This is a genomic window from Alkalibaculum sporogenes (assembly GCF_009362815.1).
GTDB classification, from domain to species: Bacteria; Bacillota; Clostridia; order Eubacteriales; family Alkalibacteraceae; genus Alkalibaculum_A; species Alkalibaculum_A sporogenes.
Genome location: NZ_WHNX01000003.1, coordinates 115,343 through 173,013, shown reverse-complemented (window position 1 = coordinate 173,013; position 57,671 = coordinate 115,343). Strand labels below are relative to the sequence as shown.

Genomic DNA, 57,671 nt, shown 5'->3' with positions numbered 1-57,671 from the left:
ACGACCATTCCTTCTAATTCTTCTGGTTTGATATTTGCACGCTTGCAAGCATCTTCAAGATGTTCTGGTAATATTAATCCCCATTTTTCCACTTCGATTTCAAGGCATACTGCATCACCTGTGTAAGCATCAACAGGCATTTCATGAGTGTACCGAGCACGTCTTCCATCAAATTCAGTTTCCATAACGTGACGTGGTGCATCTGCATGTGTACCAGTGTGTTGAACACAATCTATTCTCTGAGTAAGAACACCGCCTTTTGATAAACTGTGCATAGAATCTACTACTGGCTTTGCAAAATAAGGCCAACGTGGTATCTCTGCACTAAAAGGATGTGTTAAATCTACAAATACTTTTTTTCCCATTTTTTATATTCCTCCATTTAAATTAATTTATATTTATCACATAGTACGTGATATTACCTTATTACTTCATATGTCCTTTTACATTCCAATTTTGTAGTCCAAGAATTTCTCGAGTTTCTTGTGGAGTAGCAACTTCCTTACCCATCTCTACTACAATTCTTTTTGTTCTTTCGACAAACTGTCTATTGGATGTTGCTAATACTTTATTTGCATAGAATATATTGTCTTCCATTCCCACTCTTACATGACCACCTAAAGCTAGTGCAGCATACATAATTGGCAGATGCATCTTTCCTATTCCTAGAGCTCCCCAAGTACAATCAGTTGGTAATAGGCTCTTAAGGAATACTAGATTCTCTACCGTTGCAGTCATTCCACCAGGTACTCCAAGTACAAACTGAAAGTGAAGAGGTGCTTTAATAAATCCCTTTTTAAGGTAATAAAGAGCATTGTATACCATACCTGCATCAAATATCTCAATTTCTGGTTTTACATTTGCTTCTTGCATAGCCGTGCCAAGTTTCTCTAGGAATCTAGGGCTATTTTCAAAGACAGTAGTATGTTGCCAGTTCATCGTTCCACAGTCATAAGACGCGATTTCAGGTTTTAACTCTGAAAAAGGTTTAATTCTCACTTCATCTGATAGTCCTATTCCACCAGATGTTGTAAGATTAACTACAATGTCACACTTTTCTCTTACTAATTTTACTGTTTCTTCAAATTTTTCATAATTCATAGATGCTTTGTTCTCATCGTCCCTAACATGAATATGTGCAATACTTGCACCTGCATTATAACAATCTAAAATGTCATTTGCTATTTCCTCAGGTTGAAGTGGTATATTAGGTGTATCTTTTTTTGTTGGCCAAGCACCAGTTGTTGCTACTGTTAATATAACTTTATTATCTAGATTACTCATTGTATTCTCCTTTCAACCTACTATCTTTCTACTATCAGTGTTGTTCCCATTCCGCCGCCTATGCAGAGGGTTGCAAGACCCGTCTTGCAATTTCTTGCCTTCATTTCGTAAAGTAATGTTACTAGTATCCTCGCACCTGACGCCCCTATTGGATGCCCTAACGCAATTGCTCCACCGTTTACATTTACTATTTCTGGATTAATTTCTAAATCTCTAATAACAGCTATTGCTTGTGCTGCAAACGCTTCATTTGCCTCCACAAGGTCTAAATCTTTTACAGTAATACCTGCCTTTACTAATGCCTTTTGTGTTGCAGGAATTGGTCCACACCCCATAACTTCTGGTGCTACTCCACCTGATGCGTATCCTTTTATTGTAGCCATAATTTCAACGCCTAGTTCCAAGGCTTTGTCTTTTGACATGACAATAAACATAGCAGCGCCATCGTTAATTCCTGAAGCATTTCCTGGTGTCACTGTTCCATCTTTTTTAAATGCAGGTTTTAATTTTGATAAAGACTCTGGAGTCGTCCCAAACCTTGGGAATTCATCTGTATCAATATTTGTAATCTGTCCTTTTTTCTGTGATATAGACACTGTAACAATTTGCTCAGTAAATCTACCTTCTTTTATCGCTTTCTCAGCTTTATTTTGACTGGCTGCAGAAAATTCATCTTGTTCTTGTCTAGAAATTCCATATTGTTCTGCAATATTTTCAGCAGTAATTCCCATGTGTATGTCAGTAAACGCATCAGTTAAACCATCTTTAATCATAGTGTCTACTATCATTGTATTACCCATTTTTGCTCCCCATCGTTCCTTAGGTAGCACATAAGGAGAGTTACTCATGCTTTCTGTACCTCCAGCTAATACAATGTCTGCATCTCCTGATTTTATCATTTGAGCTGCAAGACTTACTGATCTGAGTCCAGAACCACATACCTTGTTTAAACTCATAGCAGATACGGTTTCAGGAATACCAGCTTTAATGGCAACCTGTCTTGCCACATTTTGACCCAATCCAGCAGAAAGAACATTACCTAATACAACTTCATCAATATCTTCACTTTTTATACCTGCTCTTTTAATTGCTTCTTTTGCAGTGATTGCTCCTAAATCAACAGCTGATAGGGATTTAAATACCCCACCAAAGCTGCCAATAGGAGTTCTAACCGCAGATACTATAACTACATCTCTCATGTTGTCCTCCCGGTCATTTCGTAACTTTAATTAAATATTTAAGTAAATTATCTCTAGATTCTTGCATCTCTTCAGGTGTCCATTCTTGGAATCCTTTACCTGTCTTAAATCCTAAATCACCTTTTTCAACCTTTTCTTTTAGTAAGGGAGACGGTTCTGTAGAATTTTCCAAGTGTTTCAATAAGTAAGTATGAATTGAAAGTGCTAAATCAGTACCTACCATATCTGCATTTTCCATTGGTGACAATTGTGGTAATCTTAAACCAAAACCATATTTAATAGATTCATCTACAGTTTTCGCATCTGCTATTCCATTTTCAACTATAGAAATAGCTTCTCTCCAAAGTGCATGCTGTAACCTATTAGCTAAAAATCCTGGAACATCTTTATTCACTCTAACTGGTTTCTTTCCAGCAAATTTCAATACATCATATACAGATTCAACAACTTCATCAGATGTGAATTCCGTCCTTACGATTTCAACTAATGGTATTAAGAAAGGAGGATTCCAGAAGTGAGTTCCAACAATTCTTCCTCTATTTTTACATAAACTTCCTATTTCTGTAATGCTCATAACGGAAGTATTACTAGCTAAAATCGTCTTTGGATCACATATTTCATCCAATTGTTTAAATAAATTTTGTTTCAATTCCATGTTTTCCGGAATATTTTCAATAATTAAATCTGCATCCTTTACTACATACTCCATATCCTGTGATATTTCAATATTATCTAGGACAGCTTGAATATTAGCTTTGTCAAAAGCGCCATTGTCAGCCATAACAGTAAGATTATGCTCTATATTTTGTAATGCAGTAGAAGTTTCTGGATTCCTAGACGAAATCTTAACTTTCTTTCCTGCAACTGCAAATATTTGAGCAATACCACTGCCCATTAGACCTGAGCCAAAGATAGCTATGTTGTCGATTTTATGTGTCATATGTATCGCTCCCTTCATATTAACCAGCTACAGTTCCACCATCTACTGGAAGTACATGACCGTTGATATAATCAGATGCAGACGATCCTAAGAATACTGTTGCTCCAACCATATCTTGCACTAAAGCTGCTCTTCCCATTGGTATTCTATCTAAGAATATCTTTTTAAGTTTTTCATCTTCTAATACTTCTTGTGTTAAAGGTGTCCAGAAAATTGCTGGTGCAACTGAGTTTACATTGATGCCAAACTTTGCCCATTCCGTTGCTAATTGTTTTGTAAGTATTGAAACAGCACCTTTGCTTGTAGCATAAGCTGCATATCCTCCTGGATGACCATTAAAAGCTCTAACTGAAGATACTGTGATTATTTTTCCATAGCCTTGTTCCTTCATTACTTTACCAACAGCTTTACATGTAATAAATGTTCCCGTAACATTTATATCTAGAACTTGTTGAAATTCATCAAGTGGGAACTCTTCTGCTGGATGTCTTTTAGCTATTCCTGCAACTGTTACTAAAATATCTATTTTCCCAAATTTTTCTAAAACCTTTTTTGTCATTTCTTCAACTTGATCTTCATTTGTAGCATCACATACTACTGCTAATGCACGTTTTCCAACTGCTTCAACTTTTTTAACTGTTTCTTCTAAAGTTTTAAGAGTTCTTCCTGTTACGACAATATCTGCTCCATGGAGTGCTAACCCTTCCGCTACACCCTCTCCTAGAGAACCTGCTCCACCAGTTATTACAGCAACTTTTCCTTCTAAAGAAAACATATTTTTCATTTCTGTGTTAGACATTTTTTCCATCTTAGAATCTCCTTTATACGTTATTTACTACAACAAGCATCGTTGCAGGCATATTCGTTTCATTAACTATTTCTCTACCTTCAAAAGGCGCTATGAAAACAGAATCCCATTTCTTTAGGATAATTGTTTCTGTCTTAGATTTGACTGTTACTTCTCCTTCTAACACAACATAAACTTTCTCTGTTGGCGAATCTTCATATGCATATTCTGCCCCACCTGCAGGTAAAAAATGAGATAAACCCATCCAAAAATTTTCAATTCCTGTTTCTTGTAAACCGTGCATTTTCAATGTGGAACAATCAAAATGCAAAGGTGCTTTATAAGGTTTGATTTCACTAAAAGTTACTTTTTTCATGTTCTTTCACCTCCTTTCATAAAATATCCATAGTCTTTAAGTTGTCATCTATTGTCAAATGGGCATCTGTTTCTCTAAGTATGTCATTAATATTGATACCTGGTGCTAACTCTTTTAATACCAACCCATTTTCAGTAACTTCTATCACTGCCATTTCTGTTACAATGAGATCTACTCCACATACAGCTGTAAGAGGCAATGTACACTCCTTTAATATTTTCGGATTGCCTTTTGCAGAGTGTATCATACCAATAATTACTTTTTTTGCACCACTTACTAAATCCATAGCTCCACCCATACCTGGAATCATCTTGCCTGGAATCATATAATTTGCTAGACTACCATTTTCATCTACTTCTAAGGCGCCTAGAACTGTAACATCTACATGTCCACCTCTAATAATTCCAAATGACATAGCACTGTCAAAGTAAGCAGCTCCATCATTTATAGTTACAAATTGAGCACCAGCATTTACAACATCTACATCCTCTAACCCTTTATCTGGTGTGTTTCCTAGGCCTACAAATCCATTTTCAGATTGTAGCACTACCTGAACACCCTTTGGTAAAAAATTCGCAACCATAGTAGGTAAACCTATACCTAAATTGACTACATCTCCATCTTTTAATTCTTTTGCAATTCTCCTGGCAATAATTTCCTTTGCGTTAATACTCAAGGCTTTTCACCTCCTACGATGTAATCGACCAAGATTCCTGGTGTCATTACGTTGTTTGGATCAATTTCTTTTACCTCAACTATCCTTTGTGCACCAACGATTACTTTATCTGCAGCCATTGCCATTAATGGATTAAAGTTCCTTGTAGAAGCATTGTAAAAAACATTTCCAACTTTATCAACTATACTTCCTCTAATTAACGCAAGCTCTGCCCGAAGCGGTAATTCTAATAGATATGCAATTCCATTCACCACAATCTTTTCCTTGTTCTCCTCTACTAATGTTCCGATACCTGTTGGTGTAAGTACCCCGCCAAGTCCATGACCACCACATCTGATTCTCTCAGCTAAAGTTCCTTGTGGAACTAATTCTACTTCAAGTACTTTATCATTCATTTGTTTGCCCGTTTCAGGGTTTAGTCCAATATGCGATGCAATAACTTTTTTAAGTCTTTTTTCTACTACTAGTCTTCCAATACCTCGATCTGGTAAGCCTGTATCGTTTGCAATTATTGTCAAGTCCTTGATACCTTTATCTAAAATTGCATTAATAAATATTTCTGGAGTACCAACACCCATAAAACCGCCAACCATAATTGTCATACCATCATGGATATGTTCCATAACATCATCAATTGAGATTATCTTATTCATATGAGACCACCTTTTAATTTACTCACTATATTACTAGCAAATTTCATGCCAACAATACCATATCGCAATATTAAATAGCTAACCTATGGTATGACTACCTTTGCATATCCACTCTATTTATTTAATCCAATCCTATAATTCCTTATTGATACAAATGTGTATCGATATACATAACAAAACCACAAGAAACACGCTTTGCGAGTTTCTCGCGGTTACATGGTAGTCGCCTAATGTCTGCAAGCAGCCACTTGGCTCATTACTTCGCGATAATAAAAAAAGCACATCATCGAGTGCTTTTTGGTGTAATTCATTATTGAATTACATATGATTCATCTTTGTATCGTTTGATTTCATATTTTCGTTCTAAATATCTGGCTTTAGTTGCTTATATTAGATATTAAAATTTTATAAATTAAAATCTCTCTAATATCTTTTAAAAACTAAGTATCAACTATTCTTACCAGTTGCTAATTCCTAAAGATTTTGCTTTCCTCACTACAGTTGGTTGAGATATTCCAAGAATTTTAGCTGCTTTATAGGTACTCCCTTGTTCTTTTAAAACTTTTTCGATTATTCTTTTTTCAAAGTAATATAGTTGTTTTTTTAGTTCTAAATTCTTTGAGTCTACATTCCCGTGAATTTGGTCCAATCCAAGTAACTCTACTATATCGTTTTGTGTGATTGTGTTACTAGTATTAACAATCAATAGTCTCTCTACAATATTCATTAATTCCCGTACATTTCCAAGCCAATCATAATTTTGCAATGTGTGAATTGCACTTTCATCAAAATTAATTTCTTTATTATATTTTTTGTTAAACTTCTTAATCATCATGTGAGTTAATAATGGAATGTCACCTTTTCTCTCGCGTAGAGGCGGAATATAAATTGGTATTACATTAAGTCTATAATACAAATCCTCTCTAAAATGTCCTTGTTCAATTTTTTCTAGTAAATTTCTATTTGTTGCCGCAATTACTCTAACATCAAGACTAATTGGTTGAGTACCTCCAACCCGCGTGATTTCCTTTTCTTGTAGCACACGAAGTAACTTCGATTGTAATAATATTGGCATTTCACCTATTTCGTCTAGTAAAATCGTTCCTTTATCTGCTATCTCAAACAAACCAATTTTTTGTTTTTTGTCAGCTCCTGTAAAGGCACCTTTCTCATATCCGAACAATTCTGATTCTAATAGATTTTCAGGAATTGCAGCACAATTCACTTTTATATATGGCTTTTTATTTCTTAAACTTCTTTGATAAATTTCTCCAGCTACAACTTCTTTTCCCACTCCAGTTTCACCTGTGATTAAAACCGTTGCATCTGTAACTGCAACACTTTCAATTAATATTTTAATATCTTGAATACTTTGACTATTTCCAAGCAAATTACTCTCTTTCTTTCGAATAATTTCTAACTCACTTAGATACTTAATGCTCTCTTTTTCAGTTTTCTCAAGTTTTTGTTGTAATTCAAGTAATTCCGTTAAATCCCGCATAACTGTTAATACTTGAGTAACATTTCCCTTTTCATCAAAATAAGGATTACCTGTAATAAGAACTTTTTTGTTATTATTCGTTATAGTTGACATAGCTGAGATTTTTTTCTTTTGTTCTAACACCATTAGAGAAACAGCTTTGCTAAAATACCCCTTATCCAGCAGTACCTGCATATGGTTTCCTATTATCTCACTCTCTTCTAGTCCAGTAATTTTTGTATAACCGGTATTTATTTGTATAATGATTCCATGCTTGTCAACGACACAAATCCCATCTGATATAACATTTCCTATTTCAAAAGCATCTATTTCCCTACTTCTGTATTGATTGTATTTATGAGTTATTTCTTCTAATTCATTTTTATATTTATTATTTATTTCCAATATTTTAACGATAACATCTTCTATATTTCCATCCTTTTGAATTTTCATTTCTTCCAACTTAGTCAATATTTCAGGATTAATCTCTAAGCTATTTATTTTTTCACTCATATTTACACTCCCTATTCAATCATAAATTTATTATAACACTGATCTTGCCGTATAATTAACATTTCAATGCAAACTATTAAAAACATACCTATACATAATTTTATAGCTTTTATATTTTACAAACCACAAGAAACACGCTTTGCGAGTTTGTCGCGGTTACGCGGGAGTAGCCAAATGCCTGCAAAGAGCTACTTGGCTCATTACTTCGCGATAAAAAAAAATAAGTACCATACCCTTTCGGATATGATACTTACCTGAGCTATTACTCAGCCATTTTTTTATATTTTGCATATCTTTCTTTTGCTTCTTTCTCTGTCTTTTCAAACAGTTTATCAGCAAGATCTGGGAAAGTTCTTTTAAGTGATGTATATCTTACTTCACTACTAATGAAATCTTGGAAATCTTTTGTCGGTTCTTTAGAGTCAAGGATGAATGGGTTTTTTCCTTCATTAGCTAATAGTGGATTATATCTGTATAAGTGCCAGTATCCAGTATCAACTGCAAACTTAGTTTGTGCTTGCGTTCTACCCATGCCTTCTTTTAAACCGTGATTAATACATGGTGAATACGCAATGATCAGTGAAGGTCCATCGTAGCTTTCAGCTTCTTGTATCGCCTTCATAAATTGATTTTTATCTGCTCCCATTGCTACTTGCGCTACATAAATGTAACCATAAGTCATTGTGATTGCACCAAGATCCTTTTTCTTAATCTTCATACCAGATGTGGCAAATTTAGCTACTGCTGCTGTAGGTGTAGCTTTAGACGCCTGACCCCCAGTATTTGAATAAACTTCAGTATCAAAAACTAGTACATTCACGTTTTCACCAGTGGCAAGCACATGGTCTAAACCGCCATAACCAATATCGTATGACCATCCATCACCACCAAATATCCAGACAGATTTTTTTATTAATTGGTCTTTATTATTTAGTATAAAACTAATATTTTTATAATCCCCTTGGTATCCTTCTAGGGCTTTTACTAACTGAGCTGATGTTTGTTTGGACGCTTCTCCGTCGTTCATAGTTTCTATCCATGCTAGAGACGCATCTTTAACTTCATCTGTCACATCCGTTTGTAACAATTCTTCTAAATAGTTTTTAATAGTATTTCTAGTCTTTTTAACTCCTATGGCCATACCATATCCAAACTCAGCATTATCTTCAAATAAAGAGTTAGCCCATGCAGGTCCTTTGCCCTCTGAATTCGTAGTATAAGGAGTTGAAGGTGCAGATCCACCCCAGATAGATGAGCATCCAGTTGCATTAGCTATCATCATCCTATCTCCATATAATTGAGTAACTACCTTAGCATAAGAAGTTTCTACACAACCAGCACAAGCTCCACTGAACTCAAGTAAAGGTTGTATAAATTGACTACCTTTCACTGTGTTCTTAGGCACTAAGTTATCTCTATAAGGAATTGTTGTTGCATATTCCCAGTTTTCTATTTCTTTTTCTTGTGTACCTATTGGTTCCATAATTAGTGCTTTTTCTTTTGACGGACAAATATCAGCACAGTTACCACATCCAGTACAATCTAGTGGAGAGACTTGGATTTTATAATTATATCCTTCTAATCCTTTGCCGATGGCTTTCTTAGTTTCAAAAGAGTCCGGTGCGTTTTTAACTTCCTCATCTGTTAATAAGAAAGGTCTAATAACTGCGTGTGGACATATGAAAGAACATTGGTTACATTGAATACATTTATCAATTTGCCATTCTGGCACATGTAATGCGATACCTCTTTTTTCATATGCTGATGTACCATTTGGAAAAGATCCATCTGCTGAGTCTTTAAAAGTAGATACAGGTAAAATATCTCCTTCTTGTCTATTCATTGGAATCAATACCTTTTCAATGAATTCTGGATTCTTTTTCTTATCAGTGAATTGATCCTTAGCATCTGCCCAATCTTTAGGAACTTTTACTTCTACTATAGCCTCTATTCCTAAATCAACTGCATCGTTGTTCATTTTTACAATTGTTTCGCCTTTAGTACCGTAAGATTTCTTAATAGCATTTTTCAAGTATCCGATAGCTTCATCAAGCTCTATTACATTAGATAATTTAAAGAATGCTGCTTGCATAATCATATTAGTTCTTCTACCTAACCCAATTTTTTCTGCAATTGCAGATGCATTAATAGTATAGAATTTAATATCATTTTCAGCAATATATTTTTTCATTTCAGCTGGTAAATGTGTATTTAACTCTTCCTCAGACCAGATAGAGTTAAGTAAGAAAGTACCACCCTTCTTTAAACCTTTTATTAAATCATATTGATAAATATAAGCCTGTGTCGAACAACAAATAAAGTCTGCTTCATCTATTAGATACGTAGATTTAATAGGTTTCTTTCCAAATCTCAAATGGGATATTGTAACACCGCCAGATTTTTTACTATCATAAGAGAAGTAACCTTGAGCGTACAAATCTGTATTGTCTCCAATAATCTTTATTGCACTTTTGTTAGCTCCAACTGTACCATCAGAACCTAATCCCCAGAATTTGCAACGAATAGTCCCTTTTGGAGCTGTATTAATTGTCTCTTTTACTTCTAATGATTTAAAAGTTACATCATCTTCTATACTGATAGTAAACCCATTTTTAGGTTCCACTTCTTTTAAATTATCAAAAACAGAAAGAATGTGAGAAGGTGTAGTATCTTTTGATCCTAATCCATATCTACCACCTACAACTACTGGTGCATTTTCTTTATTATAGAAAAGTGTTCTTATATCTTCGTATAACGGCTCTCCTAACGAACCTGGTTCTTTAGTTCTATCTAAAACAGCGATCTTTTTAACAGTACTTGGGAAAATATCGAAAAAATATTTTTCAGAGAAAGGTCTATATAATCTTACCTTTATAACGCCAATTTTTTCTCCTCTTTCAAGCAAATAGTCTATTGTTTCTTCTATAGTCTCTACTACTGAACCCATAGCAATTATAATGTGCTCTGCATCAGGCGCACCATAGTAATCAAATGGCTTATATTCCCTACCAGTAATATCAGTGATCTCTTTCATGTAATTTGCTACTGCATCTGGAACCCATTGATAAAACACATTAGAAGCTTCACGTGCTTGGAAATATATATCTGGATTTTGAGCAGTACCTCTTGTTACTGGATGTTCTGGATTGAGTGCTTTATTTCTAAATACTTGCAATGCATCATAGTCCACTAACTTAGCTAAATCTTCATATTCAATTTGTTCAATTTTTTGTACTTCATGAGATGTTCTAAAACCATCAAAAAAATGAAGGAAAGGAACCTTAGTTTTAATAGCTGTCAAGTGTGCTACACCTGCTAAATCCATAGCCTCTTGTACACTATTAGAAGCTAAAAATGCAAAACCAGTTTGTCTTGCTGCCATAACATCTTGATGATCTCCAAATATAGAAAGGGCATGGCTAGCTAATGCTCTCGCACTTACATGAAATACTGCAGGTAATTGTTCCCCAGCAATTTTATACATGTTTGGAATCATAAGAAGTAAACCTTGTGATGCAGTATACGTAGTTGTCAATGCACCTGCTTGAAGAGAACCATGTACTGTACCAGCTGCACCTGCTTCTGATTGCATCTCTACAACTTCAACTGTTTGACCAAAAATATTTTTTTGACCATGTGCAGACCAATCATCTACCGACTCAGCCATGTTTGATGAAGGCGTAATAGGGTATATAGCAGCTACATCAGTAAAAGCGTAAGATATATACGCAGCAGCTGTATTCCCGTCCATTGTTTTCATTGTTTTTGCCATTATGGACCTCCTAAATATGTTGTTTTTTTTAATTTATAGTAATCCTACTCTTGAAAAAAGAAACTTCAACAATAGAAACACTTGTTAACATTTTAACTATACCTGTTATTATTTAATGCAAACCAGGCTAACCTAAAAACAATACCTATTTAAGGCAATATTTTTTTAAATTATACCATAATCATAATTGCTTGTATATAGTATTGCGCAAGTAATTATGATATACTTTTATATCATATATGCTATATTAATCACTGGTAATTGTTAAATAGTACGCATTATAAAGTTTTTTTGTTTTAACAATGAATATATCTAATGTAAAAATAGACTTGCTTTTATTAAATTACCTTCAAAAAATATAATAGTGTTATCATAGAAGTATTATGTTAATTTTTTGTACACTGTATACAATATTGTTTATTAGGTATTTATATTAGAAGGATTAAGTTTAAAAATACTTTGCAATGCGTTTGCAACACCTTCTTTATCATGATGACTTGTTATCATATTAGAAAGTTCTTTTATTTCAGCACATGCATTTTCCATAGCTACAGCTAAACCAGCATATTTAAACATTGATATATCGTTATTTCCATCACCAAATGCTATAATTTTCTCACTAGGAACGTTAAGTGAGTTAGCCAATGTTTTAAGCCCATTTCCTTTAGTAGCGCAAATATTGTTAATATCTGTACACTCATTCTTAAAGTCAACAATATTTATGTTTTGGAAAGTTTTAAGTTCTTGAAGAACATCAAAATACTCTTCTCTACTTCTACTCGTAGGATGGAAAAAAATTTGATAAATTTCTTCATTAAACCCTTTGTGATTCTTGTTATATTTATTAATAATTCTATGATTGAATATTTCATCTGGAAAATCTCTCTTATAATTTTCAATATAATTACTTTCAAATGGAGTAATATTATTAGAATAATATGTAGATATGCTATCCCATTGTATTTTTAGTTTATCTTTCCCTTTAAACAACATTTCTAGTACACTTTGGGAAAGTTTTTTATCTAAAGGTATTTTATTATATATAGTATTTTTTTTATTATCATATGTAAATGCACCATTACAAGCTATTGTATAATCTGCATCTATTAATTTAGAATAATAAGTACAAGCATTATAACTTCTTCCTGTTGTAATTACAATGCACATCCCTAAAGATCTTAGCGTTTTTATGACTTGTAGTGTATTGCACGTTATTTCATGTGTTGAATTTAGCAGTGTACCATCTAAATCCAAAGCTAATATTTTGTAGTCCATAATGAACCTCCTGCAAAATTTTATGAATACATCTATTATATCCCCTCACATAGGAAATCTCAAATTTATTGTAATATTACTAATAATATATCCATTTAATTGTACTGTTATTTAACTTTACAGTCTGTATGAATTTGTAAATAGTTTACAGGCATTCAATCTCTCACTTATCGTTTTTTTATCTCAAAATCGCGAATGGGGGGGGTCTTAGTGCCTGTTAATACGAGATTAATTCTAAGTAATAATTTAAAAATTTCCTACATCATACATGATTCTCTATAAAAGCCTTCACGAGTTTCTCTACAGCCCCTTGACTCGTTACCTTAGCGATAATTAAAAAAATCCTGGTTGGATAATCTATCCACCAGGATTTTTAAATTGAAAGTACTATATTAAAATTCTATTGGCCTTCTGATATATCAAGTTGCACTTTGTCATCAGCTTGTTCAGGGATAACAAGATTTGCAACTATGGCGGCTATACAACCGATAGCAATAGCTGCTTGGAATAAGTAACTTATTATACCAGGCATTACACCAACGATAGTCATTGGCAATAGTCCTGTTCCAATCGTTGCTAAAATGGCAATACCCACAACTAAATTGTTACGTTCTGTAGTCGGATATCTTTTAATACTATTTATACCACTCATAAGAACGGCGATGCATACTATACCATACACTCCCCATATAACAGGTGCAGGGACAATTGCAATCAAAAACATAAGCTTAGGGCTAAATGCCATGGCAACTGCTATTACTCCAGCTCCTATGGCTGCATATCGGCTAAACACTTTTGTTACAACGAGAACGCCTGTGTTTGAGGCGTAGCTGCTAATCGGCAAACCTCCGACTAATGAACCTATAAAGACACCCAAACCTTCTCCCATAACTCCTCTGTCTAAACGAGCGTCGTCTACTTCATCTCCACTCATTTCTGTGATAGTAAACCATGTTCCAATTGACTCGATCATACTAATTGTCATAATTACCAAAAATACTAGAATTGTATTAATTTCAAACTTTGGTGGTCCAAATGGAAATAATTTGGGTATAGAAAACCATGAAGCAGATCCTATCGGTGATAAGTCTACTTGACCGAAGAATGACGCTACAATTGTTCCAATTACAATTGCATAAATCACACCGCCGATACTAAGTATTTTTCCAAACCTATTATTTTTTCTACCCAGTCTCATAAATATCAATAGCAAACCGAACGTAACTCCTGCAATTAAAAAGTTTTCTCCAGGATTACCTGGAAGATCTACGATAGACGTAATAGTGATTGGCATCAAAGCTATACCAACGACAATGATAACTGTTCCAGCAACTAATCCAGGAATAAACTTTTTAACTAGTTTACTGAATAGTTTAAAATAACCCAAGATAACAATAAATAATGATGATACAAGCAATGCTCCAACAAGTGTGGCAAAGTCTGCACCCATAACTACTGCTATTATTGCTCCAAAAGTAGCAAATGATACACCTTGTATTACCTGCATCTTAAGAAAAAAGCCAGCTTGAATAATTGTTGCAATACCACAAGCTAAAAATGTCATCCCTATGAAAGATGCTGCCAAAGTTACATCCATTTGAAAAACGCCTATTAGAACAAATGGACCTAAAAATAAATTGCACGCTAACAGCGACTGAAAGCCGTAAAATAATGACTGTTTAATACTTAATTTTTCATCTGATTTAACCCTTACTTGAGTAGGATCCATGGGCCACTCATCTCCTTTTTTCGTAAATAATTTTAAATCGTATTCTTAAAATAATGTCAAACTTTAAATTAAATAAACACGTGTTTCTTCTGACTCTTACCTCCCTTTTCACTTCACTATCATTGCTTGTCCCTAATGTGAATTTGGTATACCAATAGTATATAATTGTAATACAGGTTTGTCAATACAATATTTTAAATAATCTTCGAAATACAAATTGACCTGGTTAAATTTTAATAATACTTGAATCTATATCAACTGATGCTTGTTAATCAGCGACTAAAACTCAAGAAGAGGATTTGCAAGCCCTAATAGTTTTGTATCGTAATACATACATCTACAAGAAGTCGTTTATCACTGTCTTAGCGATAACAAAAATAGCTTAGGAACATATCGCAATTGTTCCTAAGCTACATAAATAATCATTTTTTTGGTTTTTTCTTCACCAACACCATTTGACAAATATCCGATCAATCAAGCTTTGTACGAAAAAAAAACCAAAGTTTTTTCAACTTTAGTCTATAATTAATGTTGGTGCCGAAGATCGGAATCGAACCGATACGGTCTATTAGGACCGCAGGATTTTAAGTCCTGTGCGTCTGCCAGTTCCGCCACTCCGGCATTGTTATGGAGGCGGCACCCAGATTTGAACTGGGGATGAAGGTGTTGCAGACCTGTGCCTTACCACTTGGCTATGCCGCCATTAAAATGGAGCGAAAGACGAGATTTGAACTCGCGACCCTCGCCTTGGCAAGGCGATGCTCTACCACTGAGCCACTTTCGCATAAATATATTAAGTTATAATGTGTTCGACAAGTATTGTGTAATACTTTAGTTTGCCGTACTAAGTGATTCACACAAAATCGAAGATTTTGGTTCTCTACTTATACCACTGGCATTGAGATGCTAGATGCAAGAGGTTAGAAGTCGAATTGCTACATGGTAGCAAAGTAGTTCTCAATTAATAACTGGTGCCTTGAGGCGGAATCGAACCACCGACACGAGGATTTTCAGTCCTCTGCTCTACCGACTGAGCTATCAAGGCGTATTTGTTTATATTATATGTATTCTAATTTTTTGAAGTGAAAAAAGTAGTTGTAATTTGTTGCTCAGAGATTTTTCGTTATTTAAATGCTCTTGCATTTAAATTGCTTCGCACCGTTTCGAAACCGCCTCGCGGTTCGACCCCTACGTGCCTTTACTTTGTACTTTTAATTATTCATTGTTAATTCTTAATTATTAATTAATTAAATGGCGACCTGGAACGGGCGTATATGCTTCGCATCTACCCTCTTCGCTAGGCGCTCAGAGATTTTTCGTTATTCAAATGCATTTAGCATTTGAATTGCTTCGCACCACTCAAAACCGCCTCGCGGTTCGAGCCCTTTGTGCTTGCTCATGTTTTAATCTAAATCCTAAATTTTCAATTCTAAATTGTTTTTTAATGGCGACCTGGAACGGGCTCGAACCGTCGACCTCCAGCGTGACAGGCTGGCATTCTAACCAACTGAACTACCAGGCCGCATTTTTTTGTTTCTACTAAATAAATGGTGGTCGCAATAGGGCTCGAACCTATGACCCCCTGCTTGTAAGGCAGGTGCTCTCCCAGCTGAGCTATGCGACCATTTTGTTCTCATTTTTGAGGACATTTACTAGTATACAGTAGGGCTATAATAAAGTCAATACCTATTTCATACTTTTTTTCTAGCCTATAAAAACATGTTCTACAACCTCTCTGGAATTGCTTAAACGTTAGTTGATCCAAACTATCATTGATATTTGTTCAGTAGGGAATGAAGAAACCCCTACTGAATAAAGTTTCACTTTATTTTAATAATTCTTCTAAATCTTCTTTGTAAAACATGTACTCTTTTCCGCAGAAATGACATTTGATTTCTGCTTTTTCCTGTTCTTCTATTATCATTTTAATTTCTTCAGATCCTAAAGAAATAAGACCTCTTTCAAATCTATCTTTATTACAATCACAATAGTATTTAACTAATTTCTCTTCAGCAAATGAAACATTGTAGCCATCAAACAGTAACAGTAAAATTTCTTCTAGTGATTTACCCTCTTCTAGTAATATAGTAATACTTGATACTTCTGTTATCCTTTTTTCTATATGTTCTATTAGATTTTCGCTATAGCCTGGTAATAATTGAATAATAAATCCTCCAGCTTTTTCAATGCTTCCATCTGGATTCACTAATACACCTAGTGCTACTACAGACGGCACTTGTTCTGATGCCATAAAATAGTAAGTAAAATCTTCTGCTATTTCGCCACTTACTATCTCTACTGTTCCGATATATGGATGTTTTAAACCTAAATCCTTTATAATTGTTAAAGTTCCTTTTCCAATTGCTGATGAAACATCTAACTTACCATTTTCTTTAAGCGGAATATAAATATCAGGATTGTATATGTCAGCTTTCAATTCACCTTTTACATTACCTACTACAAGAATATTTTCTGCAATGCCGTCACCTTTTATTTGAGCTGTTATTTTATCTTTTTCACTTTTAAGCATCATAGTCATCATTGCAACTGCAGTCATAGTTCTTCCTAAAGCTGCTGAAGCAGTAGGTGATGTACCATGTATTTTTTGTGACTCTCTTATCATCTCAGTAGTATCCGCTGCAAATAGCCTTATAGGTTGTCCTTCAATAGTAGCACTTATCATATAATCCATGTTATTCTCCTCATAATCTTAATCTCAAGTATAATTTACTAATTACTTCTCACCTTATTGCGCAAAATTGTATTCTTTCAGCTTCTAAGTCAGGCATCTGAAAAGAATCAAACTTAAATAATTCTACAGATGTAAACCCCACTTTTAGTAACATATCTATAATATTTTCATTTTTATAAGCTTTTTGATAATGTATTTCTTCTGACCTTGTATAATCGTTATCTTTATCATTCTTTACAAAAAAATTTAAATAATACTCGATAATGTCTGTATCTTCATCGTAATTATTTTCCCATATATAATTTATTTTATCTGATGTGTAAGTAAAGACTTGGTCTTTATACACTTGATTAATCTTATAATATGAATTTATATCGAAAGTGAAAATTCCATTTTCTTTAAGCCCTTTATAGACATTTCTAAACATTTTCATAAGCTCGTCTTCTTCAAGTATATAGTTTACAGCGTCACAACATGATATAATCGCATCATAAGACATATCATATGCTTGAGAGTCTACCATATCTCCATATATCCACTTTATATTATTATTTTTAAGGAAGGCTTTACTATCTGCTATAGCTAGCATGTCTTCTGATAAATCTACTCCTACCATTTTATATCCCATATCCGATAGAGGAATTGTTATATTTCCTGTTCCACAACCTAAATCCATGACATCTTTAACTTCTACATTATATCTTGCAAAAATCTTTTGAATATAATGTGTCCAATTTATATAATCTACTTCTTCTGTCATTAATTCATCGTATATTCTTGACATTTTATTGTACATAATTCTCCTCTAATGAAAAAATCTATTTTTATTTTTCTTTCTTCTTATAAAAAGTATAACGATTAAAACGATTAATATGATTCCAATTGCTAATAAAAGAAATGGTTGAAACTCTCCTTTAATAAACTTATTGGTAAATTTCTCCAATTCACTTGGTTCTGTACGAGTTTCTTTTATTCGCGAAAGTTCTTTCTCTGGAATTAAGTCGATTTGTTGTTCTAGGTATCTTGCCATATAAGTATTTAAACTTGAATAGTTTAATTCATAATCTATTAAATCATACATTTTCTCATATTGTTTTAATTCTCTATAGCTTATAACTTTGTTGTATAGGGTTTTATATTGAATCTTTTCATCAATTTCACCAAGATCAGTTGTTCCTATTTCTATTAAGTCGTAAATAGCCAATGCTTGATGATACTCTTTAATCGCTATATACGCATCTACCATTAACAAGTAAACGATATTTTGATTCTCAGTATTCTTTGAATCGGCTATGTATTTCTTGCCACTTTCAATTACCCTACTATAATCTCTATTATTAAAACTAGAAATCATCGTATTAATTTGCCCATTTTTAATTTTTCTTAATTGTGAAATTATTTCATCATCTACAAAATAATAATTAAAAGCAATATCTCTATACATATCTCTTCCTGTCAATGTCCAAATGTATCCATACTCATCTAGTATCTCAGTAGGCTCTACTTTAAAGTAATTATCAAAATTGTATATCTTTACCGTTTTTGCATTGAAGCTAGCCTTAATATTTACCTCTTCAGGCTGGGAACCCCAGCTTTTTAAATGTTCCATATCCATATCTACAGTTACTTTTCCTGAATAATCTTGTTTATTCTCTATATTATACGTAATTGTAGCTGTAGCTGTTTCCCCAGGTTTTAAGTTCATTGGAATATTAAAATTTCTCCAATTGTCAAAATCAACATCTAATCCTTCTATAGTTTCGTTAATTTTACTGCCACTAACTATTATTGAATTATAGTTATATGGTGTAAAACTATTTTTAAAATTACTTATTTTTAACGAGGTTAATGGCGTCCCCAAGGTTAAAGATTGAGTTTCTTTACCATTATTTTTCATTTCATATGATGCTGTTACCCTGCTAGTCTGAGAGTTATCAACAGAAATATCAATTTTTACACTTTGCAACTCAACTTCTCCGTTAATTAAGTAAAGACCATTGAATAACGAGGATCCCTCATCTGCTTTAATTAATTTAATAGGTAAAGACACAAGTATTAACGTTATAAACAATATAGTAATAAATCTTTTTTTCATTATTTTCCTCTCATATCACTGTTCTATTATTTTTGCATATATTTCTACCGCATTTAATAAAATTATCTCGTTAAAATTAAATTTACTATGGTGTAAATCATATATAAAATCTTTTTGATTATTCTTTGAACCCAAATAGAAGAATAGTCCTGGTACTTCCCTTTGATAATAAGAAAAATCCTCTGCTATCATCATAGGCAACACTTCTTCATAATCAAAATCATTTACTATTTCAACAAATTCTTGATAAAGTCTTTGATCATTTACTACAGGTGGGTACATTTCTATTACATTACAGTCAATCGTACAATTAAAAGCACTTTCAACACCTTTTGATATATCGAGCAACCTCTTTCTCATTCCATAATAAGTTTTTTCATCAAATGCTCTCATAGTACCGCTTAATTTAACCTCACCTGCTACTACATTTACTCTCGTTCCACCATTAATAGTACCTATTGAAAATAATGTAGTCTCTATTGGATCCATGTTTCTACTAACAATTGTATTTAGTGCATTAATTAAGTTAGCAGAGATCATAATTGCATCTACACTTTTATGAGGTGATGCTGCATGTGCACTTGTTCCCCGAACTGTAATATAAAACTCACCAGTTTGCGCCATTAATGGACCAGGCTTACATCCTATTTTCCCCTCATCAATAGTAGGCATGATATGGCATCCATATATCTTTCTAACAGCATATTTTTGCAACAACCCCTGTTCTATAATTACCTTAGCACCTCCAGGGCCTTCCTCTGCTGGTTGAAAGATAAGGAGTACATTATACTTTGATACAATCTTATTTTCAACTATATACTTGGCAAGTAATAGCATTATAGTCATATGTCCATCATGTCCACATGCATGCATCATACCTTTATGAATTGACTTATACTCACAAATATTATCTTCGTCTACAGATAAACCATCCATATCTGCTCTAAATGCAATAGTTTCGTCGCATTGTCCTGGTATAAATGCCACAATGCCTGTAGTCGCAACTCTTTCAATATTTTCAATCCCCAAATCTATTAAATATTTGTAAATATAATCAGAAGTCTTGAATTCTTCAAAACCCTCTTCTGGAATTGTGTGTAATTTTCGTCTTATTGATACTGCTTCTTCATTTAATGCCATAATGCCCTTTCGCACTATCATAACCTCCAATAATAAAAAAAACTATGAACCATCCTCATATCTTTATAATAATATAATAATAAACACTACATTATATTCCTTTGACATTTTTGAGCCGTTATATTATTATAACTTAAAATAAAATTAAAAATATAGGGTTTTTCATTTATTTTCAATACTTTTACTGTTATAATGATAAACAACAATGCTATAATTAAATATCTTTTGATAGAGGTGCATTTATTATTAGTACTATTAATGATGATATCAGGATCAGTTGAATTAATGGGAAAGGAAAAAATGCCGAAGTAATTTTTACCTGAGGATAAAAATTGCTGGGATTATCGTAAATAACGATAATACTGTCATCTTAGTGATGGGGAGCTATCTGTTATGTTATAATTTGTTTTATACAAACATATTTTTTAAAACATACAGCTAGTTTTTTATAAAACTAGTTTTTTTTATCGCGAAGACAATGAGCCAAGCGAAAGGAACTTTTCGTAAGCATCTTTATCTACTCCAGTCAAACAGCTTGCTAATTTGACTAGCGTAGATAAAGGTGCCGCAAATGAAAACTTGTTTTCATTTGGCGAATGTCCGCGTAGAGAAAAACTCACAAAGTGAGTTTCTCAAAGTTAATTAATTGGAGGGGAATATAAATGAAAAGATACAATGTTGCAGTCGTTGGTGCAACTGGAATGGTTGGCAGAAAGATGTTAGAAGTACTAGAAGAAAGAAATTTTCCTGTAGAGAATCTTTACCCTATGGCTTCCGCAAGATCAGCTGGAGATAAAATAACTTTTATGGGTAAAGAATACACTGTTGAAGAATTAAACGAAAATTCATTTGACAAAGATATTGATGTAGCACTCTTTTCAGCTGGAGGTAGCACAAGCGAAAAGTTTTCTCCTATTGCAGCAAGAAATGGAGTCATAGTAATTGACAATAGCAGTGCTTTTAGAATGGATAAAAATGTTCCTTTAATAGTTCCAGAAGTAAATCCAGATGATGTGCAATGGCATAAAAATATTATTGCTAATCCTAATTGCTCAACTATACAAGCAATGGTTCCATTAAAAGTATTACACGATGCATATAAAATTAAAAGAATCATCTACTCTACTTATCAAGCAGTTTCAGGTTCTGGTGTTAGGGGCTCTCAAGATTTAGAAGAAGGCATTAGTGGTCAAGAAAACAAATTTTATCCACATCCTATTGCATTTAACGTATTACCACATATCGATGTTTTCACTGAGAATGGATACACTAAAGAAGAAATTAAAATGATCGAAGAAACAAAAAAAATATTACACGATGATAATTTGAGAATTACTGCTACTACTGTTAGAGTTCCAGTATACTATGGTCACAGTGAAAGTGTTAATATTGAATTCGAAAGAGACTTTAATTTAGAAGAATTAATAAAATTATTAGAAATATCACCTGGTATTGTAGTTCAAAATAATGTGTCACAAAACAACTATCCTACAGCAGTAGGCGTAGCAGGTAAAGATGAAGTATATGTGGGTAGAATTAGAAGAGACGAGAGTATTGAAAATGGCATTAACCTTTGGATTGTAGCAGATAATATTAGAAAAGGTGCTGCTACTAATACAGTACAAATTGCAGAACTATTAATGAATAAAAAATTAATTAAAGGAGTGTAATTATGAGCTTATTTCAAGGATCCGGAGTAGCCATTGTTACTCCATTTAACAAAAATGGTATAGCATATGAAAAATTAAAAGAACTATTAAACTGGCACGTAGAAGAAGGAACAGATGCAATAATTATTTGTGGTACTACTGGTGAGACTCCTACTCTATCTGAAGATGAACATAAAAAAGTAATTAAATTCACAGTAGAAATAATAAATAAAAGAATACCTGTTATCGCAGGCACTGGATCAAATTCAACTGCTCATACTATATCCATGTCAAAGTACGCACAGGAAGTAGGCGCAGATGGCTTACTTATAATGAATCCTTACTACAATAAAAGCACACAAAAAGGTATCATTGCACATTTTGAAGCAATTGCACAAGAGGTATCCATTCCTATTATTATTTATAATGTTCCAAGTAGAACTGGATGTAATATTACACCAGAAACTATTTCTACACTGGCAAAAGTTGATAATATCGTTGCTGTTAAAGAAGCAAGTAGTGATATTGTACAAATTGTCGAAGTAGCAAGGTTATGTCCTAAAGATTTTAATATCTATTCTGGTAATGATAACCAAGTAGTCCCTATTTTATCCTTAGGAGCAAAAGGTGTTATAAGTGTCTCTGCTAATATAATACCAAAAGACATGCATAATATGGTTTATCTATACTTAGAAGGAAAAGTTCAAGAGAGCCTATCTTTACAATTAAAGATGAATAGCTTAAATAATGCCTTATTCATAGAGTCAAACCCTATTCCAATCAAAACTGCTATGAATTTAATGGGAATGGAAGTAGGTCCTTTAAGAATGCCTTTGCTAGAAATGGAAGAAAATCATATAACAGTTCTTAAAGATGAAATGAATGCATATGGCATATTATAGGAAGGTTGATAACATATGATTAATGTACTTTTATCTGGATGCAATGGTGGAATGGGTAGAGTTTTACAAGAACTAATTAGCAATGAAAAAAATATGCAGGTTATAGCTGGATATGATAGCACTGAGAATAATAATAACTCTTATAAGGTATATACTGATATAGATAAATGCAATGAAAAAATTGATGTCATTATTGATTTTTCTCACTATACTGCTTTTAATAGTGTTTTAAAATATTCATTAGACAAACAAGTAGCTCTAGTAATGGCAACAACAGGTCTGACTGCAGAAAATGAACAGTCCCTTTTGAAAGCCTCTAAAATTATTCCAATATTTAGAACAGCAAACATGTCAATTGGAATCAATGTACTCTTAGGATTAGTAGCAGAGGCAGCAAAACAATTGGAAGAATTTGATATAGAGTTAATAGAAAAGCATCATAATAAAAAAGTAGATTCACCAAGTGGTACAGCTTTAATGTTAGCTAATGAAATAAATGATGCATTAAATAATTCCCTAGAGTACACATATGGAAGAGAAGGAAAATCCACAAGACGAAATAGTAAAGAACTTGGTATTCACGCAGTAAGAGGTGGCACAATTTCTGGTGAACATACTGTTATATACGCAGGCGAAGATGAGATAATTGAAATAAAACATACAGCCACATCTAAAAAGGTATTTGCAAAAGGCGCAATAAAAGCAGCAAAATTTATTACTAATAAAGAAAATGGATTCTTTGATATGAGAAAAGTCCTAAAATCTTAGCTCAACCTATACTAATTATGTGTATATTCAATTAAATACTAATAGCTTACAAATGTGAGCAGAAGGAGTAGTACTATGACAAATGAAGAATTAAAAAAACAATTTGATTTAACCGATCCGTACCAAATCGCAAAATATATAAAAGCAGTTACAAAGACAACTCCTGTTAAGGCCTATGTAAATGGTAATCTTAGCTCTGATGATTTAAAAGGGATAGAGTATTATGGAAACCCTGAATCATGCATTATTTTTGCCGAAAAGTCCACTTTAACAGAATTTCTTGAAAAGTTTTCCGATAAAATAAGTACTTGTCGCTTTGAATATGATAGAAGAAACTCTGCAGTCCCTATGCTAGATGTAACTGAAGTAAATGCGAGAATTGAACCTGGTGCTTTCATTCGTGAAGGTGCTCATATTGGCAATAATTGCGTGATTATGATGGGTGCTGTTATAAACATAGGAGCAAACATCGGAGACGGAACAATGGTCGATATGGGCGCCGTAATTGGAGCTAGAGGTCAACTTGGAAAAAATGTACACCTTGGAGCAGGTGCAGTAGTGGCAGGCGTGCTAGAGCCACCAAGTAAGGCTCCAGTAATAATTGAAGACGATGTTCTAATAGGTGCTAATGCTGTCATACTAGAAGGTGTTCACGTGGGTAAAGGTGCTGTTATTGCCGCTGGCGCAATAGTTACTAAAAATGTACTTGCAGGAACAGTAGTTGCCGGGTCACCTGCTAAAGTTATTAAAGAAACAAAAGATGAAAAAACCATATCTAAAACACAAATGTTAGAAGACTTAAGAGGTTAATAATCTATATCTATTTATTGATAAATATTTCAATTAATATGGTGATTACCGTATATAAGGGAGAATCTTTTAGTGAAAATACTTGTACAAAAATACGGTGGTACCTCTGTAGGTACTATCGAGAAAATCCAGAATGTAGCAAAACGTATTATATCAAATAAAAAAAAGGGTTATAAGATGGTCGTAGTATTATCTGCAATGGGAGACAATACTGACAAACTATTAGAAATGGCATATGAGTTATCTGATAATCCACCTAAAAGAGAAGTTGATATGCTTATATCAACAGGTGAGCAAGTATCAATTTCTCTTCTATCTATGGCTTTAAATGAAGCAGGATATGCTGCTATTTCATTAACTGGATCACAAGTTGGCATTAAAACTGTAGGAAACCATATGAAATCTCGCATAGCAGATATAGATGATAGCACTCTTAGAAAACATTTAAAACACGATAAGATAGTTATTGTTGCAGGGTTTCAAGGCATTAATGAAAATAGTGATATTACTACATTAGGCAGAGGTGGATCTGATACATCTGCAGTTGCAATTGCAAGCAAACTACAATGTCCTTGTGAAATATATACAGATGTTGATGGAATCTATTCATTAGATCCGAGAGTATATCCTAAAGCAAAAAAATTAGATTCAATTAGCTATGAAGAAATGTTAGAAATGGCAAGCCTAGGTGCTGGTATTATGCATGGAAGAGCTATTGAGATTGGTCAAAAATATAATATTCCAATTTACGTTGCGTCCAGTATGGGTGATAAACAAGGTACTACAATTAAGGAGAGTGATAAAACCATGGAAAGTACTGCAATTACAGGCTTAGCAATAGATAATAATGATGCAATGATAACTTTAAGCTATGTGCCCTATAGTATAAAAGTTACTGCTGAAATATTTGATAGGCTAGCAAATAAAGATGTGAATATTGACATGATTAGTCAAACTTCTCCTAGAGATAATACAGTTAATATATCTTTTACGGTACCTACAAACGAGCTAACAGAAGCAAAAGAAGTTTTATCGTTCTTTGAATCAAAATATCCTCAGATAGGATTAAGTATAAATGAGCGTATAACAAAATTATCTGTAGTTGGTATTGGTATGAGAAGTCAATCTGGTGTTGCTGCTAGAATTTTTGTTTTATTAGCTAATGCTGATATAGAAGTTGATATGGTTACAACTTCAGAAATAAAAATCTCATATGTAATTAATACACAAGACCAACAATTAGCTGTAAAAACTATAGCAGAAGAGTTTAACCTATAATCGAACTATTAGTCACTAATCTTAGAATAAATGACTCTAGAGGATACGTTGTAGTTTAGTACTACGTTCCTCTGGGTATATAAAATTCATTTACTTAATGCTTATGGTAAGTACAATTTAAGGAACCAGAGCTCTTAAGAATCCCATGTGGGATTCTATTTTTTTATGTAGTAAACTTCTAAATCATTTACCCAGGATCAAGACTTTATCCTGTTGTAATGTATATGTTGAACTTTAGAGTTTAGTTCTCTGTAGAACGCTTAAGAGGTATGTAATCATGTCTCATCTGGGCACTCTTTCATTTCGCTTGGTTCTTCCTTTATTAATTTTGAAATTGATACTTCATAAGCCACTTTTTCTTGTATATCTCCCCCTACTAATTTCTTCTCATAATTTCTACTCTGTATCCTTCCCCATATATTAATACGATCTCCTATTTCTAAATTTTTAGCGTATCTTGCATTTCTTCCCCATGTTATACACGGTATGTAATCAGATTTGTTATACATTCTATTAACTGCTAGCAATATATCACATATCTCTCTTCCAAAGGGTGTCTCTCTATATATTGTTGGTTTACAGATAAAACCATTTAAAAAAATAGAATTAGGATTACTTCTATCTGGACTATCTTCATCGGTCAGTACTATATCTTTAGCAAATATTACTAGAATAAGTTTACTTCTTTCATCAACTTTTCTATTATATGACCTCAGCTGCCCCTTAATTGTTACCTGATCCCCTAATCCAAATGATTGATCTACTAACAATCTCTCTGATATAATAACAGGCAACTGATCGATATTATCACTAAGCCTTGGTACCTCGATTTTCACTTTGTAAAATACTTCTCCAAATATTGTATGACTATATTCGAAGTCACTCACTAAATCTCCAATTAAAGTGACTTTGTTAGTTTCTAGTAAATTATCTGACATGATAGTTTTCTCCCTTCAAGTATAAAATGATTTCTAGATTATATTATTCATCAGAATAAAATTTTAGAACATATCTTTTAGTATTGTTCTACATCCGATCCATACAATTAAGTCATTTTTATTTAATTTAGGTAAATAGTCACTTAAGTAATTATTAAAGGTCATATAATGAACAAACTTTATCTTATTCCTTATAATTACTTCAACAAATAGCTTTCTACTATCTTTGTCTAGTAATTTTTCTGTTAACTTTCCCACTACACATATATTTGCACCTTGTATCAATGGAAAGTCTTCAATAAAATCATTAATAGTTGCTTCACAGGATAAAAACTCTAAATTCTCTATAGCAATTACAATATATAAATCCTTATAAAAAAGATATTGTAAAGTTTCAAAAAACATTTTAAATGAATAACTATCCTTAGCCAAATCTATCAAGAGTGTTATATCTTTATTTTTTTTAATTTCTAACCTGTTTGGAATTTGGTTAATTTCTCCTAGGCCTAAAATCATTTTTTCAATATTTAAATCAAATATTATGCCAGTAGTAATTGCAGCTAAAGTATTGTATATATTTTGATATCCTATCAGGTTTAACTCAACAAGTATCTCTTGAACATCAACTTCTTTACCTGTCATAGTAGTAATACCTCTTTGCAGATAATAATTATATTGTATCTTCTCTTGAACAATTGCAATAGTAGATGCTGTCACAGTATTTTTGTTATTTAATCCGTAGGTAATAATGTACAAATTTGAAATCCCTTTTATTACACTAAGACTTTTATCGCTATCAGAGTTTAATATAACACTTTTACTATTATTAATTGCATTCCTATATAATGTTAAATCTTCTAATGAATCTCCACATGTATTAAAATCGCTAAAGACTATACAGTCAAAAAATATGTTTTCAACATGGCTCACTGAATGAAGCTCTATTATAAGATATTCTACATTATTTCTTTTCATCTCTTTTATAGCTTCGTGGTCTGCATTAATAGATAATTTGTTTCTATTTATACGCACCCCTAGATCGCCTATTACGCCAACATTTTTATTACACTTTGAGAATAAAGATTCCAGTATAAACAATATTGATGTTTTGCCGTGAGTTCCTATAATACCTATAATTTTCATATCTTTTCTCCTAAGTAAAATTTTAAAAGTCTATATTAGTATATGTAACATTTTACTTTTTAGTAGTGTTAGATAGTTGTCTTCCTGTGTGGTCAATAGTATAGTTTTCTTTGTAGATCAACTCAGATATAGGAACTATTTCATAACCTTGATCTTTTAATTCTTTTATAATAGTCGGTAATGCAGCCGTTGTGTATTCTGCATTGTTGTGAAATAAAACGATGGAACCAGGCCTTATATTTGATACAACCCTATTTATTATTTGTTCTTTACCCTCATTCTTCCAATCTAGGGAATCTACATCCCATTGAATAGTAAAGCAACCTTGCTCTTGTGCAATTTTTATTACATCATCGCTATATGACCCAAAAGGTGGTCGAAATAAAACGGTATCTTTATTGGTGAATTCAAAAATTTTATCATTAGTTAATTTAAGTTCTTCAGCGATTTTATCTTTATCTAGTTTTGCCATATCGGGATGACTATTTGAATGATTCCCAATTTCATGACCTGCTTTTACTATCGCTTTAACTTGATCTGGATATTTATCTATCCACAAACTAACTAAAAAAAAAGTAGTCTTAATTTCTTCATTCTCTAATATATCCAATATTTCTTGAGTATATTCATCTCCCCAAGCTGCATCAAACGATACAGCTACAACCTTTTCTTCTGTCTCAACACTATAAATTGGTATCAATTTATTTTTAGCTAAAAATACTGATGATAGATCTTCTCCTTTAGATGAAATAAAAACTACTGCCAATATTATCACTACTAAGATAATTGAAATAATATACATAGCTTTTTTCGATAGAAAAAATACTTTCATAATATCCCCCTCCTATTTTAACTTCAATATTAAATAGTATTTAAGAGATAACAAGCTTATTCATCTTTAATAAAAAAAAACCTTAATTATAAATCTTATTTTAAATATCTAACTTTCTGGTATAATGATATATATGAAAGTTGGTGACATCAAATGTATTTTGATTCAGAAAATATACTAGAAAACAAATTAATTATACTATATGCTCTAAACCATTTTAAAACTCCACTTACTAAAGACCAAATCACCCAGATAATATTGGAAAATATACAAATCAGTTACTTTGATATCCAATTTTTAGTTGATAGCTTAAAAAGCGATAAATTCGTCGTTGAGTTTTCTGATACAGGAGGTCTATATTATTCTATTTCTGAAACAGGCAAATCAACATTACACTTATTTGAAAGTAGGGTCCCATCATATATTAAAGAGATAATTGGTATGTTCATATCTCAAAACAAAGACAAATTATTAAAACAAGTAAAATATCAGTCAACATATAAAAAACAAGGTGATGGAGTTTTCATAGTAAATCTTAAATTATTCGAAAATGATATATCCCTTATAGATTTAAATATAAACGTTGTAAGTATAAAGCAAGCAGAATTTATGTGCTCAAATTGGGATAATAATGGAGATAAATTGTATACTGAGATTATTAATACTCTTATTAAATAAGGTTAAACTTTATTCAGTAGGGTTATCTTATGCCCCACTGAATATTAATTAATCTCTCTTTTTTTAGGAATTTAACTCCCACTTCATTATTTTACTAAACTCTTGTACACATTCCCACAGTTTGAACAGCTATGTATGCTAGAGACAATAACTAAAATGTAAAAATTATATGTTTGTTTATTATATTAACTATAGACAAAGACAAAGCACCCACACGTTACATTCATAACATGAGAGTGCTTTTTAGTTGTATTTTAAAGATTAATTCTTATAGTTTATTTATTATTAAATCAACGTTGCAATTACTCATAAAGGGAGATAAGTAACTATTTTAGACAAACTTAAATCAAACTAAGTAATGTTATATCGTCCAATCAAAACTACATATTATTTTAGCTATGAGATTTGCTCTTAATTGATTTATCTTCATCTTTTAACAGCATGCTCTTATAAATTAACTTGTCCAATTCTTGGCTTATGTTTATTACTTCAGGTTTTTGTAAATTTTCAATGTTACCATCTATTAAAAAATCCATTTTATCCTTTAAATGTTTTATACATACGTAAACGTTTCTCATATAACACATCCCCTTTATTTATGTTTATTTACGTTATATTAAATTTTATATGATAATCTGCCTTATTTCAACATGTTTCATACAACATCTTTCGACAAAAATCACTATTATTTATAATATATTAAACAAAAGGGAACTCTTGACTTACTTATGCTTTGTTAACATTTCCATCACATTATTTAGCATTTTTTCGTATTTTTCTTTCTTATCTTGTTCTTGTTTTATAATATTTTCTGGTGCCTTACCAACAAAGCCTTTATTAGATAACTTTTTTGTTACTCTTTCTACTTCTTTTTCTAGATTATTTTTTTCTTTTGTTAACCTTTCGATTTCTTTTTCTCTATCTATTAAGTCAGACATGGGAATAAATATTTCTCCACCATTTATAACGCCACTCACTACATTTTCAGGTATTTCAAATTTTTCAACAGCTTTTACATTTGTTGCATTTGCTAAACTCATAATATATTCTTTACCTTTTAAAATGATATTTTCCGTTTCTTTATCTTGAGTTGTAATTAAAATTTCTGCTTTTCTAGAAGGTATTACATTCATTTCCGCTCTAATATTACGAATAGTTTTAATAGTATTCATAATTAATTCAATCTCATTTTCTTCTGTAGCAAAGTTTAATTCTTCCATGTAAATAGGCCACTTTGCATTCATAATAGTTTCTTCATTTACTAAATTAGTATATATCTCTTCAGTAATAAAAGGCATAAAAGGATGTAACAACTTTAGAACATTTTTTAGTACAAAAGCAAGTGTATACTGAGCAGCAACTTTATCGTATTCTTTATCTGTATCTTTATACAACCTAGACTTAACAAGTTCAATATACCAATCACAAAATTCATTCCATATAAAATCATATAATTTTTGTGCTGCAATTCCTAGCTCATATTTACTCATATTATCAGTAACTTCAGTTACAATATTATTTAATCTGCTAATAATCCACTTATCAGCATTTTGTAAATTGTCTAAGGCTATACACTCTTGTTCTAATGTATTTTCGTCAATGTTCATCATTACAAACCTAGATGCATTCCAGATCTTATTTGCAAAGTTTCTATTAGATATCACTTTATCATCTGACCATCTAATATCATTGCCTGCTGCATTCCCAGTTATAATAGTAAATCTTAAGGCATCTGAACCATACTGATCTATAACTTCTAATGGATCTATACCATTTCCTAAAGATTTACTCATCTTTCTACCTTGGGAGTCTCTTATAAGTCCATGAATATATACATCTTTAAAAGGCGTCTCGCCAGTATGTTCTACACCAGAAAAAATCATTCTTGCTACCCAGAAAAATATAATATCGTAAGCAGTTACTAGTACATCAGTTGGGTAGTACTTTTTTAAATCTTCTGTTTTGTCTGGCCAGCCTAATGTTGAAAAAGGCCATAATCCAGAGCTAAACCATGTATCTAATACATCCTCGTCTTGTGTTATACTATTTGAATTACATTTAGAACAAGTATCAGGCTGCTTTTTAGCAACCATTACTTCTCCACATTCATCACAGTAATAAGCTGGAATTCTGTGCCCCCACCATAGCTGTCTCGAAATACACCAATCTCTAACATTTTCCATCCAATTGTAGTAAATCTTATTAAATCTATCAGGTATAAAGCGTGTAGTTCCATTCTTAACAACCTCAATGGCTGGATCAGCTAGTGGCTTCATATCCACAAACCATTGCCTTGAGATAATAGGCTCTACTATTGTATCACAACGATAACATGCACCTACATTATGATCGTGTTTTTCAATTTCCACTAAATTACCTAAAGTCTGTAAATCTTCTACAATTCTATGTCTAGCTTCCATACGATCTTGACCTTGGTACTTCCCAGCCAATTCGTTCATAGTAGCATCATCATTCATTACTCTTATCTGTTTTAGATTATGTCGTAGACCTACTTCGAAATCATTGGGATCATGGGCTGGAGTCATTTTTACTACACCAGTACCAAATTCCATATCTACATAATTATCGCCTACAATTGGTATCTCGCGGTCCATTAATGGTAGAATAACAGTTTTTCCTATTAAATGTTTATACCTTTCATCTAATGGATGAACTGCAACTCCTGAATCACCAAGCATTGTTTCTGGTCTAGTTGTCGCTACGACTAAGAATTCATTACTGTCTTTAATTTGGTATCTAATATGCCAAAAGTGACCTTCCTTTTCACTATACTCTACTTCAGCATCAGAAAGAGCGGTCTTACAATCAGGACACCAGTTAATAATTCTATTTCCTCGATATATCAAACCTTTGTCATATAATTTAATAAAAGCCTCTTTTACTGCTTCACTACAACCTTCGTCCATAGTAAATCGTTCTCTCGACCAATCGCAAGAAGCACCTAGTTTTTTAAATTGATCAGTAATCCTCTTTTTATAATCTCCTGCCCAGTCCCACGCTCTACTTAAAAATTCTTCTCGTCCTATATCTTCTTTTGACAGACCTTCTTCATTTTTGATCTTCTCTACAACTTTTACTTCTGTTGCGATACTTGCATGATCTGTACCGGGCAACCACAGTGCAGCGTAACCTTCCATACGCTTCCATCTAATTAAAATATCTTGCAAAGTACCATCGAAGGCATGACCTAAATGGAGCTGACCTGTAATATTAGGTGGTGGCATAATAATAGTATATGGATCCCCCTTAGGATTAATCTCAGGCCTGAAGTATCCCTTTGACTCCCAGTGAGAATATAATTTTTCTTCTATTTCTTTCGGATTATACACAGTTGACATGTTGGTTTCCATCTCATCACTCCCATTAATCAATAATACTTTGTTTATAAGTGGATATAAATACGTCTATAAATATCTTCATTACATTTATAGACATATTAAAAGCAATCGCAAGGATTGCCTGTATTTATTATAATCGATAATATTCGACTAATACTGCTAATTAGTTGCGTGATTAAATACATATTATAAGTCATCATTATACTAATATTTGCTTTATAATACAAGCTAATATTACCAAAACATATAAGAATATACGATTAATTTGCCTGTAGAATAGAAAGTACATTAATTAGTATTAATCAATTTATCTAGTATATAAATAAGTATGATAACTGCGCCTACAATTATAATTGCTGTTAAAGTTGCAGATATTATTTTTGCAGTTTTAGTAGTTACTTTATCTTTAAAAAACTTATTAAAAACGTAGTATACACCTGCAAAAATTCCTTCAACCACAATTTCAAAGACTAATTCTAATAAAATTTCCATATTTTTTATCCTTTAATCAGCTTTATCTTTGTATTTTGATTTGATTCCACCAACAATAATCAACGCTACTGCTACCATGAGAATTGTCAATGAAAGGAAATCTGGTATTGGCGTAATAAAGTTTATTGTTAAAGTATGTATTACAGATACTATTATTCCTAGTTTTAACAAGGGAGATATTGTTTTTTTCATCTTATTCACCTTTTTATAAAGTATATTCATTAATTATTATTTATGTAACCTAAAACTATCACAATAGCGACAGTTCTTTGTATTAATGTTATATCCACGTTAGCAATTCAATTATTACTGAAATTAAATCTTTTTGTATCTTCTTAACATCAGCTTCTGGTCCACTAAATTCAGATTTTTCTAAATTGTCTTTCAATGTAATAATAACATTCTTTTTTTCAGTGTCGTTATTAAATTTATTCTCCATTTCATTAAGTTTCTTCAGTAATTCTTTTTCTCGATTTTCACTCATCATATACATCTCCTTTAAGATTATTAGTCAAGTATAATTAATATTAATTAAATATACAAGTCACATGTGGTCAATCAATGTTATTTGGTAACATTTAAACTATTTTTAGTAAAATCAAAATATATTCTATAGAACTTTTAATCTTTTTTATATGAAAGCCTAACTTAACTATAATACACGGCAATCGCATGAAAAGTGCATTTAAGGGTTCTGCGCGAACGCTTTTTAAAAAAACATATTAAAGCAGCTAGCTATATAGAGTATTTTTATAACATTACAAACAATACCTTCGCTAACTTCATTCCATCTTTTCTATTTTTTTCATGCGATAGCCCTGAACTATAATAAAAAGCAAGCATTGATTTATAAATAGATTATATAATTAGTTTGAAACTTATTTTTTGGGTTATATACAATAAGTAAGCACTTGTATTTAAGAAACTCTTCTACATGCTTCAAGTAAGATAGGTAAATTTGGGAACAGTCTAACTTTCCTATCTTAAAATAATATTAATTTTAACATTAAATCTGTTATGGAAAGGACGAAAAAATTGAAATCTATCAGAGAGAAACTAAGCGCAAAACTATTTATTTTATCAATTGTACCAATTGTACTGTTTATATTACTATCGTTATTTTACATTGTTCCAAGTGTTAGAGATGATATCTACGAAGCTAAAAAAGATCAAGTTAAATCAAATGGAGAAATTGGTTTAACAATTATTGAACATTATTATAATTTAGAACAACTGGGTGATTTGACTAGAGATGAAGCTCAAAATGCAGCTATAGAAACTATTGAAAATATAAGATATGGTAATAGAATGGAAGACTACTACTGGATCAACGATTTTGATCATATTATGATAATGCATCCTTTCAATACAGCTCTTGAAGGGCAAAGCGTTAAAGATAATCAAGATCCTGATGGAGTTTATCTATTTCAAGATATGGTAAATGTAGTAACTGATTTAGGAGAGGGATATGTAGAATATCAATGGCAGTACTATGATAATGCGGAAAGAATAGAACCTAAAATAACCTATGTCGTTGGTTTTAAAGAATGGGGATGGATTGTAGGGACAGGCATTTACATAGAAGACATCAAACCAATCGTTTTAAATAGGACTATAGCATTATCAGGGTTTATATTAGGTGTCATAATACTATCACTAATACTTACCTGGACTCTTTCTAACACCTTGGTTGTCAATCGTCTTAAAAGTGTTGTCAGAGTAGCAGATGAATTTGGAAAGGGAAATCTAAAAGAAAAGGCATCTGATATTAGTAAAGATGAAATTGGACAACTTGCAAAAGCGTTTAACAATATGGGAGAAAATCTTCAAAGTATTTTTAGAAATATAGGTATGAATGCTGATAGTGTAGGTTCATCATCTCAAGAGCTCAGCGCTAATATGCAAGAAAACGCAAGTGTATCTATTGAAGTTTCTAGAGCAGTAGAAGATATTGCCCTAGGAGCAAATAATCAAGCAGAGAAAACAGAAAATGCTTCTGAGAATGCAAATGAATTAGGAAATTTAATTAATAAAGATCAAGAGAAAGTAAGCGAATTAGATTTAATCTCTAAAAATGTATTTAAGCTAAAAGAAGAAGGTATAGACATAGTAACAAGATTAATTAACGCTACACAAGAAAGTGAAAGTTCATCTAAAGAGGTATATCAAATAATTAAACAAACAAAAGAAAGCGCTGAAGCTATAGATATAGCAAGCTCTTCTATAAAAGGAATTGCAGAGCAAACTAACTTATTAGCATTAAATGCCAGTATCGAAGCTGCACGCGCTGGTGAAGCTGGTAAAGGTTTTGCTGTAGTAGCTGACGAAATAAGACAATTAGCAGAAAGAAGCAATGAACACTCACAAGAAATCTCAACAGTTGTAGTCACACTAAATACTAAAGCATTTGAGGCAGTTAATACCATGAAAAAAGTTACGAATGAAATTGTAGCTAAACAATCAAAGGAAATAAAAAATACAGAAGAAAAGTTTAAAGGAATTGCAGAAGGAATACAAAATATTCAACAAAAGGTAAAAGAGCTTAAACAATCATCAGAACAAATTCAAATAAAAAAAGATGTAATAATAGATAATCTACACGATTTAGCTGCTATCGCTGAAGAAAATTCTTCGTCTACAGAAGAAATCTCCGCTTCTGTAGAGGAACAAACTGCAAGTATGGAAGAAGTATCAAATGCAAGTGACCAGTTAGCTAAATTAGCTGATAATATGCAAAGAGAAATATCAAAATTTAAATACTGAAAGTAAGGCTGCACTATAAAAAGTGTAGCTTTACTCATAGTATCAAGTTTTAAGCCATGTAAATAGTTTTGTGTCATTTTCATAAGATGAAATCAAGAAAATTAGAGCACTCTCATTAAATATTACGCAATTCTATGAAGCTTAAGTCATAGTAATTTCTTCTCTTTATAAAGATTTATTAATTCATTGCCTAATTTTATAATCATTTCGATTGATTGTTCTTTTGCTATCTCGGACATATTACTGGCCATTGAATCGAGAATATCTTTGTTTCTCACTAAATGATCTACCACTATACTAAGTTCTTTAATCTTATTAACTTTAATTGCCATACCTGTTTCTACAAGAAAATCAGCATTCTCTTCTTCTTGTCCTGGAATATAATACGGTATAATCATTGGAATATTTTTTATAATCGCTTCTGTTGTTGTAAGTCCACCAGGCTTAGTAATAATTACATCTGCTTTATCCATTAATTCTGGTATCTGTTCTACAAAACCGTATACTTCTATTTTTTTAGAACCATTATCCTCTTCTACAATTTTTTCTATTCTTTTCTTCATTCTATGATTATTTCCACAAACTACCATAATTTTTAAATAATGTTCGGTTTTAATAAGACTTTGCAAGGCTTTTTCTAATTGAGATGCTCCCATAGAACCTCCCATTAACAGGACAGATAAATCTACATTATAATCTTTTTTAACTACGCCACTATAATCTAGGAATGATTTCCTAACAGGAATACCATAAGAATGAATTTTGGAATCCCGTACACCTTTACGCATCATAGTTTCTTTAGTATACTCACTACCAACAATATAAGCATCTATATCATCGTTGATATAAGCTCTATGTATCATATAGTCAGTTACTATGGAAATAATAGGCGTATTAAACTCTCCTTCACCTTTAAGAGTCCCTAAAACATTTGTTACTAATGGGTGGGTTGCAACAATAAGGTCTGGCTTCTCTTCATTAATAATTTTTAACAAACGTTTTTCGATAACATCTGTTATTATAGCAATAACATAATGACTTATAGTTTCATTATTTGCAGCTCTATATAACCTTCCGTATGTTCTAGGAGTAATACTTACGATTCTTTCATAACCCTTAGCTATAACATTATCTAAGAGGGTATTGGTTTCCTTAAAAGTATCATATGTAAATGCATCATATCCCATATTTTCGAAATGTTCTCTTAATGAATTTGCAGCAATATTGTGTCCACCACCAGTGGAAGCAGAAAAAATCAACACTTTACTCACTTTATCAACTCCATATGTAATTTGACACTATCTTAAATATTGTATCTTATTTTAAACATAAATCAAAGAATAAAAGAAGAATATATTAAAAAATGTCAAAAAATCCATCCTTTTTAATAAGTATTCCCTTAAATACCAATCGATCTAAGTCAGTTTCTTCACCTTGAAATCCTTGTAATAAAAAATCATTATACGTCTGAGGACCACAATATTTTATAATATTGATTATCTTGTCCACATCAATCAATATTAACGCCTCCTTTAAGAGAGTACTCTTTCTTATAAGTACCTGTTACTAAATCGTAACATGACGCATGATTGTGTTCTACCTTATTTGGTAAAAACATTTTAACTTAAGTGTTTATCTGTTTCATGTTTTTTCCAAACCTAAGCTTTTATCTTTATTACACACGATGTATCAATTATTGATTGAAAGTAACGATTGTTTTTAAATAATCTGCATAACATTATATCTCCTAATCTCCTTTATAGTATATATATGCACTATAAAATAAAATAATAGACCTTTTTTAAAATTTGATAATTCTATAATAACTATTTAAATATATTGTTGAGGTACTCTACTAAACTCTTGAAATGATATTTTTTCATAGATTACTTCACCATTGAAGAATAACTCATATTTTTTTTTCTCTATTTCTATTTTTTCAATGCTTTTACCTTCATAATTATTTATTATTTTTACTCTAAAAGGTCTTTGTTTATACATTTCTGCACGCTTAATAATGAACTTAATATATAAATCTGCATCTGGAAATGAATAACCACAAAAAATAATATTATCTACTTCATATAAACTTTTATTTACATTATGATAAATGTTATTTAGATAGTAATTAGATATTTCTTTATAAAAAGTAGGAGGAACTATTATGGATTTAAACAAGTTATTACAAGTATTGCAGGAGAAATTTTCGCTTAATCTATTCAAAGTCTCTCCAGAAGATATTATAAATTCATCACAGACATCGCAATACTTCCAATTTAATGATCCATATATTTTATATAAAGGTAAACTAATGTTATTGTTATTTCTATAAAAGTTTTTAAAACCATAATCAACATTTATATTATTATTAAGTATCGCACTATCAATTAACAAATCATAATTAGTAGTGATTAAAATAATTTTGTTAATCAATCCCTGTCTTTTCAGCGTACCAATCATTTGATTGTGATGCTTTGAGTAGTTTATTAACTTCATATTTAATATTTCAGCCATAGAAAAAATAATTCCTTCTTTGATTTCATTTATATTAAAGTAAAAGGATTCTCGTCTTTTTTCCGCTGTATAAAGCAATCCTAATATTTCTTCGAATTTTGGAAACTTTTTAGCGTCCTTAACATTAATATTATATGTTTTCATAAAAAACTCTTCTAAAATATTATAATATTTATCATCTGTCGAAAATTCTTTAAAGTATTCAAAAAATAATTCATCTTGCAACGGTGCGCCTTCCGATTTAGATGCACCTGCTCCTAAAAAGATTATTGTCTTCACAGGCGTGCTCCTTTGTTTATCATTGTAATGGAAGAATTATAAGGGCAGTTATTATGTTATTATCTAATTCTTTCTCTATATTATTATTTATATAGTACTTCATTCTATACAAAATATATTAACTTGATTTTTAGAACCTACTAATTTCTTTTTTCTGAAATGATTCACCACTTTATTTCTTCAGAATATAATGAAATTGATAATTAAATAAAGGAGGTTAAAGTTTTGAAAAAATTTAGCATTTTAATTTTTATTCTGCTTATTGTTTCAATTGTACTTTTCGGCTTTATAGGATGTGAAAAAGAGGATGTCACAGTCGTTAAGTTAAATGAGGTAACTCACTCGGTATTTTATGCTCCTCAATACGCTGCTATTAGTCAAGGTTTCTTTTCAGATGAAGGATTGAAAATCGAAATAACTAACGGTCAAGGTGCCGACAAAGTACTCACGGCCGTAATTTCAGGCGATTCTGATATAGGGTTTTGTGGACCAGAAGCATCGGTATATGTCTATAATCAAGGTAAAGAAGATTATGCAATATCTTTTGCACAACTAACAAAACGCGATGGTTCGTTTATATTAGGCAGAGATCCTGATCCTGATTTCACTTTTGATAAATTAATTGACAAAGATGTTATTGGTGGAAGAAAAGGTGGTATGCCTATGATGAACTTACAATGGGTTTTAAAACAAAATGGTATAGATCCAGATCAAGATGTTAATATCGATAGCAGTATACAATTTGCTGCAATGGCTGGAGCTTTTAAGGGTGGAACAGGTGATTATGTATCATTATTTGAACCAACTGCTTTAGCATTAGAAAAAGAAGGCGCTGGATATGTAGTAGCTTCCTTAGGTGTTGAAAGTGGAGAAGTCCCATATACTTGTTACAATGCCACAAAAAGCTACATAGAAGAAAACCCAGATATAATACAAAAATTTACTAATGCAATTTATAGAGGTCAATTGTGGGTTAAAGAAAATTCTCCAGAGGAAATTGCTCAAGCTATAGTAGAATTTTTCCCTGACACCGATATAGACGATTTAACTGCTGTTGTAAAAAGATATAAAGATCAAGATTCGTGGAATACAACTCCAATGTTAACTCAAGATTCTTTCGAACATATGCAAAATATTATGGAATCTGCAGGAGAACTTAATAAACGCGCTCCTTTTGATGATCTTGTAAATACAAAATTTGCGGAGACAGCTATAGAAAATATAAAATGATTTGGAGGTGGAACTTATGCCTACTCCAGTATTAAGTATTGAAAAACTAACAAAGATATATCATAGTTTAAATGGTGAGACATTAGCAATCAAAGACTTTACTCTTGATATTGGTGAAGGTGAGTTTATTGTAATAGTAGGCCCTAGTGGATGTGGTAAAACGACAGTCCTTTCCATACTAGCAGGTTTACTTTTCCCTTCTTCGGGATTGATTAAATACTCTAATGATGAAGTTACATTAGGTTATATGTTACAAGATGATCATCTTTTCCCTTGGAGAACTATACTTGATAATGTCTACTTAGGCTTAGAAATTCAAAATAGAGCCACTACAGAAAATAAACGACGTGCTGAATTATTGATTGAGACATATGGATTGGGTAAATTTAAACAACATTATCCAGCCCAATTATCTGGTGGAATGAGGCAAAGGGCTGCATTAATACGCACATTAGCAATAAATCCTGAAATACTGCTGCTAGATGAGCCTTTCTCTGCACTAGATTATCAAACAAGAATGGCAGTAACAGACGATATTGGATCAATCATTAAAAAAGAAAAAAAAACAGCTATAATGGTTACCCATGATTTGACTGAAGCTATTTCACTAGCAAATCGCATAATTGTACTCACAAAAAGACCTGCTGTAATAAAGCAAATTTTTGATATAAAGCTGACATCTACTGATCACTCACCTACCCAAAACAGAAATGCTCCTGAATTTATGAACTATTATAATGAAATATGGAAGGAGCTTGATGTACATGTCTGAAAAAAATTTTTCTAAGGAACATGAACAGTATATTAAAAAATTAAAGACTAATCGATTTAATGTAATCGCTACTAGGACTATTCTCCTCGTGTTTTTTATTATCTTTTGGGAGGTTGCCGCTGAGTTACAATGGATAGACTCTTTTATAACTAGTCAGCCTACTAGAGTTTTAAAAACATTAGTAAATTTGTTTACAGAGGGAACATTGTTCAAACATCTTTTTACTACCGTATTAGAAACTATTATTGGCTTTACAACCAGCACTATTTTAGGAACCGTCATAGCTATTATATTATGGTGGTCTCCTTTCATCTCAAAGGTGGCTGACCCCTACTTAGTGGTGTTAAACAGCTTACCAAAAGTTGCCTTAGGCCCTATAATACTCGTTTGGGTTGGAGCCGGTCCAGTGGCAATAATTGTAATGGCTGTATTAATTTCTCTTGTCGTAACTATTAGTGGTGTTTACAGTGGCTTTACTGACGTAGATGAAGCTAAAATAACCTTAGTTAAAACTTTTGGTGCTACAAAGTTGCAAATCTTAACTAAAGTAGTTTTACCTGCTAGCTATCCAACGATTACCAATGCATTAAAGATCAACGTTGGTTTATCATGGGTAGGAGTAATTATGGGAGAATTCTTAGTTTCAAAAGCGGGTCTTGGCTATCTAATTGTTTACGGTAGTCAGGTATTTCAATTAGATCTCGTTATGACCAGTATTCTGATATTGTCATTAGCTGCAGGGGTTATGTATCAAATTATTGCTTATATTGAAAAGAAACTTATACCATATAAATAAAATGACCCTAAACGGGTCATTTTTATTGTTATTATCGCGAAGTAATGAGCCAAGTGGCTGCTTGCAGATATTTGGCGACTACCGCGTTAACCGCGAGAAACTCGCAAAGCGTGTTTCTTGTGGTTATAATCGTCAAATTAAACATTAAACTCTTTTGAAAATTTGTAATCTACTTTAATTAACTTACCACCGATTTTTTCTTGTTGTTTTTGATCTATAACATAAAGCATACCCATTACCATTAATGCAGCTGATACTATAGTCGTAGCAATTATTATTAAATATTTCATATCCGTCCACCTCTCACACTTCTTCTTTATATATTATATATCTTTAATTAAAATTAATGCAAGTATTTAGATCTAAACGTCATGTATTAAAACTTGATTAGATGTAAACTACCGAAATCACGTTAACTTCTGCGCATCGTATAGGGATTTATACATTCCACCTAATTCCATTAATTCTATATGGGTCCCTTGTTCTTTAATTCCTTCATCTGTTAAAACTACAATCCTATCAGCATTTTGAATAGTTGCAAGTCGATGTGCGATGATTAAAGATGTTCTACTCTTAGAAAGCCGTTCAAAAGATTTTTGTATAATCTTTTCATTCTCATTATCTAAAGCTGAAGTAGCTTCATCTAATATTAGAATAGGAGGGTTTTTAAGAAAAATCCTAGCAATAGAAATTCTCTGTTTTTGTCCACCTGATAATTTCACTCCTCGCTCCCCTGTATGAGTATCGTAACCATTTGGCAGCTTTATTATAAACTCATGAGCATTCGCCAACTTCGCCGCATTTATTATTTCTTCTTGGGTAGCAATTGTTTTTCCGTATTTTATATTTTCACTAATAGTTCCTGAAAACAGAAATACATCTTGTTGTACAATTCCAATATTATCTCGAAGGCTTCTCATTGTAATATCACGAATATCTTCATTATCTAAAAGAATACTTCCTCCAGTCACTTCATAAAATCTCGGTATTAGACTACATATAGTAGTTTTACCTGCACCTGATGGCCCTACAAAAGCTATAGTTTCTCCTGCATCAATTTTTAGGTTTATATTTTCTAATACTGTTTCATTATCACTATAATTGAAATTCACATTTTTAAATTCAATATCACCAGACAATTTACCTACACTTCTTGCATCATGTCTATCGATAATATCAGGATTTACGTCTAGGGTTTCTATAAATCTATTAAAGCCTGCTCCTGCTTTTTGATATGTTTCAATAAAATTTGCTATCCTTTTAATAGGTTCTAAAAATATAGAAATATATAATAGGAATTGTACTAATACACCAATGCTAATTTGATTATTAATCACGAATAATCCACCAAAGAAAACTACTATTAAATGCAGTAGATTTGAAAAAAAACCTATCCCGCTATAAAATTCACCCATCACTTTATAAGATTCTTCTTTTGTTACTCTATGACTATTATTACCAAGATCAAATTTTTCTTCTTCATACCATTCATTACCAAAGGATTTAACTACCCTAATTCCTGAAATACTATCCTCTATTTGTGCATTAATATCAGCTAATTTTATTCTCATTTCTCTAAATACCTTACGCATTTTTTTATTTTTAAAGATAGTAAAAACAAGCATTACAGGTACTAGTAAGAATATGATTAAAGCCAATTGCCAGTTAATTGTAAGCATTATAATAAACGTTCCTACAAGGGTAATACTAGTTATGAATATATCTTCTGGTCCATGATGTGCAAACTCAGCTATATCAAATAGATCGTTAACTAAACGTGACATTATATGTCCTGTCTTAGTATTATCAAAGTAATTAAATGATAATTTTTGTATATGATTAAATAAATCACTACGCATATCAGACTCTATTCTAACACCTAGCACGTGTCCCCAATATGTGACAATATAATTCAATATTGTTCTAATAATATATAGTCCCATTATTACAATAGCTATAGTATACAACAAGGACAAATCTCTTTGAGGTATTGCCTTATCTATTACTATTGCTACTAGAGCTGGAAATATTAGATCTAGTACAGACATAATTAACGCACATCCAAAATCTAATGAAAATAATTTCAAATGTGGTTTATAGTATTTTGAAAACCTTCTTATCAAATTTACACCTCATTCGCTTTAGCACTAATAAACGTCCCAATTTCTTTACCATCTAAAGCATCATAAATATTTTGAATATCATCTGAGCAAGTAAGTATTGTGGGAATATTTTTTTTTGAAGCAATTTTTGCAGCGTTTAGTTTTGTTATCATACCACCTGTCCCAAATTCATTCTTAGAATCTTCGGCAAGGCTTAATATTTCTTCAGAAAGTTTATCTATATGAGAAATCAGCTTTGCATTAGGATTCTTACATGGGTTTGTATCACATAGGCCTTCAACATCAGAGAGAATTAATAATAAGTCTGCTTCTACTAATCCAGCTACCATAGCTGACAAAGTGTCGTTATCCCCTATTCTATCCCCTTCGATCTCACTAGTTGAAACTGTATCATTTTCGTTTACAATTGGTATTACTCCCATTGAAAGTAACGTACTCATTGTATTAAATGCATTATTTTCCTTGATCTTACTGCAAAAAACATCTCTTGTAAGTAGAATTTGAGCAATTTTTCTATTGTATTCACCAAAAAACTTTTGATACAATTCCATAAGAATTGCTTGCCCGATTGCCGCTAATGCTTGTTTCATATTAAGTTCTTTCGGTCTTTCTATAATACCTATTCTACCCATTCCAGCGCCTACTGCGCCTGATGAAACAACTACAATTTCTTTACCGCTATTCTGCAAATCTGAAATCACTCTTACTAATTGATCCATTTTTTTAAGATTAATATTACCATTCACATAAGTAATTGAAGATGTTCCAATCTTAATAACGACTCTATTTGCTTGCATAATATTTTTACGCATTAAACTCACTCCTATTTTAAACACTCAATTATTATTCTCTCTGCATTTAGACTACATATTTTTTCAATTTCAACTGGAGAAAATCCTGACTTTTCTAGTTCAATCATTAGTTTTCCTAACTCACCAATATTGGCAATCTCAAGTTCGCCTTCTATGCCATCAAAATCGGAACCTAATGCTAATGCGTCAATTCCTGCTTTATTTCTAATATGTTTTATGTGTTTTATCATGTGATCTATTTTACTAACATTATCATTTCCTAGGAAATGAGGATGAAAATTAATTCCCATTATCCCACCTTTATCTGCTAATTCTTTCATCATATCATCTGTGATATTTCTTGGGACACACGTAATTTCTCTTGCGTTAGAGTGGGATGCAATGACAGGCGTCTTTGAATGGTTTATGCAGTCATAAAAGCCACCGTCTGACAAATGTGATACATCTATAATTATTCCTAACTCGTTCATCTTCTCAATCACTTCAAACCCAAATGGTTTTAGCCCTTTTGACATCAAATTTGTATTCATAGAGTTTGGATAACCTATACAGTTCTCATAATTCCATGTCAATGTAATTAAACGAAGACCTAGTTTGTAGAATTCATCTAGTCTTTCAATTCTATTTTCAAGAAAATCGCCTTCTTCTATAGTCAAGAATGCCGACATTTTACCTTCTTTCATATTTTCTTCATAGTCTCTATAATTATTAGCTAAACTAATATACTCCTCATTAGCTTTAATTTGAGATGAGTACACTTTATAGAACTCTTTTGTATAGTCGTAAATATTGTATTTCTTATCTTTAATTAATTCTCTATCTAAAAACAAAGCGAAAAATTGAGCAGTTACTCTACTGTTAATCATTTTTTTTATGTCAACAGAATATGAATTTTCATACAAGTTCTCATTACCTATATGAAAAATTTTTTGTACAGTATCACAATGAAAATCAATTATATTCATCTCTTCACCTCAACAGTCATATTTTATTATAATACAATAGCTATAAAATGCAAAATAAAGTGAAAATTTATTCAGTAGGGGTTGAGTCTTAGTCTGTTAATGCGTAATTAATAGCATATATACGTTATATTATACTTGGATTAGAGTACATTATGATTTTAAAAAAAGACTTCTAGGTCTAGACTAGAAATCTTCACAATTCAGATAATTTTATATTTTATTAAATTTAATTTATATTAGTTATAAAGTATACAATATCTCTACTGCTGGACTTTGAGCTTTTTCAAGTTCATATATAAAACCCACCATAACTATTGCGCTACAAAAAATAGAGTGTTCAATATCCTTATTATACTGATTTTCAAAGGTTTTAAAGTTTGCATTCTGTATATAACCAGTTTGAGTCTCACCTAAAAAATCGTAAATATCAAAATCCATGCATCGTTCAAAATTTTCATTTATTCTATGTTTCACATTATCGTCTAATTTGTAGCTATGAACAACTTCGGATAATTTATTTTCATACCTTCGATGAACCTTAAAATCATTAATAGATCTCATCTTCATATTATGTGCTAAACAGAAAGAGTCACACACATAATGGGATAGCATTCCTAATGAAAATGATATACCCCATTTATTCTTATTTTTATTTATTATATTTTCAGTTTGCATGAAATAATTATTATAGACTTGTTTAAGATTATGTATCCTTACTCTTTTTCTAATGTGAAGATCAGGATATACTGCACCTAACTCTAATGTATCTCGGTCTAGTTTAATATCAATTTGATCTTCAATAATATCTGCTGTATGATTGGCCAAGATAATATGGGATTTTAAGTTCAAAATGAAAGTCCCCTTTCCTATAAAGCTATTTTATACTATATAAAATAAAATTCAACGATTATTTTGTAAAACTGTTAATTTTTTTTTTACTTACTTATGTTATTATACTATAATACTACTATTCTTTAAAGGAGGAAATCATGGTAAAAAAAGGTGAAACCATTGATATTACAATTGACGATATAAAATTTCCAAATAAAGGAATTGCATATATAGAAAACAATAAAAAAATTATCATTAAGAATAGCATTCCTGGACAAAAGCTCCGTGTTAAAATAAAGAAGAAAAAAGGTGATAAAGTTGATGCAATACTTCTAGAAATTTTAGAAAAAGCACCTAATGAAGTTGATGGTCCATGTCCAGTATTTAAGGAATGTGGTGGTTGTTCTTATCAAAACCTAAACTATGAGGATCAACTATTACTAAAAGAGAAATTCATACTAGATATTCTTAAGGACTTTCATTTAGAAGATATATATGAAGGTGTTGAAGGTTCAAAAAAAACTTTTGAATACCGTAACAAAATGGAGTTTTCATTTGGAGATGAGTATAAAGATGGTCCTCTAACTCTTGGTCTTCATAAGAGAGGTAGTATGTATGATATAGTAAATACTAGTGTGTGCCTCTTAGTAGATAATGATTTCAGAATTATCCTAACGAGTGTTCTTAATTTTGCTAGTCATCATAATTATACTTACTATCATAAGAGAAGCCATGAAGGTTTTCTTCGACATTTGGTGGTACGAAAAGGTATAATGACTGGTGATATTCTAATCAACTTTGTTACTAGCTCTCAAGGTCAGTTACATGAAGATGATTTAGTTAATAGTATACTTAACCTTCCCTTACTAGGAAGCATTAAAGGTATTATCCATACCACAAATGAAAGTATGGCTGATATTGTCCAAAGTGACAAATCAAAATTGCTATATGGACAAGATTTCATTTACGATAAGTTATTTGATCTATCTTTCAAGATTACCCCTTACTCCTTTTTTCAAACTAATACAATTGGCGCAATGCAGTTGTACTCTACAGTAAAAGAATTTGTAGGTACAATAAGACATAATACTATTTACGATTTATACTGTGGAACAGGTACTATTGCTCAAGTATTATCCTCTAATGCGGATAAAGTTATAGGCATAGAGATAGTGGAAGAAGCTGTTGTAGCTGCAAGAGAAAATGCTAAACTAAATAAAATAGATAATTGCGAATTTTATTCGGGAGATGTACTAGATTTGTTGGACAATATTAAAGAATCTCCGGATATTATTATCTTAGACCCACCTAGAGATGGCATACATCCAAAAGCAATAAGTAAAATAATAAATTTCCAACCCAAAGCATATATCTACGTATCCTGCAAACCTACTTCTTTAGCACGAGATTTACCTTATTTTTTACAGGCTGGGTATACCGTTACAAGGTTGAAATCTGTAGATATGTTTTCACAAACTCCTCATGTGGAGACAGTTGCTCTGCTGACAATAAAATAAATGTATAAGCCCTTGAGAATTGCGTATTTTAGGTGTTCTCGAGGGCTTCCTTTTTTTTTGATTGTAAGATAAGTATAGAGAATCAGTACAGGTAGTTGATGATAAAGCTATAAGTTATTATCTATATTTAAATAATAAAGAGAAAAAACTTGAAGACACTCTATTTGATTGTAGGAATGCATTACGAGAAAAAGGAGAACAATCAGATAACCGTAATGCAGTAAGATACTTCTTTGAAATATAAAAAGCAGAAGAAAAAATAAATACCATGCTATTAAATCTCGTTTTGATTATAATGATTAAGGGCTATATAAAAAGAAATTAAAAGGAGTGTACAGATATGGATAGAGTAGTAATTACAGTACTGGCTCTTATAGCCGCAGGCGTAGTGATGTCCCTTCTTCTTTCAAGATATGTCAGAAAGAAATGGGTATGGTATATCCCAAGCGTGATTGGAGTGTTCGTCATCACTTATTATTCCTTGAAGATTCAGTTTGAAAACCTGGACGGGCATGAAGAACTTGGATATATCATCCTGATTCTGATGATGATAGCCGTTATGATAGGAAATCTTCTGACAAATGTACTCATCAACCTGAGAAGAAGAACTAAGAAAAAGAAACGGTTTGACGAAGAAAACACAGAAGAAGAGTTAAAGAAAGACGAATAAATTAGGCCGCTATAGATTTTAAAAATATATTAATCTACACATATCCTGAAGTAAACCCATTTCAGTTTTTATGTTGCCGCAAACTTAGAGTTTGGGGCTTTTTTTAATGTCACAATATAATATAATGAGCTAGAGTTATTACAGATATTTTATAATTAAAAAATTTAAGGGATATTATATTCGAAAATTAATATTAATAATCTTTATATAATATCAAAAAAATATATTATAATATTATATTTTTAGATATAATATTAAAAAAGCATGAAAGTTATAGTTAAACGAGGTGACTTATAAGTGGACAATACTAAAAAACATGATATATCTATTTTTGCTGAGTTTGTAGACAAGGATCTGGAAATAGAATTTTTAAATTATGACATGAAACGTTATGAAAAATTTATTGGACCCCTTGTTCTTATATTTGGAATTATATATATGATTTTTTTCGTATCTGATTACTTTGCTATTAAAAACTTATCTTCATTAATTATTATATTATTCATCAGGGTCCTGTTTTTAGTTATTTCTATACTTATATTTTTAAAATTAAAGGAATTTAATAATTCAAACAACTTAGTTTATATTATAACAGCTTATGAACTATTAGCTATCATCGGTTTCTTAGTGATTATTAATCATTACGATTCCCTTTCTTACTTGTTATCTATCAGTGTTATTATTATAACTTTAGCTATTTATATTACTCCAAACAAACTTATATTTTCACAAATCACATCAATTTTATTAATTTTATCTTTTTTTATATTTCACTTAAAACGTATACAATCTATTGAAACCTTTATGTTCTTAAAACTTCTTTCGTATAATCTAATTACTATTATTTACTGCAACATAGGTGCATATCTGACCAATTTCTATAAGAGGAAACAGTTTGCAGATAGCAAAGAACTTCTAAGAGTTTCTATAACCGACCCTTTAACTGATATCTATAATAGAACTAAATTTAACGAAGAACTCGATCAATGGGTTAATCATTACAAAAATGATGAGTGCACCTTATCTTTAGTTATGTTTGATATAGACGACTTTAAAAGGATTAACGATGGATATGGTCATCTTATTGGCGATAATGTTATTCAAAATATAGTGGACACAATAAAAAAAATAATTCGAAACACTGATATTTTCGCTAGATGGGGTGGTGATGAATTCGTAATACTCCTACCTCATACAGATAAACATCAGGCAATGGAAATGATGGAACGGATGAGGCTTTGTATTCAAAACTCAAAACATTACAAAGGAGAAAATATTACTTGTAGTTTTGGACTTGTGACACTAAGAAAAAATGATAATGCTGAATCTTTGTTACAAAGAGTAGATAGACTTCTTTTCGATGCTAAAGATTGTGGTAAAAATGCTATTGTGTATGAAAAAGACAGAATGATAGAACAAATACGGATTTAAGTCTCTTTATCTAAAGAAAAACAAATCCCAACAAAAGGCCTGCTATAATCCCTGCATTACCATGGTGACTACTCATTGAATTTGCTTGAGGAATAAGCTCATCATTAACTATATAAATCATTGCTCCAGCAGCAAAAGCTAAAGAGCCTCCTATAAACACAGGAGATATGCTAAAGAATACTAAGCCTACTGCTGCTCCAATAGGCGTCATTAAACCAGCTATAAGTGTAAATAAAAATATTTTCTTAGGTGGTAACCCTCCAGCCATTAGTGGCCCGGCCATAGCTAAACCTTCTGGGATATTATGTACTGCAATAGCAATGGCAATAAATAATCCTGCCTCTGGACTAGCTTCTAAACCTGCACCAATAGCCAAACCCTCAGGAAGATTATGAAGTCCAATTCCAAAGAGAATTAAGTATCCAGTTCTTAACAATGGATTACGGACAGCCTTGATTTTCTCAGGGTTCTCTACTACAAGGTTATCATGAGCTGATAGATGTGAATGAGGTATAATTTTATCTAATAAAGACATCATTAAACATCCCAGGATAAATCCTATAACAGCGCTAGTCATAGATCCTAAAAATACTGCTTCCGGCATAAGTTCAAACACTGAAATTGCAAGCATTATTCCTCCCGCAAAACCTAGTAAAGTAGCCAACATTTTTTCACTTGGTTTCCCAAAAACAATCAATAAAATTACACCTAATGAAGTAGAAATTCCTGCAAAAAAACTATATATCAAACTACTCATTTTATTTTCCTCCAATATCTACAATGTTCTATAATAAGCATACTTACCCTATTTCCTATTGCTAAATCACTCTATTCAATTTATTATATACAAATTTTTATTGTCCTACTATGAAATATTATAACTCAAAATTATTACTCTCTACTGTTAAATCTATTGCTGTATTAACTCTAAAAAGTTAAGTATTATTATACAATATAAATAGTTTACTTGTTTCGTCAATATGAGCATCATGGAAATCAATTCTTCTTCCTGCCTTTGACTAATTCGAGTATTTATAATAGAATTAAAATTGTATGTAATGCTATAACGTTGCAAATATAGAAAGCAAGGTGAGCCGCTAAACAATGAACTACAAAAGAATAAAAGATATAATTCGTAATATTATATTTGGAACTGAAACTCCAGCAGGAAAAGCCTTTGATATTGTATTAATACTTATAATTGTCGCAAATAGTATTGTAATTATTGCTGAAAGTGTAGATATCATTAGATTTTCTTATGGAACATTGTTAACAATATTAGGTTGGTTCTTTGTAATAATCTTCACTATAGAGTATATACTAAGACTTTTAGTTGTTAAAAAGAGATTTACTTATCTCTTTAGTTTTTTTGGAATTATTGATTTGTTAGCTATTATACCAACATATTTAGCTTTTGTATTACCTCAAATGCGTTTCCTCGTAGTTATACGAGTTTTTAGATTACTTAGATTATTCAGCATTTTAAAAATGGGGCGCTATATTGATGAATCCAGTCAATTACTTCGTGCACTTAAAGCTAGTAAAGCCAAAATTAGCGTCTTTCTCTTTACAATACTATTTATAGTCATTATTGTTGGCTCAATGATGTATATTATTGAAGGGCCTGAAAATGGTTTTGATAATATCCCAGAATCTATGTATTGGGCTATTGTCACGATTTCCACAGTAGGCTATGGAGATATTTCTCCTCAAACTCCTTTAGGTAAAATACTCTCCAGCTTACTAATGATTATTGCATATGGAATTATAGCTGTACCTACTGGCATTATTACTAGTGAACTAGCCCATACATCAAAAAATCCACTGCCGACAAAATTTTGTAATAAATGCAATTCAAAATATTCTGGTGATAATCATTTTTGTTCTAAATGTGGCGCTAGCCTTAATTAATATTTTGTTTTACAATTGAATAAGTTGCTTAAATATCTCATTTTACGTGTATCATATATACATATTTTTATTAATCAATAAATATCAAATTAAATATTTTAAATAAAATTTATCTATGTAAATAATTAATCTAAAAAGGAGAATTCTATGAACAGCAAAATCAAAAACCCTTATACCATGTCAATTGACGAAATCGTTAGACATACTAATTCTAATCTAGACTCAGGCTTAAGTTCAGAAGAAGCTCAAAAAAGATTAAGTGAGTTTGGCGCTAATATTATAGAATCAGGTGAAAAGATTTCTGTATTGAAAATTTTATTTGATAATATAAATAATATAATTGTATATCTTCTTATTTTAGCTTCTGTTGTTTCCTTTCTAATGGGAGACCCTATTGAGGGTTTTGCAATAATCGTAGCAGTAGTTATAGCTGTGTTATCAGGCTTTATTTCAGAATATAAAGCTCAAAAATCTGTAGAATCACTTCAGAATATGATAAAAACAGTATCTAAAGTAAAAAGAGATTCTGAAATTATTGAAATTGAATCTTCAAAACTTGTATTTGGCGATTTAATATTTATAGAAACAGGCGATTCTATAACAGCAGATGCAAGAATTATTGAAAGTAAAAACTTTGCATCTATTGAGTCAGCTTTAACTGGTGAAGCTGAAGCCGTTGAAAAAGAACACGATTTTTTGGCAGAAGACGACACTACTATCGGAGATAGAAAAAACATGGTTTATACAGGAACTGCTGCCACTCGTGGTAATGCTTATGCAATAATAACTGCAACAGGCATGGATACAGAAATTGGTAAAATAAGTGATATGCTCAATAACAATGAAAAGAGTTCTACTCCCCTTGAAATACAATTAGATCGCCTTGGAAAAGCTCTTATAATTTTCGCTGCATTTGTAGCTTTAGTAGTTTCCATCGTAGGAATATTATCTGGAGATGAAATCTACTCAGTTATTAAGATAGGGGTTATTTTAGCTATTGCTGCTATTCCAGAAGCTTTACCTGCTGTATCTACTATTACCCTTGCAGTAGGTATGAAAACTATGTCAACTCATAACGCGTTGGTTAAAAGCCTGTCAGCTGTTGAAACACTAGGCTCGACAACGGTAATCTGCACAGATAAGACAGGTACATTAACAGAGAACCAAATGACAGTTAAAGTTGTTTATACTTCTGATAAAAAACAATACGAAATAGAAGGTTTGGGATATGTTCCTAAGGGAGATATCTCTGAGGATGGTAATGTCATTGAGCCTAAATCAGAATCAAGCTTAAACTCCTTAATTATCGCGGGAGTACTTTGTAGCAATGCTACCATTGTAAATGAAAATAATGAATATCGTGTCATTGGTGATCCTACTGAAGGTGGATTAATAGTACTAGGAAAAAAAGCTTCTATAGAAAAATCTATACTTGAAAAAAATGGATATAAAAGAATCGGAGAAATTCCATTTAGTTCTAAAGAGAAATTCATGGCTACCGCTTACATGCATGAAGACGGAACTAAAACAATGTATCTTAAAGGTGCACCTGATGTTCTTATAGACTTGGCAAACTTTGACAACGATAAAATTAAAGAATTAACAGGTGTAAACGAAAGTTTTGCTGAAAAAGGGATGAGAGTTTTAGCTATTGCGGAGATAAAAGGGTACGATGGAAATGGTTCTGAAGAATCTATGCGTATCCATATGACAAAAGGTATAGACTTACTTGGTTTTACAGGAATTATTGATCCTCCTAGAGAAGATGTTAAACAAGCTATTAAAGAAACACAAGATGCTGGTATAAGAGTAATTATGATTACTGGAGACCATCCTAAAACAGCTAGAATAATTGCAGACAAAGTCGGTATATCAAATGCTACTAAAGTAATAACAGGCAAAGAAATGGATAATATGTCTGTAGATCAATTGGCAAAAGAAATCATGACTACTTCAATTTTTGCTAGAGTCTCACCTGAAAATAAACTTCAGATTGTAAAAGCTTTAAACATAGATAACCAAGTAACTGCAATGACGGGAGATGGTGTCAATGATGCCCCTGCTTTAAATGGAGCTGATATTGGTATTGCAATGGGAATAAGAGGTACTGAAGTAGCTAAAGATGCCTCTGACATGATTCTCACCGATGATAAATTCTCAACTATCGTCGATGCAGTAAAAGAAGGTAGAGTTATCTTTGAAAATATAGAAAAATTTGTATATTTTTTATTTTCTTGTAATGTAGTTGAAATCTTAGCAGTACTTTTAACCATTATATTTAGGTTACCAATGCCGATTTTAGCTCTTCAGATTCTTTGGTTAAACTTGGTAGTAGATATACTGCCAGCAATGTCTCTAGCTTGGGAACCTGGAGAATCAGATATTATGCAGAGAAAACCTCGAGATCCGAAAGCTTCTATAGTAAATAAAAAATTTCTATTAAAAATAGCTGGAAACGGAATATTAATAAGTCTTGGCTCATTAGCAGTCTTTGTTTATGGTATCTCTCAAGGTTATTCAATTGAAATATGTAGAACCATGACTTTCTCTACTATGGCTTTTGGACAACTTTTTCATATATTTAATGTTAGACATAAAAATAGCTTTGGTATAGATAAAAGTCTACTTAGAAATCCATATTTAATAGGAGCATTAGTAAGTTCTGTTTTGCTTCAGCTAATAGTAGTGTATGTTCCATTTTTCAATACAGTTATAGGAACGATGCCCCTGGATTCATATAAATGGTTTATTATTGTATTAGGGTCACTAATCCCTACCGTGTTAGTTCAATCCTATAGACTTATACCAACTAAGGCTAAGACTCAATAACTCTGTAAATACAACAAAGCTGCTATACTTATTAAAGTTATAGCAGCTTTATTATACTTCACTTAATACTACTTTATTTCTATTTGAATCCTTAGCTATATATAGTGCACTATCAACTCTATTTATCCAACAATCTAAACTTTCAAATTCTACTAATTCTGCAACTCCAATGCTTACAGTCATTGAACCTATAATACTAAATTTATGTTCTGCCACGGATTTTCTAAGTCTCTCTGCATATTGCATAGCATCATGTGCATTCATATGAGGAGCTAAAACTAGGAATTCTTCTCCACCCCAACGAGTTAATATATCACTACTGCGAATCTGATTTTTTATTAGATTTGCAAATTCAATAAGAACATCATCACCTACCTTATGACCGAAGTTATCGTTAATATGTTTAAAATAATCAATATCAAGCAGCAAGAGCGCTATTTTACTTTGTTGGCTATTAATCATATCTATTTGAGCATTGACATTATTTAAAAGATACCTTCTATTCCATACATTAGTTAACTGATCTAAGTAAGCAGACTTTTCTAATTCATCATTAACTTCTTTGAGCATTTCTCCTGTCTTTTTATGTTTATCTAGCTCATCGTTTAAAGTGATTCTAAGTTGTAGATTCTTAATTATTGTACTTAATTGTGTACATACTGATGCGACTAGTTCTTTATTCTTTACATTGATAAACTGACTGTCTTTGTTAAGTATACTAATTCCACCATAAAACTTTTTATTGACGAAAATAGGAGAAAATGTGGAGTTTAAATAATCACTATTAATTAAAAGCGCTAATTCCTCCTCTGTAATAAATTCATTATAATTAAAACTGTATGAATAATCTATATTCGATTTCCTAATAAACTCTTTAGGTAAAGTTTTTAGTTTACTTTTTATTTCTTTCTCTAAACCTATGCTATCATACAAAATTAATTCATTGCGACAATCATTATATAAATGAAATACGATACCACTACCCTTAAATTCTTTTTGCAGTAGCCCGATAGTTTGATTTAATAAACTCTGAATATCTAATTCTTCTATATTAGTCTCACTGAACTCGTATATTTGATTTAAAAGTGATAAATGGATGTAAGCGTTATTTATTTCATTTTCAAGTTTAATTCGCTCTGTAATATCCCTTACTATAGCTAATCCCATATCTTGTTCTCCTAATTCGATACTAGCAGATACTATTTCTACGGGAATTAAATGTCCATCTGAATGCTTATGGTATGTGGTAAAATGAGTTATTTCTCCCTCTTTAATATCATTTTGTAATTGTTTATAATTTTCTATCTCTTTATACTCTTCTGAGCCGTCAATTTCACCTACCGTCATTGCCATCAAATCACTTTTACTGTACCCTAATGTTTTACAGGCTGAACTATTAACATACATGATTTGTCTATTTTTATCTACCCAAAAAACTCCATCAGGTATATTTTCTAAACTTTTCATTGCTATAATAAGTTTTCTGCTTTTTCTTAATCTATAGCTTTTAATAAGTTTATTAAACAAATAACTTCCCCCTATTTTCTCGTGCAAGCACGCAAAATGATATGAATTCTGCGAGCCAATCTGCTGCAGATTTCACCTCAACAGCTTCGCTGTGACCGTCGTTGGCACTTGCTCATAGAATTCATTTCCTTTTCTCGTGCAAGCACGGAAAATAACTTGAATTCTGCGAGCCAATCTGCTGCAGACTTCACCTCAACAGCTTCGCTGTTTTGGTCGTTGGCACTTGCTCATAGAATTCATTTCCTTTTCTCGTGCAAGCACGGAAAATGACTTGAATTCTGCGAGCCAATCTGCTGCAGACTTCACCTCAACAGCTTCGCTGTTTTGGTCGTTGGCACTTGCTCATAGAATTCATTTCCTTTTCTCGTGCAAGCACGGAAAATGACTTGAATTCTGCGAGCCAATCTGCTGTTTCGCATATTATATCATACATAATAATAAATTAGTGTAAATTTGTAATTTCTTTGTAGCTATAACCATTGCTATTTTTCTCAAGATTATCTTGCAATTTTATTATTAAACACATAGATTAAGAAATTATATAATTACTTATATACATATCTGGTTTATTAAGTTATACTTTTAAATGAAATGCATATTCTCTATTGTAAAATTCTGTATCTTCGAAAAACTTAAGATCTCAGATATCAGCCTTGGAAAACATCTTTATATAAGCATATCATCTATAAACACTCATGTAAAAATAGAATTGTTTGGTAAAATTTTTGTCTATATATTATTTTATATAGGTATAAGTACATTTAACGAGTAGTTATATTAGTTAATCAAACAACAAATTTATAAAATATTCGCAATAAATTATGCAAACAATAAAAAATATGTAATTATCATATAGGAAGGTAAAGGAGTTCAAACATATGTCTACTGAAAATATTAAACGAATGAAAATATTAATTGAAGAAAAAAAGAAACAAAATAGTAAGAGGGTCAATACTAATACAAAGCCTACTGCAAACATTAAAAATTCAAGTGGAGGATCTAAAAAAGCCTATAAGAACACTAAAACTGGCGGTTGTTTTGATAAATAAAGTGAAAACGCAGGATAATCTTATATATTTTAAAATTTTCTACTCTATATGTAAATATTGTTTAACTAAAAGGAGAAATTATATTGTTATTTGAAAACTTAAATTTAATTAAGCCTATTGAAAAGGCCTTAAAGAACGAAGGTTATACAACATCAACACCAATACAAGCTAAAGCTATTCCACCTTTACTAG

General features: G+C 31.6%; 51 protein-coding genes, 6 tRNA genes and 1 riboswitch (2 of these 58 running past the window's edge). Of the genes, 17 read left to right on the top strand and 40 right to left on the bottom strand.

Annotated elements, in window-relative coordinates; genetic code table 11:
• The 22 genes from GC105_RS02800 to GC105_RS02695 form a co-directional block, all read right to left on the bottom strand.
• Positions 1-365 carry the start of a cyclase family protein gene (locus GC105_RS02800; RefSeq protein WP_152801461.1) on the bottom strand. The gene continues 574 nt to the left of window position 1, outside the view, so only the first 365 of its 939 coding nucleotides appear in the window; the start codon lies at positions 363-365; its stop codon lies off the left edge, out of view.
• A gap of 61 nt (positions 366-426) precedes the next feature.
• Entirely contained in the window at positions 427-1,284 is an 858-nt protein-coding gene (locus GC105_RS02795; RefSeq protein WP_152801459.1) for a beta-keto acid cleavage family enzyme, read from the bottom strand.
• A 20-nt stretch (positions 1,285-1,304) separates the two neighbouring features.
• Complete coding sequence (locus GC105_RS02790; RefSeq protein ID WP_152801457.1) at positions 1,305-2,483, bottom strand: acetyl-CoA C-acetyltransferase; 1,179 nt, start codon at positions 2,481-2,483, stop codon at positions 1,305-1,307.
• Positions 2,484-2,496: 13 nt separating this feature from the next.
• A complete protein-coding gene (locus GC105_RS02785) occupies positions 2,497-3,423 on the bottom strand; it encodes a 3-hydroxyacyl-CoA dehydrogenase family protein (RefSeq protein ID WP_152801455.1) in 927 nt (308 codons plus the stop codon).
• A 19-nt stretch (positions 3,424-3,442) separates the two neighbouring features.
• Positions 3,443-4,231: an SDR family NAD(P)-dependent oxidoreductase gene (locus GC105_RS02780; protein WP_152801453.1), complete on the bottom strand. Its 789-nt coding sequence runs from the start codon at positions 4,229-4,231 to the stop codon at positions 3,443-3,445.
• A 13-nt stretch (positions 4,232-4,244) separates the two neighbouring features.
• The gene (locus GC105_RS02775; RefSeq protein WP_152801451.1) at positions 4,245-4,586 is read right to left on the bottom strand and encodes a cupin domain-containing protein; all 342 of its coding nucleotides are present in this window, start codon (positions 4,584-4,586) and stop codon (positions 4,245-4,247) included.
• 16 nt (positions 4,587-4,602) lie between these two features.
• Entirely contained in the window at positions 4,603-5,262 is a 660-nt protein-coding gene (locus GC105_RS02770) for a 3-oxoacid CoA-transferase subunit B (RefSeq protein ID WP_152801449.1), read from the bottom strand.
• A complete protein-coding gene (locus tag GC105_RS02765; RefSeq protein ID WP_152801447.1) occupies positions 5,259-5,915 on the bottom strand; it encodes a 3-oxoacid CoA-transferase subunit A in 657 nt (218 codons plus the stop codon). Before GC105_RS02765 ends, GC105_RS02770 begins: the two co-directional genes overlap by 4 nt.
• Positions 5,916-6,372: 457 nt before the next feature.
• Positions 6,373-7,908: a sigma-54 interaction domain-containing protein gene (locus GC105_RS02760; RefSeq protein WP_152801445.1), complete on the bottom strand. Its 1,536-nt coding sequence runs from the start codon at positions 7,906-7,908 to the stop codon at positions 6,373-6,375.
• Between the two features lie 262 nt (positions 7,909-8,170).
• A complete protein-coding gene (nifJ, locus tag GC105_RS02755; protein ID WP_152801443.1) occupies positions 8,171-11,680 on the bottom strand; it encodes a pyruvate:ferredoxin (flavodoxin) oxidoreductase in 3,510 nt (1,169 codons plus the stop codon).
• A gap of 420 nt (positions 11,681-12,100) precedes the next feature.
• Entirely contained in the window at positions 12,101-12,955 is an 855-nt protein-coding gene (locus GC105_RS02750) for an HAD family hydrolase (RefSeq protein ID WP_152801441.1), read from the bottom strand.
• A 400-nt stretch (positions 12,956-13,355) separates the two neighbouring features.
• Complete coding sequence (locus GC105_RS02745) at positions 13,356-14,684, bottom strand: uracil-xanthine permease family protein (protein WP_152801439.1); 1,329 nt, start codon at positions 14,682-14,684, stop codon at positions 13,356-13,358.
• Between the two features lie 532 nt (positions 14,685-15,216).
• Positions 15,217-15,305: transfer RNA gene (locus tag GC105_RS02740), tRNA-Leu, on the bottom strand.
• Between the two features lie 7 nt (positions 15,306-15,312).
• Positions 15,313-15,386, bottom strand: a tRNA-Cys gene (locus tag GC105_RS02735).
• A gap of 7 nt (positions 15,387-15,393) precedes the next feature.
• Positions 15,394-15,468: transfer RNA gene (locus GC105_RS02730), tRNA-Gly, on the bottom strand.
• 185 nt (positions 15,469-15,653) lie between these two features.
• Positions 15,654-15,729 (bottom strand) — tRNA-Phe (locus tag GC105_RS02725).
• A 400-nt stretch (positions 15,730-16,129) separates the two neighbouring features.
• Positions 16,130-16,206, bottom strand: a tRNA-Asp gene (locus tag GC105_RS02720).
• A 26-nt stretch (positions 16,207-16,232) separates the two neighbouring features.
• Positions 16,233-16,308 (bottom strand) — tRNA-Val (locus GC105_RS02715).
• A gap of 201 nt (positions 16,309-16,509) precedes the next feature.
• On the bottom strand, positions 16,510-17,376 hold the full coding sequence (hslO, locus tag GC105_RS02710; RefSeq protein WP_152801437.1) for an Hsp33 family molecular chaperone HslO: 867 nt from the start codon (positions 17,374-17,376) through the stop codon (positions 16,510-16,512).
• A gap of 49 nt (positions 17,377-17,425) precedes the next feature.
• Positions 17,426-18,172, bottom strand: a complete 747-nt coding sequence (locus GC105_RS02705; RefSeq protein ID WP_152801435.1) for a class I SAM-dependent DNA methyltransferase — start codon at positions 18,170-18,172, stop codon at positions 17,426-17,428.
• Positions 18,173-18,181: 9 nt separating this feature from the next.
• Complete coding sequence (locus tag GC105_RS02700) at positions 18,182-19,471, bottom strand: LPXTG cell wall anchor domain-containing protein (RefSeq protein WP_152801433.1); 1,290 nt, start codon at positions 19,469-19,471, stop codon at positions 18,182-18,184.
• A gap of 15 nt (positions 19,472-19,486) precedes the next feature.
• The gene (locus GC105_RS02695) at positions 19,487-20,632 is read right to left on the bottom strand and encodes a M20 metallopeptidase family protein (protein WP_152801431.1); all 1,146 of its coding nucleotides are present in this window, start codon (positions 20,630-20,632) and stop codon (positions 19,487-19,489) included.
• A 200-nt stretch (positions 20,633-20,832) separates the two neighbouring features.
• Positions 20,833-21,006: riboswitch (Lysine riboswitch) on the top strand.
• Between the two features lie 267 nt (positions 21,007-21,273).
• Between GC105_RS02695 and GC105_RS02690 the strand changes: the two genes are divergently transcribed.
• The 5 genes from GC105_RS02690 (at position 21,274) to GC105_RS02670 (ending at position 26,018) form a co-directional block, all read left to right on the top strand.
• Positions 21,274-22,281 (top strand): aspartate-semialdehyde dehydrogenase, encoded by a 1,008-nt coding sequence (locus tag GC105_RS02690; RefSeq protein WP_152801429.1) that lies wholly within the window; start codon positions 21,274-21,276, stop codon positions 22,279-22,281.
• A 2-nt stretch (positions 22,282-22,283) separates the two neighbouring features.
• Positions 22,284-23,162: a 4-hydroxy-tetrahydrodipicolinate synthase gene (gene dapA, locus GC105_RS02685; RefSeq protein WP_152801427.1), complete on the top strand. Its 879-nt coding sequence runs from the start codon at positions 22,284-22,286 to the stop codon at positions 23,160-23,162.
• 15 nt (positions 23,163-23,177) lie between these two features.
• The gene (gene dapB, locus GC105_RS02680) at positions 23,178-23,930 is read left to right on the top strand and encodes a 4-hydroxy-tetrahydrodipicolinate reductase (protein ID WP_152801425.1); all 753 of its coding nucleotides are present in this window, start codon (positions 23,178-23,180) and stop codon (positions 23,928-23,930) included.
• Between the two features lie 75 nt (positions 23,931-24,005).
• Positions 24,006-24,740, top strand: a complete 735-nt coding sequence (gene dapD / locus GC105_RS02675) for a 2,3,4,5-tetrahydropyridine-2,6-dicarboxylate N-acetyltransferase (protein WP_152801424.1) — start codon at positions 24,006-24,008, stop codon at positions 24,738-24,740.
• A gap of 72 nt (positions 24,741-24,812) precedes the next feature.
• On the top strand, positions 24,813-26,018 hold the full coding sequence (locus tag GC105_RS02670; RefSeq protein WP_343029935.1) for an aspartate kinase: 1,206 nt from the start codon (positions 24,813-24,815) through the stop codon (positions 26,016-26,018).
• 275 nt (positions 26,019-26,293) lie between these two features.
• On the opposite strand, the gene GC105_RS02665 is transcribed toward GC105_RS02670, so the two are convergent.
• From GC105_RS02665 to pdaB, 3 genes are all read right to left on the bottom strand, one after another.
• Positions 26,294-26,956: a single-stranded DNA-binding protein gene (locus GC105_RS02665; RefSeq protein WP_152801422.1), complete on the bottom strand. Its 663-nt coding sequence runs from the start codon at positions 26,954-26,956 to the stop codon at positions 26,294-26,296.
• A 63-nt stretch (positions 26,957-27,019) separates the two neighbouring features.
• Complete coding sequence (locus tag GC105_RS02660; RefSeq protein ID WP_152801420.1) at positions 27,020-28,099, bottom strand: Mur ligase family protein; 1,080 nt, start codon at positions 28,097-28,099, stop codon at positions 27,020-27,022.
• Positions 28,100-28,151: 52 nt separating this feature from the next.
• Complete coding sequence (gene pdaB / locus GC105_RS02655) at positions 28,152-28,931, bottom strand: polysaccharide deacetylase family sporulation protein PdaB (protein ID WP_152801418.1); 780 nt, start codon at positions 28,929-28,931, stop codon at positions 28,152-28,154.
• Between the two features lie 153 nt (positions 28,932-29,084).
• On the opposite strand from pdaB, the gene GC105_RS02650 reads away from it, so the two are divergent.
• Positions 29,085-29,609: a DUF4364 family protein gene (locus GC105_RS02650; RefSeq protein WP_152801416.1), complete on the top strand. Its 525-nt coding sequence runs from the start codon at positions 29,085-29,087 to the stop codon at positions 29,607-29,609.
• A gap of 392 nt (positions 29,610-30,001) precedes the next feature.
• Here the strand turns inward: GC105_RS02650 and GC105_RS02645 are convergent, their stop codons facing one another.
• The 5 genes from GC105_RS02645 to GC105_RS02625 all read right to left on the bottom strand — a co-directional run bounded on the left by GC105_RS02645 (position 30,002) and on the right by GC105_RS02625 (position 33,944).
• The gene (locus tag GC105_RS02645; protein WP_193708256.1) at positions 30,002-30,187 is read right to left on the bottom strand and encodes an aspartyl-phosphate phosphatase Spo0E family protein; all 186 of its coding nucleotides are present in this window, start codon (positions 30,185-30,187) and stop codon (positions 30,002-30,004) included.
• Positions 30,188-30,331: 144 nt separating this feature from the next.
• Entirely contained in the window at positions 30,332-32,980 is a 2,649-nt protein-coding gene (locus GC105_RS02640; protein ID WP_152801412.1) for a valine--tRNA ligase, read from the bottom strand.
• A gap of 276 nt (positions 32,981-33,256) precedes the next feature.
• Complete coding sequence (locus GC105_RS02635) at positions 33,257-33,460, bottom strand: hypothetical protein (RefSeq protein WP_152801410.1); 204 nt, start codon at positions 33,458-33,460, stop codon at positions 33,257-33,259.
• 12 nt (positions 33,461-33,472) lie between these two features.
• Positions 33,473-33,652, bottom strand: a complete 180-nt coding sequence (locus GC105_RS02630; protein ID WP_152801408.1) for a hypothetical protein — start codon at positions 33,650-33,652, stop codon at positions 33,473-33,475.
• A gap of 88 nt (positions 33,653-33,740) precedes the next feature.
• Entirely contained in the window at positions 33,741-33,944 is a 204-nt protein-coding gene (locus GC105_RS02625; RefSeq protein ID WP_246169672.1) for a hypothetical protein, read from the bottom strand.
• A gap of 551 nt (positions 33,945-34,495) precedes the next feature.
• On the opposite strand from GC105_RS02625, the gene GC105_RS02620 reads away from it, so the two are divergent.
• Entirely contained in the window at positions 34,496-36,223 is a 1,728-nt protein-coding gene (locus GC105_RS02620) for a methyl-accepting chemotaxis protein (RefSeq protein WP_193708255.1), read from the top strand.
• Between the two features lie 146 nt (positions 36,224-36,369).
• Here GC105_RS02620 and GC105_RS02615 read toward each other — a convergent pair whose 3' ends face one another.
• The 3 genes from GC105_RS02615 to GC105_RS02610 form a co-directional block, all read right to left on the bottom strand.
• Positions 36,370-37,494 (bottom strand): MGDG synthase family glycosyltransferase, encoded by a 1,125-nt coding sequence (locus tag GC105_RS02615; protein ID WP_152801402.1) that lies wholly within the window; start codon positions 37,492-37,494, stop codon positions 36,370-36,372.
• Positions 37,495-37,579: 85 nt separating this feature from the next.
• A complete protein-coding gene (locus tag GC105_RS16770) occupies positions 37,580-37,741 on the bottom strand; it encodes a hypothetical protein (protein ID WP_193708254.1) in 162 nt (53 codons plus the stop codon).
• 312 nt (positions 37,742-38,053) lie between these two features.
• Complete coding sequence (locus GC105_RS02610) at positions 38,054-39,016, bottom strand: SIR2 family protein (protein WP_152801401.1); 963 nt, start codon at positions 39,014-39,016, stop codon at positions 38,054-38,056.
• A 225-nt stretch (positions 39,017-39,241) separates the two neighbouring features.
• Here GC105_RS02610 and GC105_RS02605 point away from each other — a divergent pair, with 225 nt between their 5' ends.
• From GC105_RS02605 to GC105_RS02595, 3 genes are read left to right on the top strand one after another with little or no spacing between them, the layout of a single operon-like run.
• Positions 39,242-40,246 carry an ABC transporter substrate-binding protein gene (locus tag GC105_RS02605; RefSeq protein ID WP_152801399.1) on the top strand — a complete coding sequence of 335 codons (1,005 nt, stop codon included), beginning with the start codon at positions 39,242-39,244 and terminating at the stop codon, positions 40,244-40,246.
• Between the two features lie 16 nt (positions 40,247-40,262).
• Positions 40,263-41,018, top strand: coding sequence for an ABC transporter ATP-binding protein (locus tag GC105_RS02600; protein ID WP_152801397.1), 756 nt, complete (start codon positions 40,263-40,265; stop codon positions 41,016-41,018).
• Positions 41,011-41,814, top strand: coding sequence for an ABC transporter permease (locus GC105_RS02595; RefSeq protein ID WP_207706924.1), 804 nt, complete (start codon positions 41,011-41,013; stop codon positions 41,812-41,814). Before GC105_RS02600 ends, GC105_RS02595 begins: the two co-directional genes overlap by 8 nt.
• A 137-nt stretch (positions 41,815-41,951) precedes the next feature.
• On the opposite strand, the gene GC105_RS16765 is transcribed toward GC105_RS02595, so the two are convergent.
• The 5 genes from GC105_RS16765 to GC105_RS02575 form a co-directional block, all read right to left on the bottom strand.
• Positions 41,952-42,104, bottom strand: coding sequence for a hypothetical protein (locus tag GC105_RS16765; RefSeq protein WP_193708253.1), 153 nt, complete (start codon positions 42,102-42,104; stop codon positions 41,952-41,954).
• Positions 42,105-42,221: 117 nt separating this feature from the next.
• The gene (locus tag GC105_RS02590; protein ID WP_152801393.1) at positions 42,222-43,937 is read right to left on the bottom strand and encodes an ABC transporter ATP-binding protein; all 1,716 of its coding nucleotides are present in this window, start codon (positions 43,935-43,937) and stop codon (positions 42,222-42,224) included.
• Between the two features lie 2 nt (positions 43,938-43,939).
• Positions 43,940-44,749, bottom strand: a complete 810-nt coding sequence (gene proB, locus GC105_RS02585; RefSeq protein ID WP_152801391.1) for a glutamate 5-kinase — start codon at positions 44,747-44,749, stop codon at positions 43,940-43,942.
• Positions 44,750-44,760: 11 nt separating this feature from the next.
• Positions 44,761-45,714, bottom strand: coding sequence for a dipeptidase (locus GC105_RS02580; RefSeq protein WP_152801389.1), 954 nt, complete (start codon positions 45,712-45,714; stop codon positions 44,761-44,763).
• A gap of 240 nt (positions 45,715-45,954) precedes the next feature.
• On the bottom strand, positions 45,955-46,563 hold the full coding sequence (locus tag GC105_RS02575) for a zinc dependent phospholipase C family protein (RefSeq protein ID WP_152801387.1): 609 nt from the start codon (positions 46,561-46,563) through the stop codon (positions 45,955-45,957).
• A 140-nt stretch (positions 46,564-46,703) separates the two neighbouring features.
• On the opposite strand from GC105_RS02575, the gene rlmD reads away from it, so the two are divergent.
• The 3 genes from rlmD (at position 46,704) to GC105_RS17570 (ending at position 50,163) form a co-directional block, all read left to right on the top strand.
• Positions 46,704-48,062, top strand: coding sequence for a 23S rRNA (uracil(1939)-C(5))-methyltransferase RlmD (gene rlmD / locus GC105_RS02570; protein WP_152801385.1), 1,359 nt, complete (start codon positions 46,704-46,706; stop codon positions 48,060-48,062).
• A 340-nt stretch (positions 48,063-48,402) separates the two neighbouring features.
• Positions 48,403-48,732, top strand: coding sequence for a hypothetical protein (locus GC105_RS02565; RefSeq protein ID WP_152801383.1), 330 nt, complete (start codon positions 48,403-48,405; stop codon positions 48,730-48,732).
• Positions 48,733-49,029: 297 nt separating this feature from the next.
• Positions 49,030-50,163 (top strand): diguanylate cyclase domain-containing protein, encoded by a 1,134-nt coding sequence (locus tag GC105_RS17570; protein WP_152801381.1) that lies wholly within the window; start codon positions 49,030-49,032, stop codon positions 50,161-50,163.
• A gap of 10 nt (positions 50,164-50,173) precedes the next feature.
• Here the strand turns inward: GC105_RS17570 and GC105_RS02555 are convergent, their stop codons facing one another.
• On the bottom strand, positions 50,174-50,920 hold the full coding sequence (locus GC105_RS02555) for a ZIP family metal transporter (protein ID WP_152801379.1): 747 nt from the start codon (positions 50,918-50,920) through the stop codon (positions 50,174-50,176).
• Positions 50,921-51,267: 347 nt separating this feature from the next.
• Between GC105_RS02555 and GC105_RS02550 the strand changes: the two genes are divergently transcribed.
• The gene (locus tag GC105_RS02550; RefSeq protein ID WP_152801377.1) at positions 51,268-52,074 is read left to right on the top strand and encodes an ion transporter; all 807 of its coding nucleotides are present in this window, start codon (positions 51,268-51,270) and stop codon (positions 52,072-52,074) included.
• 147 nt (positions 52,075-52,221) lie between these two features.
• Positions 52,222-54,903: a cation-translocating P-type ATPase gene (locus GC105_RS02545; RefSeq protein WP_193708252.1), complete on the top strand. Its 2,682-nt coding sequence runs from the start codon at positions 52,222-52,224 to the stop codon at positions 54,901-54,903.
• A 51-nt stretch (positions 54,904-54,954) separates the two neighbouring features.
• Here the strand turns inward: GC105_RS02545 and GC105_RS02540 are convergent, their stop codons facing one another.
• Entirely contained in the window at positions 54,955-56,430 is a 1,476-nt protein-coding gene (locus tag GC105_RS02540; RefSeq protein ID WP_152801375.1) for a sensor domain-containing diguanylate cyclase, read from the bottom strand.
• An 878-nt stretch (positions 56,431-57,308) separates the two neighbouring features.
• Between GC105_RS02540 and GC105_RS16760 the strand changes: the two genes are divergently transcribed.
• Together GC105_RS16760 and GC105_RS02535 are read left to right on the top strand one after the other, a co-directional pair.
• On the top strand, positions 57,309-57,479 hold the full coding sequence (locus GC105_RS16760; RefSeq protein WP_193708251.1) for a hypothetical protein: 171 nt from the start codon (positions 57,309-57,311) through the stop codon (positions 57,477-57,479).
• A gap of 83 nt (positions 57,480-57,562) precedes the next feature.
• Positions 57,563-57,671: the 5' end (the start) of a DEAD/DEAH box helicase gene (locus GC105_RS02535; RefSeq protein ID WP_152801373.1), read on the top strand. It continues 1,175 nt past the right edge of the window; only the first 109 of its 1,284 coding nucleotides appear in the window; its start codon is at positions 57,563-57,565; its stop codon lies off the right edge, out of view.

Bases quoted from the DNA above. Each gene is read 5' to 3' on its own strand.
- GC105_RS02795 (WP_152801459.1), bottom strand. From the start codon at position 1,284: ATGAGTAATCTAGATAATAAAGTTATATTAACAGTAGCAACAACTGGT.
- GC105_RS02790 (WP_152801457.1), bottom strand. From the start codon at position 2,483: ATGAGAGATGTAGTTATAGTATCTGCGGTTAGAACTCCTATTGGCAGC.
- GC105_RS02785 (WP_152801455.1), bottom strand. From the start codon at position 3,423: ATGACACATAAAATCGACAACATAGCTATCTTTGGCTCAGGTCTAATG.
- GC105_RS02780 (WP_152801453.1), bottom strand. From the start codon at position 4,231: ATGGAAAAAATGTCTAACACAGAAATGAAAAATATGTTTTCTTTAGAA.
- GC105_RS02775 (WP_152801451.1), bottom strand. From the start codon at position 4,586: ATGAAAAAAGTAACTTTTAGTGAAATCAAACCTTATAAAGCACCTTTG.
- GC105_RS02765 (WP_152801447.1), bottom strand. From the start codon at position 5,915: ATGAATAAGATAATCTCAATTGATGATGTTATGGAACATATCCATGAT.
- GC105_RS02760 (WP_152801445.1), bottom strand. From the start codon at position 7,908: ATGAGTGAAAAAATAAATAGCTTAGAGATTAATCCTGAAATATTGACT.
- nifJ (WP_152801443.1), bottom strand. From the start codon at position 11,680: ATGGCAAAAACAATGAAAACAATGGACGGGAATACAGCTGCTGCGTAT.
- GC105_RS02750 (WP_152801441.1), bottom strand. From the start codon at position 12,955: ATGGACTACAAAATATTAGCTTTGGATTTAGATGGTACACTGCTAAAT.
- GC105_RS02745 (WP_152801439.1), bottom strand. From the start codon at position 14,684: ATGGATCCTACTCAAGTAAGGGTTAAATCAGATGAAAAATTAAGTATT.
- hslO (WP_152801437.1), bottom strand. From the start codon at position 17,376: ATGGATTATATGATAAGTGCTACTATTGAAGGACAACCTATAAGGCTA.
- GC105_RS02705 (WP_152801435.1), bottom strand. From the start codon at position 18,172: ATGTACAATAAAATGTCAAGAATATACGATGAATTAATGACAGAAGAA.
- GC105_RS02700 (WP_152801433.1), bottom strand. From the start codon at position 19,471: ATGAAAAAAAGATTTATTACTATATTGTTTATAACGTTAATACTTGTG.
- GC105_RS02695 (WP_152801431.1), bottom strand. From the start codon at position 20,632: ATGATAGTGCGAAAGGGCATTATGGCATTAAATGAAGAAGCAGTATCA.
- GC105_RS02690 (WP_152801429.1), top strand. From the start codon at position 21,274: ATGAAAAGATACAATGTTGCAGTCGTTGGTGCAACTGGAATGGTTGGC.
- dapA (WP_152801427.1), top strand. From the start codon at position 22,284: ATGAGCTTATTTCAAGGATCCGGAGTAGCCATTGTTACTCCATTTAAC.
- dapB (WP_152801425.1), top strand. From the start codon at position 23,178: ATGATTAATGTACTTTTATCTGGATGCAATGGTGGAATGGGTAGAGTT.
- dapD (WP_152801424.1), top strand. From the start codon at position 24,006: ATGACAAATGAAGAATTAAAAAAACAATTTGATTTAACCGATCCGTAC.
- GC105_RS02665 (WP_152801422.1), bottom strand. From the start codon at position 26,956: ATGTCAGATAATTTACTAGAAACTAACAAAGTCACTTTAATTGGAGAT.
- GC105_RS02660 (WP_152801420.1), bottom strand. From the start codon at position 28,099: ATGAAAATTATAGGTATTATAGGAACTCACGGCAAAACATCAATATTG.
- pdaB (WP_152801418.1), bottom strand. From the start codon at position 28,931: ATGAAAGTATTTTTTCTATCGAAAAAAGCTATGTATATTATTTCAATT.
- GC105_RS02650 (WP_152801416.1), top strand. From the start codon at position 29,085: ATGTATTTTGATTCAGAAAATATACTAGAAAACAAATTAATTATACTA.
- GC105_RS02645 (WP_193708256.1), bottom strand. From the start codon at position 30,187: ATGAGAAACGTTTACGTATGTATAAAACATTTAAAGGATAAAATGGAT.
- GC105_RS02640 (WP_152801412.1), bottom strand. From the start codon at position 32,980: ATGGAAACCAACATGTCAACTGTGTATAATCCGAAAGAAATAGAAGAA.
- GC105_RS02635 (WP_152801410.1), bottom strand. From the start codon at position 33,460: ATGGAAATTTTATTAGAATTAGTCTTTGAAATTGTGGTTGAAGGAATT.
- GC105_RS02630 (WP_152801408.1), bottom strand. From the start codon at position 33,652: ATGAAAAAAACAATATCTCCCTTGTTAAAACTAGGAATAATAGTATCT.
- GC105_RS02625 (WP_246169672.1), bottom strand. From the start codon at position 33,944: ATGAGTGAAAATCGAGAAAAAGAATTACTGAAGAAACTTAATGAAATG.
- GC105_RS02600 (WP_152801397.1), top strand. From the start codon at position 40,263: ATGCCTACTCCAGTATTAAGTATTGAAAAACTAACAAAGATATATCAT.
- GC105_RS02595 (WP_207706924.1), top strand. From the start codon at position 41,011: ATGTCTGAAAAAAATTTTTCTAAGGAACATGAACAGTATATTAAAAAA.
- GC105_RS16765 (WP_193708253.1), bottom strand. From the start codon at position 42,104: ATGAAATATTTAATAATAATTGCTACGACTATAGTATCAGCTGCATTA.
- proB (WP_152801391.1), bottom strand. From the start codon at position 44,749: ATGCGTAAAAATATTATGCAAGCAAATAGAGTCGTTATTAAGATTGGA.
- GC105_RS02580 (WP_152801389.1), bottom strand. From the start codon at position 45,714: ATGAATATAATTGATTTTCATTGTGATACTGTACAAAAAATTTTTCAT.
- rlmD (WP_152801385.1), top strand. From the start codon at position 46,704: ATGGTAAAAAAAGGTGAAACCATTGATATTACAATTGACGATATAAAA.
- GC105_RS02565 (WP_152801383.1), top strand. From the start codon at position 48,403: ATGGATAGAGTAGTAATTACAGTACTGGCTCTTATAGCCGCAGGCGTA.
- GC105_RS02555 (WP_152801379.1), bottom strand. From the start codon at position 50,920: ATGAGTAGTTTGATATATAGTTTTTTTGCAGGAATTTCTACTTCATTA.
- GC105_RS02550 (WP_152801377.1), top strand. From the start codon at position 51,268: ATGAACTACAAAAGAATAAAAGATATAATTCGTAATATTATATTTGGA.
- GC105_RS02545 (WP_193708252.1), top strand. From the start codon at position 52,222: ATGAACAGCAAAATCAAAAACCCTTATACCATGTCAATTGACGAAATC.
- GC105_RS16760 (WP_193708251.1), top strand. From the start codon at position 57,309: ATGTCTACTGAAAATATTAAACGAATGAAAATATTAATTGAAGAAAAA.